Origin of the sequence: Pantoea sp. UBA5923, assembly GCF_002431095.1 — a bacterium.
GTDB classification, from domain to species: domain Bacteria; phylum Pseudomonadota; class Gammaproteobacteria; order Enterobacterales; family Enterobacteriaceae; genus Pantoea; species Pantoea piersonii.
In genome coordinates, this window is sequence record NZ_DJDN01000027.1 from 89882 (window position 1) to 130418 (window position 40537).

Annotated in this window: 36 protein-coding genes and 1 pseudogene; 17 read left to right on the forward strand and 20 right to left on the reverse strand. The window is 58.5% G+C overall.

Going from position 1 to position 40537, the window contains the following annotated elements:
• A partial coding sequence (mmsA, locus tag B3797_RS06600; protein ID WP_311790683.1) for a CoA-acylating methylmalonate-semialdehyde dehydrogenase occupies positions 1-1076 on the reverse strand: 1076 nt, incomplete at its 3' end.
• Between the two features lie 403 nt (positions 1077-1479).
• On the opposite strand from mmsA, the gene B3797_RS06605 reads away from it, so the two are divergent.
• Positions 1480-2295, forward strand: coding sequence for a TIM barrel protein (locus B3797_RS06605; protein ID WP_311790684.1), 816 nt, complete (start codon positions 1480-1482; stop codon positions 2293-2295).
• A gap of 88 nt (positions 2296-2383) precedes the next feature.
• Here the strand turns inward: B3797_RS06605 and B3797_RS06610 are convergent, their stop codons facing one another.
• On the reverse strand, positions 2384-3601 hold the full coding sequence (locus B3797_RS06610; protein ID WP_311790685.1) for an MFS transporter: 1218 nt from the start codon (positions 3599-3601) through the stop codon (positions 2384-2386).
• A gap of 228 nt (positions 3602-3829) precedes the next feature.
• On the opposite strand from B3797_RS06610, the gene B3797_RS06615 reads away from it, so the two are divergent.
• The 4 genes from B3797_RS06615 to B3797_RS06630 all read left to right on the forward strand — a co-directional run bounded on the left by B3797_RS06615 (position 3830) and on the right by B3797_RS06630 (position 8280).
• Positions 3830-4543 carry an ABC transporter ATP-binding protein gene (locus B3797_RS06615; protein WP_311790686.1) on the forward strand — a complete coding sequence of 238 codons (714 nt, stop codon included), beginning with the start codon at positions 3830-3832 and terminating at the stop codon, positions 4541-4543.
• Positions 4521-5492 (forward strand): ABC transporter substrate-binding protein, encoded by a 972-nt coding sequence (locus B3797_RS06620; RefSeq protein WP_311790687.1) that lies wholly within the window; start codon positions 4521-4523, stop codon positions 5490-5492. Before B3797_RS06615 ends, B3797_RS06620 begins: the two co-directional genes overlap by 23 nt.
• Before the next feature lies 1 nt (position 5493).
• Complete coding sequence (locus B3797_RS06625; RefSeq protein WP_311790688.1) at positions 5494-7146, forward strand: ABC transporter permease; 1653 nt, start codon at positions 5494-5496, stop codon at positions 7144-7146.
• An 87-nt stretch (positions 7147-7233) separates the two neighbouring features.
• Complete coding sequence (locus B3797_RS06630; protein ID WP_311784037.1) at positions 7234-8280, forward strand: AI-2E family transporter; 1047 nt, start codon at positions 7234-7236, stop codon at positions 8278-8280.
• On the opposite strand, the gene B3797_RS06635 is transcribed toward B3797_RS06630, so the two are convergent.
• Positions 8277-8960 (reverse strand): FadR/GntR family transcriptional regulator, encoded by a 684-nt coding sequence (locus B3797_RS06635; protein ID WP_311790689.1) that lies wholly within the window; start codon positions 8958-8960, stop codon positions 8277-8279. The genes B3797_RS06630 and B3797_RS06635 overlap by 4 nt on opposite strands.
• Positions 8961-9127: 167 nt before the next feature.
• On the opposite strand from B3797_RS06635, the gene uxuA reads away from it, so the two are divergent.
• Positions 9128-10315: a mannonate dehydratase gene (gene uxuA / locus B3797_RS06640; RefSeq protein WP_311790690.1), complete on the forward strand. Its 1188-nt coding sequence runs from the start codon at positions 9128-9130 to the stop codon at positions 10313-10315.
• Positions 10316-10481: 166 nt separating this feature from the next.
• Here uxuA and B3797_RS06645 read toward each other — a convergent pair whose 3' ends face one another.
• Both B3797_RS06645 and B3797_RS06650 read right to left on the reverse strand, forming a co-directional pair.
• Positions 10482-11429: an ABC transporter substrate-binding protein gene (locus B3797_RS06645; protein WP_311790691.1), complete on the reverse strand. Its 948-nt coding sequence runs from the start codon at positions 11427-11429 to the stop codon at positions 10482-10484.
• A 9-nt stretch (positions 11430-11438) separates the two neighbouring features.
• Complete coding sequence (locus B3797_RS06650) at positions 11439-12203, reverse strand: class II aldolase/adducin family protein (protein WP_311790692.1); 765 nt, start codon at positions 12201-12203, stop codon at positions 11439-11441.
• A gap of 235 nt (positions 12204-12438) precedes the next feature.
• On the opposite strand from B3797_RS06650, the gene B3797_RS06655 reads away from it, so the two are divergent.
• A complete protein-coding gene (locus B3797_RS06655; RefSeq protein WP_311790693.1) occupies positions 12439-14043 on the forward strand; it encodes an EAL domain-containing protein in 1605 nt (534 codons plus the stop codon).
• Positions 14018-14977 (forward strand): D-2-hydroxyacid dehydrogenase family protein, encoded by a 960-nt coding sequence (locus B3797_RS06660; protein ID WP_311790694.1) that lies wholly within the window; start codon positions 14018-14020, stop codon positions 14975-14977. Before B3797_RS06655 ends, B3797_RS06660 begins: the two co-directional genes overlap by 26 nt.
• Here B3797_RS06660 and B3797_RS06665 read toward each other — a convergent pair.
• Positions 14966-15361, reverse strand: a complete 396-nt coding sequence (locus B3797_RS06665) for a hypothetical protein (protein WP_311790695.1) — start codon at positions 15359-15361, stop codon at positions 14966-14968. The two genes, B3797_RS06660 and B3797_RS06665, sit on opposite strands and share 12 nt — an antisense overlap.
• 440 nt (positions 15362-15801) lie before the next feature.
• On the opposite strand from B3797_RS06665, the gene proP reads away from it, so the two are divergent.
• The 3 genes from proP (at position 15802) to B3797_RS06680 (ending at position 19526) form a co-directional block, all read left to right on the forward strand.
• On the forward strand, positions 15802-17307 hold the full coding sequence (gene proP, locus B3797_RS06670) for a glycine betaine/L-proline transporter ProP (protein ID WP_311784029.1): 1506 nt from the start codon (positions 15802-15804) through the stop codon (positions 17305-17307).
• A gap of 165 nt (positions 17308-17472) precedes the next feature.
• Positions 17473-18450: a porphobilinogen synthase gene (gene hemB, locus B3797_RS06675; protein ID WP_120457378.1), complete on the forward strand. Its 978-nt coding sequence runs from the start codon at positions 17473-17475 to the stop codon at positions 18448-18450.
• A gap of 104 nt (positions 18451-18554) precedes the next feature.
• Entirely contained in the window at positions 18555-19526 is a 972-nt protein-coding gene (locus tag B3797_RS06680) for a sensor domain-containing diguanylate cyclase (protein ID WP_311790696.1), read from the forward strand.
• A gap of 2 nt (positions 19527-19528) precedes the next feature.
• Here B3797_RS06680 and B3797_RS06685 read toward each other — a convergent pair whose 3' ends face one another.
• Positions 19529-20551, reverse strand: a complete 1023-nt coding sequence (locus tag B3797_RS06685; protein WP_311790697.1) for an alpha/beta hydrolase — start codon at positions 20549-20551, stop codon at positions 19529-19531.
• A 411-nt stretch (positions 20552-20962) separates the two neighbouring features.
• Between B3797_RS06685 and B3797_RS06690 the strand changes: the two genes are divergently transcribed.
• Positions 20963-21454 (forward strand): helix-turn-helix domain-containing protein, encoded by a 492-nt coding sequence (locus tag B3797_RS06690; RefSeq protein ID WP_311784026.1) that lies wholly within the window; start codon positions 20963-20965, stop codon positions 21452-21454.
• A gap of 53 nt (positions 21455-21507) precedes the next feature.
• Here the strand turns inward: B3797_RS06690 and B3797_RS06695 are convergent, their stop codons facing one another.
• The 5 genes from B3797_RS06695 to B3797_RS06715 all read right to left on the reverse strand — a co-directional run bounded on the left by B3797_RS06695 (position 21508) and on the right by B3797_RS06715 (position 26859).
• Positions 21508-22167, reverse strand: coding sequence for an epoxyqueuosine reductase QueH (locus B3797_RS06695; protein WP_311784025.1), 660 nt, complete (start codon positions 22165-22167; stop codon positions 21508-21510).
• A 79-nt stretch (positions 22168-22246) separates the two neighbouring features.
• Positions 22247-22909 (reverse strand): SDR family oxidoreductase, encoded by a 663-nt coding sequence (locus B3797_RS06700; protein WP_311790698.1) that lies wholly within the window; start codon positions 22907-22909, stop codon positions 22247-22249.
• A 120-nt stretch (positions 22910-23029) separates the two neighbouring features.
• Positions 23030-24340: a c-type cytochrome gene (locus B3797_RS06705; RefSeq protein ID WP_311790699.1), complete on the reverse strand. Its 1311-nt coding sequence runs from the start codon at positions 24338-24340 to the stop codon at positions 23030-23032.
• Position 24341: 1 nt separating this feature from the next.
• On the reverse strand, positions 24342-26114 hold the full coding sequence (locus tag B3797_RS06710) for a GMC family oxidoreductase (RefSeq protein ID WP_311784022.1): 1773 nt from the start codon (positions 26112-26114) through the stop codon (positions 24342-24344).
• A gap of 31 nt (positions 26115-26145) precedes the next feature.
• On the reverse strand, positions 26146-26859 hold the full coding sequence (locus B3797_RS06715) for a gluconate 2-dehydrogenase subunit 3 family protein (RefSeq protein ID WP_311790700.1): 714 nt from the start codon (positions 26857-26859) through the stop codon (positions 26146-26148).
• 618 nt (positions 26860-27477) lie between these two features.
• Between B3797_RS06715 and B3797_RS06720 the strand changes: the two genes are divergently transcribed.
• Positions 27478-28497, forward strand: coding sequence for a LacI family DNA-binding transcriptional regulator (locus B3797_RS06720; protein ID WP_311790701.1), 1020 nt, complete (start codon positions 27478-27480; stop codon positions 28495-28497).
• On the opposite strand, the gene B3797_RS06725 is transcribed toward B3797_RS06720, so the two are convergent.
• The 3 genes from B3797_RS06725 to B3797_RS06735 form a co-directional block, all read right to left on the reverse strand.
• Positions 28475-29281 carry a hypothetical protein gene (locus B3797_RS06725; RefSeq protein WP_311784019.1) on the reverse strand — a complete coding sequence of 269 codons (807 nt, stop codon included), beginning with the start codon at positions 29279-29281 and terminating at the stop codon, positions 28475-28477. The genes B3797_RS06720 and B3797_RS06725 overlap by 23 nt on opposite strands.
• 1 nt (position 29282) lies before the next feature.
• The gene (locus B3797_RS06730; RefSeq protein ID WP_120457126.1) at positions 29283-29480 is read right to left on the reverse strand and encodes a hypothetical protein; all 198 of its coding nucleotides are present in this window, start codon (positions 29478-29480) and stop codon (positions 29283-29285) included.
• 235 nt (positions 29481-29715) lie between these two features.
• Complete coding sequence (locus B3797_RS06735; protein ID WP_311784018.1) at positions 29716-30900, reverse strand: NAD(P)/FAD-dependent oxidoreductase; 1185 nt, start codon at positions 30898-30900, stop codon at positions 29716-29718.
• A gap of 242 nt (positions 30901-31142) precedes the next feature.
• On the opposite strand from B3797_RS06735, the gene pitA reads away from it, so the two are divergent.
• Positions 31143-32645: an inorganic phosphate transporter PitA gene (pitA, locus tag B3797_RS06740; protein WP_120457377.1), complete on the forward strand. Its 1503-nt coding sequence runs from the start codon at positions 31143-31145 to the stop codon at positions 32643-32645.
• A gap of 44 nt (positions 32646-32689) precedes the next feature.
• On the opposite strand, the gene uspB is transcribed toward pitA, so the two are convergent.
• Positions 32690-33025: a universal stress protein UspB gene (gene uspB / locus B3797_RS06745; protein ID WP_311790702.1), complete on the reverse strand. Its 336-nt coding sequence runs from the start codon at positions 33023-33025 to the stop codon at positions 32690-32692.
• Between the two features lie 426 nt (positions 33026-33451).
• On the opposite strand from uspB, the gene uspA reads away from it, so the two are divergent.
• Positions 33452-33889: a universal stress protein UspA gene (gene uspA / locus B3797_RS06750; protein WP_081136391.1), complete on the forward strand. Its 438-nt coding sequence runs from the start codon at positions 33452-33454 to the stop codon at positions 33887-33889.
• Positions 33890-34021: 132 nt separating this feature from the next.
• On the opposite strand, the gene rsmJ is transcribed toward uspA, so the two are convergent.
• Positions 34022-34774, reverse strand: coding sequence for a 16S rRNA (guanine(1516)-N(2))-methyltransferase RsmJ (gene rsmJ / locus B3797_RS06755; protein WP_311784017.1), 753 nt, complete (start codon positions 34772-34774; stop codon positions 34022-34024).
• Positions 34775-34782: 8 nt separating this feature from the next.
• Positions 34783-36825 (reverse strand): oligopeptidase A, encoded by a 2043-nt coding sequence (prlC, locus tag B3797_RS06760; protein ID WP_311784016.1) that lies wholly within the window; start codon positions 36823-36825, stop codon positions 34783-34785.
• Positions 36826-37049: 224 nt separating this feature from the next.
• Here prlC and B3797_RS06765 point away from each other — a divergent pair, with 224 nt between their 5' ends.
• A complete protein-coding gene (locus B3797_RS06765) occupies positions 37050-37892 on the forward strand; it encodes a 23S rRNA (adenine(2030)-N(6))-methyltransferase RlmJ (RefSeq protein ID WP_126689838.1) in 843 nt (280 codons plus the stop codon).
• A 12-nt stretch (positions 37893-37904) separates the two neighbouring features.
• On the opposite strand, the gene rnz is transcribed toward B3797_RS06765, so the two are convergent.
• Positions 37905-38816, reverse strand: coding sequence for a ribonuclease Z (gene rnz / locus B3797_RS06770; protein ID WP_311784015.1), 912 nt, complete (start codon positions 38814-38816; stop codon positions 37905-37907).
• A 124-nt stretch (positions 38817-38940) separates the two neighbouring features.
• Between rnz and gorA the strand changes: the two genes are divergently transcribed.
• Positions 38941-40293: a glutathione-disulfide reductase gene (gene gorA / locus B3797_RS06775; RefSeq protein WP_311790703.1), complete on the forward strand. Its 1353-nt coding sequence runs from the start codon at positions 38941-38943 to the stop codon at positions 40291-40293.
• Between the two features lie 106 nt (positions 40294-40399).
• Here the strand turns inward: gorA and B3797_RS06780 are convergent.
• Positions 40400-40537: pseudogene (locus tag B3797_RS06780) on the reverse strand (ISNCY family transposase); the annotation flags it as partial.

The following is a 40537-nucleotide window of genomic DNA, read 5'->3' on the forward strand; positions in this document are numbered from 1 at the left end:
GCCTGGAAGTTGCGGCCGTCGACCACCAGCTTCGCTCCTTCCTGCTCGCCCTTGTCGATATAGCCCAGCACTTTTTTCTGATGCGCGGCGGAGACAACCGGCCCCATCTCATTCTCTTCTGCGCCCTGCTTGATGCCAGGTCCGACGCGCAGCGCTTTGATCAGCGGCGTCAGGCGAGCAATCAGCTTGTCGGCGGTATCGTCGCCGACCGCGACCACGACCGGCAGCGCCATGCAGCGTTCGCCAGCGGAGCCAAAGGCGCCGCCCATAATGGCATTCACCGTCGCGTCGAGATCGGCGTCCGGCATGACGATAGCGTGGTTCTTCGCCGCGCCGAATGCCTGCACGCGTTTGCCGTGGGCGCTGGCGGTTTTATAGATGTGCTCAGCGACGCCGGAAGAGCCAACGAAGCTCACCGCCGCGATGCGCGGATCTTTATAGAGCTGCTCGGCGTCTTCGTTGGAAGAGTGCACCACGTTAAACACGCCGTCCGGCAGGCCTGCTTCTTTCAGCAGCTCCGCCATACGCACCGCTGCGGAAGGATCGAGCGCAGGCGGCTTAAGCACAAAGGTGTTACCGCAGGCCAGCGCGATCGGGAACATCCACAGCGGCACCATTGCCGGGAAGTTAAACGGGGTAATACCCGCAACCACTCCCACCGGCTGCATCAGCGAGTAGCTGTCAACGCCTGTGCCTACGTTTGCCGAGTATTCGCCCTTAATCAGATGCGGAATGCCGCAGGCGAACTCTACCACTTCAAGCCCGCGCGTCAGCTCGCCCTGCGCATCCGACCACACTTTGCCGTGTTCAGAGACAATCAGTTCAGCCAGCTCGTCGCGGTGCTGCTCCATCAGCGCCTTGAAGTTAAACAAAACGCGCGCGCGGCGCAGCGGCGAAGTTTTCGACCAGGCGGGGAAGGCGTCATGCGCCACTTTAATCGCTTCGGCGACTTCTGCGCCGGTGCTCTGCGTTAACTCGCGCACCACTTTGCCGGTCGCCGGGTCATAAACAGGGATGGTTTCGTTGCTGGCGCTGTAGGTAATCTGACCGCCAATGAAGTTTCCTGTGATATTCATTTCATAGCCTCTTAAGATGTGTGAGTTCCCTGCAGAGTCTTAGCGTGACGCCACGCCGCCTGACCAGGCAAAACCGAAAGCATGCTAAGAAGCTATTACAGTGAAATAAATTTTTCAAATAAAACTTTTTGGGAAATTCCCTTTTAGCGGCATAGATCGCATTTTCTCGACCGACGCCAAAAACCGTGTGCTGACAGGGCGTAGCGCCCTGATTAAACTCCCCTTAACAGCCAGTTTTTCATCATCAATGCAGCGCTAAACAGGCGCAGCAACGGCGGAAAATGAAATTATTGAGAGGCAGATCTCAACCTTTAAATTTCATAATTCACTATTCATGAAATAAATGTTTTCTTTGGCCCCAGCCTATTTATCTTTCCTCTTGCAACACTACAGGAGCTGCAGCATGGCCATCGACCCCACCCGTTTCTGTATTAACCGTAAAATTGCGCCAACCCTTTCTCTGGAGGCGTTTTTCCAGCTGGTTCAACGCCTGGGCCTGAATAAAGTAGAACTGCGTAACGACATGCCGAGCGGCAAGGTGTGCGACGATCTGACTTATGAGCAGACGCGCGCCCTGTTAACGAAGTACAACATCGAAGTGATTACCATTAACGCGATTTATCCCTTTAACCGCGTGGATGAGGCGCTGCTGGCGAAAACCGACGCGCTGCTGCAGGACGCGCAGGCGATCGGCGCGAAGGCGCTGGTCATGTGCCCGCTGAACGAAGGCGTCAACATTGCGCCGGACGACACGCTGGCGGCGCTTCGCACGCTTGCGCCGCGTTTTGCGCAGCATGGCGTCCAGGGACTGGTGGAGCCGCTGGGCTTCCCGGTCAGCTCTCTGCGCTCGGCGGTGCAGGCGCAGCAGCTTATCCGCGACGCCCAGGCGCCCTTTAAGCTGGTCATCGACACCTTCCACCATCATCTGTATGAGAAGGCCGAACAGGAGTTTCCGGCGGAGATCGATGTCAACATGATTGGCCTGGTGCATCTCTCCGGCGTGGAAGATACGCGCCCCACCGCAGAACTGACCGACGAAGAGCGCATTATGCTGAGCGACCGCGACGTGCTGAACAGCGTGGCGCAGGTGAAACGACTGGAGATGCTTGGCTACAAGGGCATCTACGCCTTCGAGCCGTTCTCGTCTGAACTTAACAGCTGGACGCCTGCTGAAATTGAGCGCCAGATTCGCCACAGTATTGAACTACTGCAGGCCTGAATGTCACGCGGCGGGCCATTACCCGCCGCGTCGCCCTACCCTTATCTGTGTCTCGGACACGTTTTGGCCTCGGTCGGAGGCCGTTTTTTTAATTCTCTTTCGCTTCTGCCGATCTCTCCGGCAACCGTTTTGTCAGCCGCAGCGTGCAGAACAGCCCCAGACAGACCAGCAGCGCCGTCAGCAGATAGACCAGCGGCACCCCGGCAAAACTCATGATAAATCCCGCTACCGGCCCGGTAATCCCCAGCGCTAAATCCATAAAAGCGGTATAGGTCGCCAGCGCGCTGCCCTGATTCGCCTGCGGCACCGCTTTCACCGCGACCACGCCGAGCGCCGGGAAGACCAGCGAGAAACCGGCCCCGGTCAGTAGCGCGCCGGTTTTCGCCATCCAGGGATCGAATGCGCCCGCCACCAGAAACAGACCGACCGCCTCTACCGCCAGACAGGCGCTGGCGACGTGCAGCCCGCCGAGGCGGTTGATCGCGTTGGGGAACAGCAGACGCGTGCCGACAAAGGCCGCGCTAAACAGCGTCAGCGCGAAAGCCGCGCCGTCCCACCCTTTCGCCTGATAAAACAGGGTAATAAAGGTGGCGATCACGCCAAATCCCGCCGATCCCATTGCCAGAATCAGACCGAAGCCGTAAATCTTGCCGAGCACATCGCGGAACGGCAGCGGACGCGCGCGGCTGCCCTTCACCGCCGGGCGCGGCAGCGCCAGCGCTATCGCCAGCGCACAGATAGCGATAATCACCACGGAGAGCAGCAGCAGGCCGCCGTGACGATAGATGATGACGCCAAGCGGCGCGCCCAGCGCCATCGCGCCGTAGGTGCAGATGCCGTTCCATGAGATAACGCGGCCGATATGCAGCGAGCCGACGCGCGCGACGCCCCACAGCGAGGTGCCGGTACCGGTAAAGCTCTGTCCGACGCCGAGAATAACGCGCCCGATGCAAAGCAGCGCCAGGCTGGCGATCGGCGCTACCGCAAGCCAGGTCGCCAGCAGGTAGCAGAGCCCGCTGAGCAGCACCCCCGCCAGCCCCAGCACCACCACGCGCTTAGGCCCCCAGATATCGGCGTAGCGCCCGGCATGGGGGCGGCTCAGCAGCGTCGCCAGGTACTGCAGGCTGATCACCACCCCCGCCCAGAAGGCGCTGTAGCCGAGCTGGTCATGCACCAAACCTGGCAGCACCGCCAGCTGCAGGCCGATGGTGAGATAGCTGGCGAAGTTGTAGATCACGATAGAGATAATCAGAAGGGTTAATCCGACGCCCTTATGAGCAGGTTCCGCTGCGGGTTGATCTGGCATGACAAAGTGCGCTCGTGGTTGACTGAGTTTTATCTACAGCTTGCCACCATCAGCGGAATATTTCGAGCCGCCGCCGCGCCAGGAGGGCGGTTTTAGTCATCGGGTCGTCATAATCGCCGCCTACACTCGCGCCATAAGTCCCAAAGAGGATAACAATCTGATGACGCTCCTGAGTTTTCAGGCGCGCCTGAGCTTCGTCCAGCCCCCGCGCCCGCGCGGAGGTGGCCGATGACGCGCGCTTCCCTGCCTGTCTCTGTAAAAGCGGTCAGCTGGTCCATCAGTCGCCAGCCGGTCCTGCACAACCTGTCTTTTGATATCGCTGCTGGCGAAACCCTGGCCCTGCTCGGCCCGTCCGGCTGCGGCAAAAGCACCCTGCTGAAACTGCTGGCTGGCCTGAATCAGCCCGAAAGCGGCGAAATCTGGATCGGCGATCGCTGCGTCGCCAGCGCCCGCCATTCGCTGCCGCCCGAAGCGCGCCAGCTCGGCATGGTGTTTCAGGATTACGCGCTCTGGCCACATATGAGCGTCGGTGAGAACGTCGCCTTCCCGCTGCGCATGCGCGGCGTGGGGAAAAAGCCGCGCGAAGAGCAGGCCCGCGCCATGCTGGCGCGCGTCGGTCTTGAGGGTTTCGCGGCGCGTAAGCCTGCCGCGCTCTCCGGCGGGCAGCAGCAGCGCGTGGCACTGGCGCGCGCGCTGGTGGCCGAACCGGCCATTCTGCTGTTTGACGAACCGCTTTCCAACCTCGACCGCGACCTGCGAGAAACGCTGGTGCACAGCATGAAGGCGCTGCTGCGCCAGTCCGGCACCACCGCCGTCTACGTAACCCATGACCGCGACGAGGCGGAGATTATTGCCGATCGCACCCTTCATCTGGCGCGGGGCCAGATTGTGTCCATTACCCAATCCTCAGGGGAACCCTATGTCTTTTCTCAAGCCCGTTAAAACAGGAGCGATGTTAACGATGCTGCTGACCTCTGTCGCAATGATGAGTGACGCCCATGCGCTGACGGTGTACACCGCTGGCCCCGGCTCGCTGGCGAAAAGCCTGGCAGCCGGATTCGAAAAACAGACCGGCATTAAGGTAAATATCTTTCAGGCCACGACCGGCAAGGTTATGGCGCGGCTGGAGGCCGAGCAGGCCAGCCCGCAGGCCGACGTATTGATTTCCGCCTCATGGGATATCGCCGAAGATCTGCAACAGCGCGGCTGGCTGCAGCCCTATCAAAGCCCTAACGCCGCAAAGGTGCCGGACGCCTTTAAAACCAACGACTATGTGGCGCAGGGCATCTCTGCGCTCGGCATCGTATGGAATACCAAAAGCGGCACGCCGGAGCCGAAAAACTGGCAGGACCTCACCGGCCCGGCGTTCAAAGATAAGGTCACCACGCCGGATCCGGCGCTCTCTGGCGCATCGCTCGATCTGCTGGCTGGTTTGCAAAACAGCGAAGGCGAAAAAGCCTGGACGCTGTTTCAGCAGCTGAAAGAGAACGGCATGGTGGTCAGCGGGCCAAACGCGCAGGCGGTCACGCCGGTGCTGCAGGGCGCGAAGGCGGCGGTATTCGGCGCGGTGGACTATGTCACCTACAACAATATCGCCCAGGGCGAAGCGGTGAAGGTGATCTTCCCGGAAAGCGGCACCGTGGTCGCGCCGCGTCCGATGATGATCCTGAAAAGCAGCCAGCACGCCGACGACGCGAAGAAATTCATCGACTATGTGCTTTCTGATGAAGGCCAGCAGCAGGTGGCGAACGCCTGGCTGATGCCCGCGCGCACCGATATCAAGGCGCAGCGCCCGCTGATTACCGAGATCCGGCTGCTGCCAATGCCGCAGGAGAGCAAAGCCGATCGCGCGTCGATTCTGAAGCGCTTCGCGACGCTGTTCGGACAGTAAGATGTCGCGCGTTCTGAACAGCCTGATCCTGCTGGCGCTCGGCGTGCTGGTGGCGCTGCCGCTGCTGTTTATTGTGCTGCAGGCGATATTTCCGCAGCTGGGCGCCGGAAGCTGGCAGGACGCATTCAGCGCGCTGCCGCGCCTGTTTACCGACGACGCGCTGCTGCCGATGGGGTTCGGCACGCTGAAGGTGGGCCTGGGCGTAGCGCTGTGCAGCCTGATGATCGGGTTGCCGCTCGGCGCGCTGCGTGGCCTGTTTCGCCTGCCCGGTGGCGCGCTGTGGGATCTGCTGTTTCTGGTGCCCTTTCTTACGCCGCCCTATATCGCGGCGCTGAACTGGACGCTGGCGCTGCAGCGCAACGGCTATGTGCAGCAGCTTACCGGTCTCGATCTGGAGAGCCTGCTGTTCAGCGCCAGCGGCATCACGCTGGTGATGACGATCAATATCTTTCCGGTGGTCTATTTCGCCGTATCGCGCGCGCTGATGGCGAGCGGGCAGCGGCTGGCGCTGGTGGCACGCGTACACGGCGCGTCGGCATGGCGCGCCTTCTGGCACGTTACGCTGCCCCTGCTGCTGCCCGCGCTGGCGGGTAGCGCGCTGCTCGCCTTCACGCTGGCGATTGATGAATATGGCGTACCGGCGGCGCTTGGTGCCCGCGCTGGTATCACCCTGATGACGGTCGGCATTGAGCAGAAGCTGTCGGACTGGCCGATCGATTTACCCGGCGCGGCGCTGCTGTCGCTGCTGTTGAGTCTGGTCGCGCTGGCCGCCTGGTTCGCTCAGCGCCGTCTGACCGCTGCGCAGGATGTCGCCACTATTGGCGGCAAGCCCGCGACCAGCGAAGCGGTGAGCGCAGGCGTCTGGACCTTGCCGATAGTGCTGCTGTTTGCGCTTACGGCGCTGGTCGCCGTCGCGCTGCCGCTCTGCTCGATGACGCTGAGCGGCCTGCTCGATACCCTGTCGGGCGGCCTCAGCGGTGCGAATCTGACGCTGCGCCATTTCGCCGCGCTCTTTTCGCAGCAGGGCGATGCGCTGAGCGCCTTTTCTACCAGCATCGGGCTGGCGTTTGGCGCGGCGCTGCTGACCGGCGCGCTGGGTTTTCTGGTGGCGTGGCGCGTGGCGGAGGGCAAAAGCCGCGCGCTGGCGCTGCTGGATGGTCTGGCGCTGCTGCCTGCGGCGATCCCTGGCGTGGTCATCGGCGTCGGTCTGATCCTGCTGTGGAACCGCAGCTTCTGGCCGGTCTCGCCCTATAACACGCCAGCAATCCTGCTGCTCTCCTACTGCTGTCTGCTGCTGCCCTGGCCGGTGCGCTACGTCAGCAGCGCGCTGCGTCAGCTTGCGCCGACGCTGGAGCCAGCGGCGCGCGTACACGGTGCCTCGCGCCTTCAGGCGCTGCGTCTGGTAGTCTTTCCGCTGGTGTCGCCCAGCTTGCTGGCGGCGATGATGATGGTGTTCGCCGTCGCCTCGCGCGAGCTGGTGACCTCACTGCTGCTGGCACCTGCTGGCGTACAGACCGTCGCCCTGTTTATCTGGCGTCAGTTCGAACAAGGCTCGGTGGGACAAGGCATGGCGATGGCGACGTTGACGCTGGTCGCCACGCTGGCGCTGATGCTGGGCGCGACGGCGCTGCTGCAGCGCAGTAAAAAAGTCTGATTATCGTTACGCTTTCATAGCAGAATCAGGCGTTTAATTGCCGTTCAGCTACACTACTCTCTGCGGTCTGGCTTTTCTGGAGAGGGAATGAGCGAACAACAGCAGGAAAAAGTAGGACAAAGCATTCTGATTAAGCTGGCGATGCTGGTGATTATTCTCGCCGGGATCCGCGCCGCGTCCGAAATTATGGTGCCCTTTTTACTGGCCGCCTTTTTCGCCATCGTACTGAATCCTATCGTCACCTTTTTAATGCGGCGCGGATGGCGGCGCGGGCTGGCGATCACGGTAGTGATTACGGTGATATTTATCGTTATTTTGCTGCTGGTGGCGGTGCTCGCCAGCTCGGTAAGCGAATTCTCCGATATCTATCCGCAGCTGCGCACCACTATGGAGAGGAAGATGAGCGTGGTGCAGCATCTGGCGGCGGGCATCGGCATTCACGTCTCAACCACGACGCTGGTGCAGCGCTTTGATCCCAATATGCTGATGTCGTTCGCCACCGTCGCGCTGACGCAGTTCTCCGGCATGATGAGCAACTTCGTACTGCTGATCCTGACGGTGGTGTTTATGCTGTTTGAAGTGCGTCACCTGCCCTACAAAATGCGCAATGCCCTGACCAATCCGCAGATCCGCATCGCCGGGCTGCACAGGGCGCTGAAAGGCGTAACCCACTATCTGGCGCTGAAGACGTTGATCAGCCTGATTACCGGCGTGTCGGTGTGGGGCAGCCTGTTTCTGCTCGATGTTAAGTTCGCGCTGCTGTGGGGCGTAGTCGCTTTTATTCTTAACTACATTCCCAATATCGGCCCGATTATCGCCGGCATTCCGCCCGTATTACAGGCGCTGCTGCTTAACAGCCCCTACGACGCGATGCTGGTGGCGGCGCTGTTTATCGCCATTCATATGGTGTTCGGCAATATGCTGGAGCCACGCGTAATGGGGCGCGGCCTGGGGCTGTCAACGCTGGTGGTGTTCCTTTCGCTGATTTTCTGGGGCTGGCTGCTGGGGCCGGTCGGCATGCTGCTTTCCGTACCGCTAACCAGCATTACCAAAATCCTGATGGAAACGACCCCAGGCGGCAGCCGGCTGGCGATTATGCTCGGCGCGGGCCGCCCTAAACGCCATAAAATCTAACCCAGCAGCCGCTGCTGCACCTGCGCCAGATGGCTCTCCATCGCGGCGCGCGCGGCAGCGGCATCGCCCGCCTCTATCGCGGCGGCAATCTGCTGATGGTCGCGGTTCATCTCCTGGGTAAAGGCGTTGTCGGCAAAATGGCTCTCCAGCCGCCGGAAACGCGCGCTGTCGCGCTTGTTCCAGAGATACTCCATCAGGTCGCGCAGTACCTCGTTGCCGCTCATTTCGCTAATCAGCAGATGAAAGCGTTTATCCTGATCGAGAAACTCCGCGTCGTTGGCGTTGTAGCGCAGTAGCGTATCGGCCAGCGCGCGCAGCTGGTCGCGCTGCGCCGGGCTGCCGTTTCGCGCCGCCATCTCCGCCAGCATCCCTTCAAAAGCGAGACGCGCCTGTAACAGATCTTCCAGGCTGAAATCCGCCTCCGCCACGGAAGCAGTAGCCTGCGGCAGCGGCTGCATCACATAGACGCCATTGCCGGTGCGAATATCCACCCAGCCGGTCATTTCCAGCGCAATCAGCGCTTCACGCACCGAGGAGCGGCTGACGCCCAGCTGCTTCGCCAGCTCGCGCTCCGGCGGCAGCGCCGCGCCTGGGGCGAACTCGCCGCGTTTGATACTTTCCATTATCGCGTTAGCGATCTGGCGATAAAGACGTTCCGTTTTCAGCACAGGCAGCGCCATATTTTTTCTCCTGTCAGCAGCGGTGCAGCGTAGCACAAGCCGTGTGCCCTTTCCGACAGACGCAATTCACTGCGCTGCGATCGCGATCACGGCCTTTCCCGGCAGGGTAGCATACTCTTGGCCCAGCGGCCTGACCACTGGGCCAAATTTGCGACTAAGGAGTAAAAATGGAACATACATGGCGCTGGTACGGCCCCAACGATCCGGTTTCGTTAGACGATGCGCGTCAGGCAGGCGCGACCGGTATCGTTACCGCTTTGCACCATATTCCGAACGGCGAAGTCTGGCCGGTTGATGAGATTAAAGCGCGTCAGGCGCTGCTGGCTGAAAAGAATCTGGTCTGGTCGGTGGTAGAGAGCATCCCGGTGCACGAGGCGATCAAGACGCAGCGCGGCGACTATCAGCGCTATATCGCCAACTACCAGCAGTCGATACGCAACCTGGCGGCCTGCGGCATCGAGACGGTCTGCTACAACTTTATGCCGGTACTCGACTGGACGCGCACCGATCTCGCCTGGACGCTACCGGACGGCGCAAAAGCGCTGCGCTTTGATGCGGACGCTTTCGCCGCTTTCGAGCTGCATATTTTGCAGCGTCCCGGCGCAAAAGAGGATTATTCAGCGGCGGAACAAGAGACCGCCGCACGCTGCTTCGCCGCCATGAGCGACGATGACAAGGCATTGTTAACACGCAATATTATTGCTGGCCTGCCGGGCGCGGAAGAGGGCTATACGCTGGATCAGTTCCGCGCCCAGCTGGCGCAGTATGACGGCATCGACAAGGCGAAGCTGCGCGAACATATGGCGACATTCCTGCGCGCTATCGTGCCGGTCGCCGAAGAGGTCGGCATCAAGCTGGCGGTGCATCCGGACGATCCGCCGCGCCCTATTCTCGGCCTGCCGCGCATTATCTCCACCGAGGAGGATATGCAGTGGCTGAAGGAGACGGTGGACAGCCTGCATAACGGCTTCTGTTTCTGCACCGGCTCTTACGGCGTGCGCGCCGATAACAATCTGACGCAGATGGCGGAGCGGTTCGCAGACCGCATCAATTTCATCCACCTGCGCGCCACGCAGCGCGAAGCCAATCCCAACAGTTTCCATGAGGCGGCGCATCTGGCGGGCGATGTCGATATGGTTGGCGTGATCAGGGTGATTCTGGCGGAGGAGCAGCGCCGTCGGCGCGCGGGAGAGAAAGATGCCATTCCAATGCGTCCCGATCACGGCCATCAGATGCTCGACGATCTGCACAAGCGCACCAACCCAGGCTATTCGGCGATTGGCCGCCTGAAAGGGCTGGCGGAGCTGCGCGGCGTCGAGCTGGCGCTGCGCCAGACGCTGTTCAACGATCGGTAATATCAGTGACAGCAGCAGGCATGGCCGAAGGGCCAGCACAGAAATACAGAGCGCTGGCGTGATATGCGCACCTCAGGGATGAGATGCGCATCAATGTGCGCCAGGTGCCTGCTATTCGCGCCATCGCTTACCGGCGGAGCGTTCCAGCCAGCTTTTGGCCTCTCACTTACTCTGGAAACAGAGTGCGATCGGTAATCGCCGCCACGTCTACCCTGTTCGGCAAAATCTTCAGCTCGCTGAAGAGATCCGACACCTGCTGTACTTTCGCAATATCCTCTGGCGTCACGGCGCGAATGCCGTGAGAAATGCGCGCGGTAATTTTCTCCGCATCGGCGGGCGGCAGGCGCGTCAGCTGCGCATAAACCTGGTTGTAGGCCGCCTTGTGGGTCAGCGCCCATGCGCGCGCTTTCGCCAGCCGCTGGACAAAATCGGCGATCGCGGCACGCTTGCCGGGATCGTCCAGCGACTGCCGGGTAGCGGTCACGAAGGAGAGCGCTGTGGTCAACCCCGTACCGTCGCGCAGCAGGCGCGCACCATGCTGCTCAGCGATGCCGAGATAGGGATCAAAGGTCGCCCAGGCACCAATCTGCCCGGCGTTAAAGGCGGCGCTGGCGTCGGTCGGCAGCACAAAGCGCACCGGCACGCTGTCGCGTGGTACCTTCGCCTCTTCCAGCGCTTCATAGAGCAAATGCTGTGAAATGCTGCCGCGTGCCGACGATACCACTACCTCTTTGCCCGCCAGCTCCTTTACGCTGCGCACCGGCGAATCGGCGGGCACAATCAGCCCGTTTGCGCCCGCGTCGCCGACGTTGGTGGCGATGATTTTCAGCGGCACGCCGCCGGATGCCGCCATCAGCACCGGCAGATCGCCCGCATAAGAGGTATCGACCGCCCCGGCGCGCTGCGCTTCAAACAGCGGCGCCGCGCCCTGAAAATTAGCCCAGCGATAGTGATAGGGCGCATCTTTGAGTACGCCGGACGCCTCCACTAGCGAGCGCAAATTGCGCGCCTGATCGCCCAGCACCAGCGTCACTTCGCTGAGATCGGGCGCCGCCTGCGCCAGCGCGCTGGCGCCCAGCAGCAGCGCCGCCGCAAATACCTTGAGTCTGTTCATTGCCGCTCCTTACAGCGCGTTGCGGTTGAGCTGGCGAATATAGGCATCCCAGTGCAGCTGATACTTTTTGTTGCGGATGCTGTTATCAAACGCCTGCGCCGCCTTTTCCGCCACCGCGTCCGGCAGGATAATCAGCTCCGCGCCGCCTGACTGCGCGGCCAGCTGCGCCTGGCAGGCGCGCTCAAGATAGTAGAGGTTATAAAACGCCTCTTCGATGCTGCCGCCCGCCGTCAGCAGGCCGTGGTTGCGCAGGATCAGCGCGTTCAGGGAGCCGAGATCCGCTACGATGCGCTGCTGCTCGTCGAGATCGAGCGCGATCCCTTCGTAATCGTGATAGCCGACGCGACTGTGAAAACGCGTGCTGTGCTGGGAGATCATCAGCAGCCCCTGCTTTTGCGCCGACACGCCGATGCCCGCTGCCGTATGCGTATGCATAACCGCATGCGCATCCGGGCGGGCGCGATGGATGGCGCTGTGGATCACGAAGCCTGCCGGATTGATCCCCAGCCCGGTGGGATCGTCGATGACATTGCCGTCGATATCGATCTTGACCAGCGTTTCCGGCTGGATCTCGTCAAAGGTCTGCCCGTAAGCGTTAATCAGGAAGTGCGGCAGATCGCCCGGCACGCGCAGCGAAAAGTGGGTGTAGATATGATCGGTCCAGCGCAGCTTCGCCGCCAGATGATAGGCCTGCGCCAGCTTAACGCGCGCCTGCCATTCCGCATCGGAAAGGCGCTGTTGAAGGGAAGTTGATGCCAGGGTTGCCATACTCATATACGCCTCTTTTCCGCGATTCAGTGTGGCGTCATGGTGACACGGCATTTTTGCCGCTGGGAAATACCAAAAGCGGCAAAACATTGTCAATAAATGCAAAGCGCGGTCGATAATTGATCTGTATCACCTGCTCACCGGAGCAAAACGCTACCCTGCACGGCCTGAGGGCGTGCTATGCTGCGCTGATTAAATTTGCACCTCCTCACAGACGCATTCACATTCAGAGGAATTCGCGGTGCCGCCGTTAAAACGAAAACGCGACTACGCCAGAATAATTATTATTTTGTCCGGGGTGCTGCCCTTGCTGCTCGGCATCCTGTTTACCGCTATCGACGCGCGGCACACCGTTCAGCAGCAGCAGCTCAGCGCCGCCAGTACGCTGCTCTCGCAGGCGGAAAAGATGAGCGACAGCGCCTGGGATATGATTACCTGGCTACGTCGTTTTCAATATCAGCCTTGCAGTGCGTTTGAGGATGAACTGCAGCGCGCCGGCAACCTCAACGCCTATTTCCGCGCCATCGGCAAACTGGAGGGGCAAAAAATTACCTGCTCCTCCGCTTATGGCATGAATCCCGGCACCTTAAGCGAAATGATGCGGCGCGCGCCGCCGGTAACCGGCAAAGCCTGGTGGAGCCTCTCTCTCGCCGGTACGGCTGCCGTACCGCAGCGTCCGGCGGTGATTTTTGTGCGGCAGCTGGCGGATAACCAGAGTTTCTGGGCGATTATCGACGGCCAGTATCTGATTGATTTTATGAGCGCCATCGGCGAGTCGCGCGGTTACCGCCTCAGTATGCGCTTTAGCGACGGCGCGCCGATCTCCGCGGGAAACACGACGCCGCTCCACGCCAGCCTTTTTAGCGATCAAACCTATCAGGCGCAGTCGACCCGCTATCCCATTAGCGTGACAATCGAGACGCCCGGCGCGGAGATCATGCGCGCCTGGCGACAGGTGACCTTTATTTTCCTGCCGATGACGGCGATCCTCTCTATTTTGTTAATGGTGCTGACCGCCAACTGGCTGCAGCGTCGCATCTCCTGGCGTGATGAGATCCGCCGCGCCATCAGTGCGCGTCAATTCTCTGTGCACTACCAGCCGGTCTATAACAACCAGACCCAAACCTGTACCGGTGCCGAAGCGCTGCTGCGCTGGACGCTGCCGAACGGCGACGCGATCCGGCCCGATATCTTTATCAGCGCCGCCGAGGCGGAAGGCATGATTGTGCCGCTGACGCGTCACCTGCTCGACCTTATCGCCGAAGATGTCCAGCAGTGGAAAATTGACCCTGGCTTTCATATCGGCATCAACGTCGCCGCCGATCATCTGCAGCACCCGGCCTTCGTTGAGGATATGGTCAATTTTGCCGATAGAATCAAACATAAGCCGCTGCAGATTACGCTGGAGCTGACCGAGCGCAGCCTGATTAAAGATGGCGAAGACGTGGCAAGAAAGCTCGATCGTCTGCGCGCCGACGGGATGAAGGTGGCGATCGATGATTTCGGCACCGGACACTGCTCGCTGAGCTATCTGCAAAACTTCGCGCTGGACTACCTGAAAATCGATCGTGGCTTTATCAACGCCATTGAGTCGCTGTCGGGGGAAACGCCGGTGCTGGATGCGATTATCACGCTCAGCCATAAGCTGCAGCTGGAAGTGCTGGGCGAAGGCGTGGAGACGTCGTTGCAGTATCTCTATCTGCGCCAGCGCGGCGTGACGTTTATTCAGGGCTACTATTATGCTTTGCCTATGGATAACGTCACGTTCATCGACTGGCTCACAAAGCATCAACATCAGCCGATGCGCACAGAGGTACCTGATGACGCTCAACTGCACCCTTCTTGATGACTATCAGAACGTAGCGCTGACGCTGGCCGACTGGTCTTCGCTACAGCCCGCTGTCCAGACCCGCTCATTGCAGCAACATATCGCCGATGATGAACCGCTTATCGCCGCGCTTGCCGACAGCGATATCCTGGTGGCGATGCGCGAGCGCACCCCGCTTACTGCCGCCCGTCTGGCGCGCCTGCCGCGCCTGAAACTTATCGTTACGTCCGGCATGCGCAATGCCGCCATCGATCTTGAAGCCTGCCGCGCGCGCGGCATCGCGGTATGCGGCACCGAGAGCAGCAGCGCGCCGCCGCTGGAGCTGACCTGGGGTCTGCTGCTGGCGCTGGCGCGCCATATCGTGGCGGAGAATCAGGCGCTGCGCAGCAACGGCCCCTGGCAGCAGCATCTCGGAATCGGGCTTGAGGGTAAAACCCTCGGGCTGATTGGGCTGGGTAAGATCGGCGGCGGGATGGCGAAGGTGGCGCAGGCGTTTGGCATGCGCGTTTGCGCCTGGAGCCAGAACCTCACCGCCGAGCGCGCGGCGCAGTACGGCGCTTCGCTGATGCCGTCGCTGCAGGCGCTGCTGGCGGCGAGTGATGTGGTGTCGATACATCTGGTGTTAAGCGAGCGTACGCATCATTTGCTGGATGGCGCCGCGCTGGCGCAGATGAAGCCGGGCGCGCTGCTGGTAAACACCTCGCGCGCGGGCCTGGTGGATCAGCAGGCGATGATCGCCGCGCTGCGTTCAGGTCGGCTGGCTGGCGCTGCGCTGGACGTATTCGATACGGAGCCGCTGCCCGCCGATCATCCGCTGCGGCAGCTGCCGAACGTGCTGGCGACGCCGCATCTGGGCTATGTCGCCGACAGTAACTACCGGCGCTACTTTACTCAGGCGGTCGAGGATATTGCCGCCTGGCTGCGACATCAGCCGCTGCGCTCACTGCTTTAGCCGCCCTGCGCGCAGCTTTTTCACCGCGCGCAGCGCCACTTCAACGCTCTCATCCGGACAATGTACCGGCGTTATCGCGCTTTTTCTCGCCGCTAATCGCTGGTTGATACGCGCCAGCGTCGGCATCAGCTGCTGATACTCTGCTTCCGGCAGCGCCTTCACCGGGCTGCGCTGCGCGTTTCTGTCGCAAAGCCAATCGTTTGCGCGGACAGGCCTTTTTTGCGCCAAAGGGGCCAGCGGATGGCGGGCAAGCCAGACGCTGAACGGCGTCTCTGACACAGAATTAAGTGGGTTAAACGAAGCGTAGCGGGTAAGTTTCTTTTCTGTACTGTCGATGGCTGACAGCCAGGGGTTTTCAAAGGGCGCAGTCTCTTTCCTTACCATCGATCCTCCATTGACAGTGAGGGGCAAAGTATTACTGAATAACGCCATAGCGGCAAGCTGGGCTGCGTCTGAGATCAACGCCCTGCCGCACAGGTTTTTCATCGTCCGGAGGCAGACGCGCCTGTGCCAGATTAATCGCCACTACATTTTGAGAAAAAACCGCTGTCGTAAAACCGCTTTTTTTACTGCTTTATCTCACCGCTGGCTTAGCCGCTATCGTCGGCAAAAAAGGCCGCTATCAGTCCAAACATGACAAATATCAATAAAAAACGGTATACTCTGCCACTTGTCGCAATAATTTCAACACTAATTATTGCGCATAGTAGCCAGTGGAAAATTCTGCCGAACGGCTATGCTTAAATTTTCTCAATGCCGCGGACTGTTTCGTTCAACCGGTTCGCGACCTTGAGGACTTTCATGTGCTATTACAGGGTAAATCTATGAAATTACGTAGGAAGCGTGTCAAACCTATTGGGCTGGATGACGTCACTATTATTGATGACGCCCGTTTGCGCAAAGCCATTACCGCTGCGTCGCTGGGCAATGCGATGGAATGGTTCGATTTTGGCGTATACGGCTTTGTTGCTTACGCGCTGGGTAAAGTCTTTTTCCCCGATGCGTCGCCAGGCGTTCAGATGATCGCCGCGCTCGGTACCTTCTCTGTTCCCTTTCTGATTCGCCCGCTGGGCGGCCTTTTCTTCGGCATGCTGGGCGATAAGTATGGTCGCCAGAAAATCCTCTCTATCACCATTGTAATTATGTCGATCAGTACCTTCTGTATTGGTCTGATACCCTCTTACGCCTCAATTGGCATCTGGGCGCCGATTCTGCTGCTGTTAGCCAAAATGGCGCAGGGCTTTTCGGTGGGTGGCGAATATACCGGCGCCTCGATCTTCGTTGCTGAATACTCGCCCGACCGTAAACGCGGTTTTATGGGCAGCTGGCTCGACTTCGGTTCAATCGCAGGCTTCGTGCTCGGCGCGGGCATCGTCGTGCTGATCTCCGCGATTATCGGCGAAGCGAAGTTTATGGAATGGGGCTGGCGTCTGCCGTTCTTCCTCGCGCTGCCGCTCGGCATTATCGGCCTCTACCTGCGCCACGCGCTGGAAGAAACCCCGGCCTTCCAGCAGCACGTTGAGAAACTGGAGCAAGGCGACCGTGAAGGCCTGCGCGACGGCCCGAAAGTGTCGTTTAAAGAGATCGCCAGCAAGCACTGGAAAAGCCTGCTTGCCTGTATCGGTCTGGTGATCGCCACTAACGTCACCTACTATATGCTGCTGACCTACATGCCGAGCTATCTGTCGCATAACCTGCACTACTCGGAAGATCACGGCGTGTTGATCATCATTGCGATTATGCTTGGCATGCTGTTTGTGCAGCCGGTGATGGGGATGCTGAGCGACCGCTTCGGCCGTCGTCCTTTCGTGATTATTGGCAGCATCGCGCTGCTGATCTTCGCCATTCCGGCATTTATGCTGATTAACAGCGGCGTGCTGGGGCTGATTTTCGCCGGTCTGCTGCTGATGGCGGTGATCCTCAACGCCTTTACCGGCGTCATGGCATCGTCGCTGCCGGCGATGTTCCCGACCCATATCCGCTACAGCGCGCTGGCGAGTGCCTTTAACATCTCCGTACTGATTGCCGGTCTGACCCCGACGCTCGCAGCATGGCTGGTAGAAACGACGAATAACCTCTATATGCCAGCCTACTACCTGATGGTGGTGGCGGTGATCGGCCTGATTACCGGCATTTATATGAAAGAGACGGCGAATAAACCGCTGCGCGGCGCGACACCTGCCGCTTCTGACCTCGAAGAAGCGCGTGAAATCCTTCAGGAGCATCACGACAACATCGAGCAGAAAATCGAAGATATCGACGCAGAGATTGCCCGCCTTGAGGCAAAGCGTAAAAATCTGGTGCAGCAGCATCCCGACATCAACGAATAAAGCCTTTAATGCCCGCCGCAAGGCGGGCTTTTTTTTTGCGTAGCTGGCAGGCTGATAAGCGCAAAGCGTTCCGCGCTATTTCTACCATCGCCGCACACATTCTTCATTTCCGCGCGTTAAAAGGAGTAGACTAACGCTACTTTTTTCACCTGCGTAAGAATGAATATGTCTGATTTTTCTCTGCTCCAGCGTCCAAGAAGGCTGCGTTCCAGCCCGGCGATGCGTGAACTCTTCCAGGAAACCTCCCTCAGCCTGAACGATCTGGCGCTGCCGATTTTCGTTGAGGAAGGCGTTGACGATTACAAAGCGATTGAAGCGATGCCGGGCGTAATGCGCATTCCGGAAAAGCGTCTTGCTTATGAAATTGAGCGTATCGCCAAAGCGGGCATTCGCTCGGTGATGACCTTTGGTATCTCGCACCACACCGACGCTACCGGCAGCGATGCCTGGAATGAAAACGGCCTGGTGGCGCGCATGTCGCGCATCTGTAAAGAGACGGTGCCGGAAATGATCGTTATGTCCGACACCTGTTTCTGTGAATACACCAGCCACGGCCACTGCGGCGTGCTGTGCGACCACGGCGTCGATAACGACGCGACGCTGATTAATCTCGGCAAGCAGGCAGTAGTGGCAGCGGCGGCGGGCGCGGACTTTATTGCGCCGTCGGCGGCGATGGATGGTCAGGTTAAGGCGATCCGTCAGGCGCTGGACGCGGCGGGCTTTACCCAGACCGCCATCATGTCCTATTCCACCAAGTTCGCCTCGTCGTTTTACGGCCCCTTCCGCGAAGCGGCCGGCACCGCGCTGAAAGGCGACCGCAAAACCTATCAGATGAACCCGATGAACCGCCGCGAAGCGATTCGCGAGTCGCTGATCGACGCTGCTGAAGGCGCGGATTCGCTGATGGTGAAACCGGCCGGCGCCTACCTTGACGTGCTGCGTGAAATCCGCGACCGCACCGAGCTGCCGCTGGCGGCGTATCAGGTCAGCGGCGAATACGCGATGATCAAATTCGCCGCTCAGGCGGGCGCGATTGACGAGCGTAACGTGGTGCTGGAAAGCCTGGGCGCGATTAAACGCGCCGGCGCCGACCTGATTTTCAGCTATTTCGCCCTTGATCTTGCAGAACAAAAAGTGCTCTGATCCCGCCTGAGATCCTGCTGTCTCAATGACGGCAGGATCTCTTTTAGCCCTTGTGGCCACACCAGTTTCGCTTCACCTGCATAAATAACGATAAGAGTACCGCGATGAAAGCACCTCAGTACCCGGCTAATGAGGCGCAACGCCTTACCGAACTGCACGAGATAAAAATCCTTAATACGCCACCGGAGGAGCGCTTTGACCGCCTGACGCGTCTGGCGCGTCGTCTGTTTAACACGCCCGTGGCGCTGGTCAGCCTGGTGGAAGCCAGCCAGCAGTGGTTCAAATCTGTTTCCGGCCGCTATGACGCCCGGAGCACGCCGCGCGATATCTCGTTTTGCGGTCACGCTATTTTGCAGGACGACATCATGGTGGTGGAAAATACGCTTAACGACGAGCGGTTTCACGATAATCCGCTGGTGACCGGCGAGCCCCATATTCGTTTTTATGCTGGCTGTCCGCTGCGCGGGCCAGGCGGCGTTAACGTCGGCACGCTCTGTATTCTCGGCCCCGAGCCGCGCGATTTCAGCGCCGACGATCGTGCAACGCTGCGCGACCTGGCGGCACTGGCCGAAGCTGAACTGGCGGCGTTTCAGACCGCGACCTGCGATGAACTCACGCAAATCACTAACCGTCGCGGTTTTATGACCCTTGGCCAGCTGGTGCTTAACGACTGTCTGTTAAAGCAGCGTCCAGCCAGCCTGACCTTTCTCGATCTCGATAAGTTTAAGCAGATCAACGATACCCTCGGCCATCGCGAAGGCGACCGCGCGCTGATGGATTTCGCCGACGCGATGAAGGTCTGCTTTAGCCATCACGATCTTTTCGCACGACTGGGCGGCGATGAATTCGTCGTGCTGTTTAACGGGCTGCGTCAGCCGGAAGCGGAAGCGCTGCTGGCTGACTTTGAGCGTTATCTACAGCAGCAGGCCAGCAGCCTGAATCGTCGCTATGCGCTGCGCTTCTCGTCGGGCGTGGTCGAGTTTGACGCCGCCCACCCGCAAAGCCTGGAGCGGATGCTGGAGGGGAGCGACGCACGCATGTACGCCGCTAAAAAGAGTAAAAAAGCGCAGGCGTGAATTTAGCGGTGCGCTAACGCCGCGATCAGCGTCTGGTTGAATTGCGCAGGCGCCTCCATCTGCGGCGCATGGCCCATGCCGGGGAATTCAATCAGGCGTGCGCCAGGAATACGCTTCGCCGCCTCTTTGCCCAGCACATCGTAGTGGCCCAGCTTCGCTTTTACCTGCGCCGAGGCGATATCGCTGCCGATGGCGGTGGTATCGGCCGTACCGATCATCAGCGTGGTCGGCACTTTCAGATCGCCGAACTCATAAAACACCGGCTGGGTAAAGATCATGTCGTAGATCAGCGCCGAGTTCCACGCGACTTTCTCGTGCCCCGGCCCGGCGTTCAGGCCCGCCAGCATATCGACCCATTTGTCATATTCCGGCTTCCACTGCCCGCTGTAGTAGGTGTGCTGCTCATACTTTTTAATGCCCGCCGCGTCGAGCTTCAGCTCGCGTTGATACCACTGATCGACGCTGCGCCATGGCGCACCTTTGGCTTTCCAGTCTTCCAGACCGATAGGATTCACCAGCACCAGCTGCTGCGTCTCGTTGGGGTACATCAGCGCATAACGCGTAGCCAGCATGCCGCCAGTAGAGTGGCCAACGATAACCGCTTTCTTTATACCGAGATGAGCCAAAAGCTGATGCGTATTATCCGCCAGCTGCTGAAAGCTGTACTGATAGTTAGCCGGTTTGCTGGCGCTGCAAAAGCCGATCTGGTCAGGCGCGACGACGCGATAACCCGCCTGACTCAGCGCGCGTATGCTCTCTTCCCATGTCGCGCCGCAGAAATTTTTGCCGTGGAGCAGCACGACCGTCTGGCCGTTGGCGCGGCTGGCTGGTTTTACATCCATGTAGCCCATGCTGAGCGGCTGCTGCTGGGAGGAAAAGTTAAAGCGCTGTAGCGGGAAGGGATAGTGAAAGCCTTCCAGCTGCTCGCCATAGGTACTGGCAGCCAGCGCGGGCGCAGCGCTAAGCAGAGTGACTGACGCGAGCAAAGCAGCAAGCGGTTTTTTCAGGCCAGAGGTCGGACGCATGCGATGATCTCCATGTGGAAAAGAGCGGCAGTGTGACACGCGCAAAAGCCGGACGTATTGTTGCGCTGTGTCATGTCGATGATTTTTATAGCAAGAAGCGTAGCGGGCTTTGGCTTATTTCGCCTGCTGGATTGCGCCTGCGGCAGAGGCGATTTAAACGATACGCGTTATCGATATTAAAGAATCGCTAAAGAGTTCACAGCAAAGCCAAACATTACCGTCACTTTTATTTATTCTTTTATTTATTTACCGAAACCAATAATTAACTTTCATCATCTTTTGCTAATAATTACCGATATCGCTCCTCTTGAAAAAAATAAACATGCTTTTTCTGATATTTCTTTACCGAAGCCACGTATAGAGAAACATTAAATTCCCTACACTATATAACACAGTTTGATGAGGTTGATTATGCGTGAGAAAAAATATAACGAAGAAGTGATTGATAGCATTACTGACTGGATCAATAGCCATCTTGATCAGCGACTTAGCATAGATGACATTGCCGAAAAGTCAGGCTATTCAAAATGGTATTTGCAAAAACTTTTTGCACGTTGCCGTAACGAAACTCTGGCGCGCTATATCCGTCAGCGAAAGCTGGCCGCCTGCGTTCATGCGCTCAAAAGCAGTTCTACGCCCATTATTACGCTGGCGATGAAATACCATTTTGAAAGCCAGCAGTCTTTTACGCGATCCTTTAAACAGGTAATGGGCTGTACGCCTTATGTCTGTCGAAAGCGCCAGCTGGACGCGCAAACGCAGGCGCAGCTGGAAGGCAATACGAATCCGTGTGAGCTTTGCCGCCAGGCGCAGCCAGCGGCCGGTCATTCCACGCGTTTTACTTCGGCTCGCCTGGAAATCCGTAATATCGACACGGATGAAGCGCGCAATGGCTTGCGCTGAATGCCTGCGCAGCCGTCGGGAATAAAGGGCAATAATCGCCGCCCTTTATTCCTCTACTCTTCATCCGGCGAATAATACTGCACGCCAATCTTGATACGTTCACGCCCGTTGGCGACGCGATGACGATTGCTGTCGCGCAGCGAATAGATGCAGCCGCAGTATTCCTGCTGATAAAAACGCTCGCGCTTGCTGATTTCGATCATACGCGCCGACCCGCCGCCTTTGCGCCAGTTAAACTCCCAGTAGAGCATATCGGGATAGCGCGACGCGGCACGCACGCCGCAGTCGTTGATTTGCTGCATATTCTTCCAGCGCGAGATGCCAAGCGAGCTGGTGATAACGGGAAAACCGTGTTCATGGGCATAAAGCGCGGTGCGCTCAAAGCGCATATCAAAACACATGGTGCAGCGCTCGCCGCGTTCCGGCTCCCACTCCATCCCTTTTGCGCGCTCAAACCAGTTATCGCGATCGTAGTCCGCGTCAACAAAGGGCACGCCGAACTGCTCAGCAAAGCGGATGTTCTCCTCTTTGCGCAGCTCATACTCTTTCAGCGGATGGATATTGGGGTTATAGAAGAAGATGGTGTAGTCGATGCCGGATGCGAGCATCGCCTCCATGACCTCGCCTGAACAGGGCGCACAGCAGGAGTGCAGCAGGACTTTGTTATGGCCGCCTGGCAGCGGCAGCGGCTTACGCTGAAGGGACTGAGACATACGAACTCCTTGTCAGACTATGCCGCGAGTTTAGTGTTTCGCCGCTACAGATGCAAAAAAGGCGCTGACGCGCCATGATTCACCACTGCAGTAGCTGTCCGGCATAGTCCACATAGTGGTGGCCGCCGCGTCCGCGATACGCCTCCAGCTGCTGCACCAGCCCCTCGCCGCTCTGCTCCACCGTCACCGGCGCGGATTCGCCGCCCATATCGGTTTTCACCCAGCCTGGATGCAGCGACAGCAGCGTCGCGTTATGCTCGTTAATTTGCGGCAACAGCGCGCGACTCAGCATATTGAGCGCCGATTTGCTGGCGGAATAAATCGGCATCGCCGCCGTATCGTTCTCGTTCAGGCTGCCGAGGATTGAGGTGGTGAAGCCGATAACGCCATTCTGCTTCGCCAGCAGCGGCAGCAGGGTTTCTGCGCTGCGTACCGGCGCGATAGCGTTGGTCAGAAAAAGCTGCGCCAGCTCGGCGTCGCTGCTCTGCAGCAGGTTCTGATGCGACGGGCCTGAAATGCCCGCATTGATCAGGATCGCGTCAAAGGTCTCGCCCTTGAGCTGCGCCGCCAGCTGTCGCACCTGATCCTGATGCGTCATATCCAGCTCGTGCCACTGCGCTTCCGCTTCCGGCGCGCTGCTGCGATAAGTTGCCGTTACCTGCCAGCCTTTTGCCGCCAGCGCTTTGACCACCGCCAGCCCGATGCCGCGCGATGCGCCAATGACTAATGCCTTGCCTGTCATATCCGTTCCTCTCTGATGAAGTGACTTTACACAGCTTATAGCCTGGCACGTAGATTGAGAGGCGATGAGGAAAGGCAAGAGCACAGGGTGTAAAAAAGGCGGCTTACGCCGCCTCTGTTTTTAGTGCGCCGCCATCTGATCTGGCAGCTTCAGCAGCCTGCGCTTGCCTGCTACTTCCTCAGCCTTCACCGGCGTCGCGGCGTTGCCCCAGCTGTTACGGATATAGGTCGATACCGCAGCGACCTGCTCATCAGTCAGCTTCCAGGCGAAACTCGGCATCGCGCCGCTGGTCGGATTGCCCTGCGTCACCGCGCCGCGTCCGCCCTGCAACACCGTCGTGATGATGGACGAGGCGTCGTCCCCCAGCAGTCCGGGGTTGTTCGCCAGGCTGGCAGCCAGGTTCGGGATCCCCTTGCCGTCGCTGTTATGACAGGCGCTACAGTTGGCGCTGTAAACATTCGCACCCGTCTTCATCAGCGCGCTGTCAGGGTTCTGCGGCTGCGGCGGCTGGGTCGCAGAGGCGGGCTGCGCCTTCAGGTAAGTCGCGATCGCGCGCAGATCGCCATCGTTAAGATACTGCGTCGAGTTGGTGACCGCTTCTGCCATCGGGCCGGACGCGACCGCAACGTGGTTGCTGCCCAGCTTCAGGTAATCCACGATCTGCTCTTCGCTCCAGTTGCCGACGCCGACATAGCGGTTTGAGGTCAGATCCGGCGCGTGCCACTCGCTGAGGTTGCTGCCCTGCAAATAGGCGTCAGTATCGCCGCCGAGCAGGTTTTTAGGCGTATGGCAGGCGCCGCAGTGCTCCAGTCCCTCTACCAGATAGGCGCCACGATTGAACTCGGCGGATTTGTCCGGATCGGTTTCAAAGCCGCTGTTGCGGAAGAAGAGCAGATTCCAGCCCATCATCGCCAGTCGGATATTGTACGGGAAGCCCAGGTTGGTTTCCGGCACCTTGTAGTGCACCGGTTTTACCGAGCGCATATACATCCACAGGTCGTGCATATCCTGGTCGCTGACTTTTACGTAGGCGTTATATGGCATCGCCGGATAGAGGTGCTCGCCCTCTTTGCCTCTGCCGTGACGCACTGCGCGGTAGAAGTCACGCTCGGTCCAGTTGCCGATGCCTGTCTCTTTATCCGGCGTAATATTGCTGGCGAAAATGCCGCCAAACGGCGTGCTGATAGAGTAGCCGCCGGAAAAAGCCTCTTTGCTGCCCGGCGCGGTATGGCACGCAACGCAGTCGCCGGCGATCGCCACGTATCGGCCGCGCGCCACCGCGGCAGCATCCGCCGCCGCTGGCGGCTGGCTGGTCAGCGTCTGATTATCCGCTACTTCATCGGCCGAGGTATCGCCGTTTTGCCACAGCAGGCCCGCCGCAATAATGCCTGCGATCACCACCGCGCCGCCTGCAAGGGTTGTTTTTTTCATATCACACCTTCACCAGTGGGCCGGGGTTTTTCAGGTACTGTTCAACGATCGCCTTCGCCGTCCAGAGGCTCAGCGCGCCGATAGTACCGGTTGGGTTGTAGCCTGCGTTGTTCGGGAACGAGGAGGCGCCAAGCACAAACAGGTTGTGCATATCCCAGCTCTGCTGATAGCGATTGAGTACGCTGGTTTTCGGATCGGTGCCCATCACCGCGCCGCCGATGGTATGGTCGCTGGCGAAGTTATAGGGCGAATATTTGCCCGACGCCGAGTTGGTGCCGATGACAGTTTTCGCGCCCATCGCCTTGCCAATCTCTACGCTCTTCTCTTCGATAAACTTCGCTGAACGGCGATCGTTTTCGTTGTAGTCAAAGGTGACGCGCAGCAGCGGGTTGCCGTTGTCATCTTTATATTCCGGGTCGAGATCGAGGTAGTAATCCTCGTGTGAGAAGCTGGTGCCCTGACCGAAGATAAAGGTCGCGTTCTGGAAAGCGTGGGTGTAGGCCTTTTTCCACTCTTTGCCCCAGCGCGGCGTGCCCGGCAGAAGCGCGTCGGCGTTGCCGATAGGACGCGCGCCGCGCGCTACCACCAGGATGCCGGCGCCGCCGATAAAGCCTTTGCCGCTGTGATCGAAGTTATCGCCGTTCCAGTCGTCTACCTGCTGCGACAGCGCGCCTGCGCCGATAAACTGGTTAAGGTATTCATCTTCGAAGAACAGGCTGGCGCCAGAGACGGTCTGGAAGCTGTAAGCGCGGCCGACCGTACCGGTTTTGGTTTCCGGATCGTAAGGCTGGCCGATTTTCGACAGCAGCAGCAGGCGCACGTTCTGCATCTGGAATGCCGACAGAATGACGATATCGGCTGGCTGCACCCACTCTTTTTTGTTCTTGTCGATATAAGTTACGCCGGTGGCGGTTTTGCCATCTTCCGATTTATTAACGCGCACGACGGCGGAATCGGTCAGTACGGTAAAGTTTTCACGCTGCATCAGCGCCGGGATCACGCAGGCGTTCGGGCTGGATTTGGAGAAGTTGCCGCAGCCGTAATAGAGGCAGTAGCCGCAGTAGGTGCAAGGCCCCATATGGACGCCGAGCGGGTTAACGTAGGCGCGCGAGGTCTGTCCGGCGGGCACCATAAAGGGATGCTGGCCGAGGGATTTCGCCGCGTCGCGGAACAGATCGGTCAGGCGCGTGCTCTCCAGCGGCGGCAGTGGATATTCGCTGCTGCGGTTGCCTTCGAAGGGGTTGCCGTCGGGAATGATCTCGCCGTTAAGCTTGCCCGCTTTACCGGAAACGCCAGCGATCTTCTCGAAACGATCGTAAAAAGGCTCCAGTTCGTCGTAGGTCACGCCCCAGTCCTGCAGAATCAGCCCTTTGGCGATCTGCTGTTTGCCGTAGCGCTCAACCGTCTGGGTGTAAGGCTGGAAATCCCACGGCGTAAAGCGCCAGGCCATACCGGCCCAGTGGGTGCCGGAGCCGCCGACGTTATAGCCCAGCTCGTTCAGGTTCCATTCGCGCGTCGGCAGCGCGGTTTCCGTACGATTATTACGGAAAGTAGTGGTTTCTACCGCGGGGGGCAGCAGCATGCTGCGGCGGGTATCCCAGCGCAGCTCATCGGTGTCGATAGAGGGCGGAAAATCAGTGGCGGTTTCAAACCAGGGGCCGCGTTCGATGGCAACCACGTTCAGGCCGGCGCGGGTCAGCTCTTCGGCAATCAACGAGCCGCACCAACCCAGGCCGACGATTACAGCGTCAGCTTTTGGACGAATATTTTGCATATGTTACTCACAGCTCAGTCAGACTGAAGATTTAAAGGGTGTTATCAATCAGGCTGGTCGGGATGATGTTGAGCTTCTTCCCTTTCTTGCCAATCAGGTCGCGGAAGTCATAGCGCGCGCCGGGAAAACCGATCATTTTCCAGCTCGCCATATCTTTGTTGCCGCCGTAGATGGGATCGGACAAAAAGCCTTCACGCACGTTCTGCAGCAGCAGCTCGAAGAAGACTTTGGTCTCGACTTCCGGCCCGAGGTCGAGCTGGTTCGCTTCCATACGGCGCAGCAGATCGTCCTGCTGTTCGCCGCTCAGCGCGACAAAATCTTTGTGGAAGGTTTTTTGGGTCCAGGCGTCAAGCGCGGCAAGCCCCTGGCGATAGCGCTGCGCGGGCGTCAGCGGAGACTGCGGCCCCTGCTCCGGCGTGCCTTTTACAAAGCGGCCCAGACGGTAGATCGCCACCGCATTACCGTAATCGCCCGCCAGCTGGCGATCGATAAAGGTCGCGCAGCCCGCCTCTTTGCCGCTGATGCTCAGATCGTCAGCAGGAATAAAGCGTTCGGCGATTGCGCCAACAGTGTCGAACTCGTGCGGTGTCAGATATTGCAGGCCGCCTTTGCGCGGCAGAGACGGCGTATTGATTTTGCCGGGTTCCCAGGGTTGACCACCCTGGACGGTTTCAGCTTTTGCGATGGGCAGCGACGACGCCACGCCCAGGGCAGCCACGGAGGTGAGAAACTCTCTGCGTTTCATATTTTCCCTGCTAACGAATTAATCACATTAAATGCTTAATTTTATTTGATGATGCGAAGGCGCAGCTGACTGTAATTATTCAGAGCATGGCCTTTAACTGCGCGCAGAAATATCCCCTCTGGCGACAGAATAATAATTTTTATTAAACTTCACGTTAAACGCTTACGTTAACCGACGAAGAAATCGTGCTGTTCAGAGGTGAGTTGTTGATAGTCTGAAATTACAATCCTTTTATTAACAACAAAATAATAATAAATTTTTAACCTATTTTCGGAAAGCGAAGCGTTGATGAAAAGCCATCAATAAACTGAATATTTTTTATAATTCAGCAAGTTAATCACATCAGAGTTTACAGTGTTATTCACTAACCCTCATTTTTAAGACAGCAGAAAATTTCGATAAGTTATTAATACGCGCTTTCTTGCCTGTTTTTTGACTGCTTCAGGCGCGCATTTTTTCAGCGACATGAAATGTCATCAAAATAGGCTGGCGTAAGGGTCAGCGCGCTGAATAGAATAGCGCCAGATAGTTCAGGAATTTATTATTCATTTGCAGGCAGTACGCCAGCAGGCGAGTAGTGGTAACGGCATGACAAAAAGAGTCATGTGTGGAGCAAGAATGAAAAAGCTCACCCTTGAGATGGTGGCAAAAATTGCGGGCGTCGGTATCGCAACTGTCGATCGGGTATTAAACGAACGCGGCGGCGTCTCGCCGGAGACGACGCGCAAAGTATTAAAAGCCGCGCGCGAACTCGGCCTGAAGCGGCTGCTGCCGGAAGAGTATCGCCATCCCTGGCAAATAGAAGTGTTTCTCAGCAATAACGGCTCCTCGTTTTTTCAGCAGCTGGTGCGCTACTTTAGCGAGGTGGCGGGCGAGCTGGGTTATCGGCGCATTACGCTGCATAAAACGCTGGCTGCAGAGTCGCAGCCGGAAAAGCTGGCGCAAAGCATTATCGCGCGCAGCGCCACGCGTGACGGCATCATCGTTTTTGGCCACGACTATCCGCCCATCTACCGCGCGCTGGCGCTCTGTCGCAAACGCGGCGTGCCGGTCATCACCATCGTCACCGACCTGCCGGATGCGGATCGCCTTTGCCATGTCGGCATCGATCAGTATCAGGCGGGCCGCACTGCCGGTTTGTTGATGAGCAAGATGGTGCATCAACCGGGCGATATTGTCATGGTGAGTGGTCGCTTCGATTACTGGGCGCATCGTCAGCGTATCGCAGGCTTTCGCGAGGTCATGATGCAGCGCGCGCCGCAGCGCCACCTGCGCGAAGTGCTGTTTGGACTCGATCAGCGCGACACGATCCGCACCCTGCTGGAGAGCAGCCTGGCGCAGTCGCAGCACGTTGCGGGCCTCTATAATACCGGTATGGGCAACAGCGACATAAGCGAAACGCTGCGCGCCCATCATCTTCTGGGCCGCTGCGGCTATATTACCCATGAGCTTTATTCGGTTACGCGACAGCTGCTGCGCAATGACGAGCTGGCCTTTGCGCTGGATCAGAATGCGCAGCAGCACGCGCGTCTGGCTATCGAACTGCTGCTGCGTCACCTGGAGAGCGGCTACCAACCCGATACCTATCAGGACGGCAAAGTCGCCTTACGGCTGTTTACGGCGGAGAATGTGGAGTAAAGGAGCCGTGGACTTCCATCGGCACGCCGTCGTGGTGAGTCATGGCCAGCGAACTGGCGCTGGCCGGATCGAACAGCGACAGGCTCTCAATCTGATCCACCATCAGCACTTTACGAAACGCCATCGCGTTTTTTGGTTCTGAGGTCAGCGTGATGCCGTGTTCGGCATACCAGCGGCTGTAGTTATGCTCGATCGACATGCTGAGCGTTTTACTGTCGCGGTAGCCGCTGAGCATGGGGATAAGCACGATATTCGCGGTATTTTCATACTCAAAGGTGGCAGCGTGCACCATGCCGATATAGATGCGGCGCGACTTTAGCGTAATCCACGCCAGCTCGCCCTCCTGCATACACTGGTAGAGCAGCTGTTCGACGCCGTTGGATTTAGAGAGCTGCTGATAGAGATCTTTACGACCGCTGCTGTTAAGACGCGCGCTCGCTGACCAGTTTGACCGGTACATACAGAACAGCACTGCAAAGGCGAGCATCACCACGACCGGCGCCTGAATGCCGAGAAAGCTCCAGTTCATAAACTCCATCTGCCAGCGCAGATGCTCGCCGGGTATCAGATGCAAGGCGTTGGCGGTACTGGAGATAATCAGCAGCAGCAGCCAGATGATGGCCGTCGCCAGCATCCCCTGCAGGACGAAGATACAGCCGTAGAGCGCTACCAGAAAATAGACATCCCAACCGAAGCTGCGACGGATTTTAAAACGGCTGGAGAGATCGCGGCTGGTGTACCAGTAGCCGCATACCATCAGCACCATGAATATCGCCGTACCCATCTTAAACTCCTTTTAGCGTTTCGATGTGGCGGGCGAAATCCTCATGCACTTCCTCACTCAGCACGTTTACCGAAGCGTTGCCGTCTTCGTCGATAATGATGCGCTCGCCATCGGCGATGGAATCATTTAAATCCTGACGCGACATGCCTCTGATAAAGCTTTCGGGGCTGGAAAACAGGGAACGCATAAAGGTGAGCATTGGGGGCGGAACTCCTCTGTGTAAATCAGAAGTATGAAATCCAGGCGGCAAACGCGCCAGGTGGATTAGTCTAAAAGTAGTGCGGCTCAGAGGATTAGCGAAGCGACAGGGCAGCGGAACGAAGAGAAGCCGCGCTATGGCGGCGAGAGGATTTATCGGCGGCTGGCCTTTTCAGCGCGGCGTCACACCGGCTGCGGCAGAGCCAGAAAGGGAGGAATGACGCCGAATAAAGCCATTACAGCGCCTGCGCGCACGCCCAGGCTGAGCTCCACGCCCACTGAAAGTTATAGCCGCCCAGCCAGCCGGTGACGTCCACCACTTCACCGATAAAATAGAGCCCCGGCACATCCCGCGCCTCCATGGTCTTCGACGAGAGCTGCGTGGTATCGACGCCGCCCATCGTCACCTCCGCGGTGCGGTAGCCTTCGGTGCCGTTGGGCTGTACGCGCCACTGATGTAACGTCTGCGCCAGCTCGGCCTGCTGTTTGCTGTTGAGCTGCTTCAGCGTTACGTCCGGCACCTGCTTCATCTCCTGCAGCACCTCTACCAGACGTTTCGGCAACAGCTTCGCCAGGCTGTTTTTCAGGCTCAGGTTCGGATGCGCCTCGCGCTGCGCGTTGATGAAGTCATCGAGCGAGGTGGCGGGCGACAGGTTAACAGTAATGTGCTCGCCCGGCTGCCAGTAGCTGGAAATTTGCAGAACCGCCGGGCCGGAAAGACCGCGATGGGTAAACAGCATCGCCTCTTTAAAGAGCGTGCCGTCCTGCGCTTCGATTGTGGTATCGAGCGCGACGCCGGAAAGGGTTTGTAGCCGCTCAAGCAGCGGCTTGTGCAGGGTAAAAGGCACCAGCGCGGCGCGTGTCGGGTAGACCTTCAGGCCGAACTGTTCGGCAATCTTATAACCGAAAGGCGATGCGCCGAGGCCCGGCATGGATAATCCGCCGCTGGCGATCACCAGCTTCTCCGCCTGAACCGTCGCGCCGTTAAGCTGTAGCGTATAGCCCGCCTCTTCACGCGCGACGCTTAACACCTCGCTGCGCAGGCGCAGCGTGACCTGACCCTTTTCGCACTCCGCCATCAGCATATCGACAATCTGCGCCGCCGAGTCGTCGCAAAAGAGCTGGCCCAGCGTCTTTTCGTGGTACGCAATATGGTGGCGGTTAACCAGATCGATAAAATCCCACTGGGTATAGCGCGCCAGCGCCGATTTACAGAAGTGCGGATTATGCGAGAGATAGGCAGCGGGATCGGTGTACATATTGGTGAAGTTGCAGCGACCACCGCCTGACATCAGAATCTTGCGCCCGGGCTTTTTGCCGTTATCCAGCAGCAGCACGCGTCGGCCTCGCTGCCCGGCCTGCGCCGCGCAAAACAGTCCCGCCGCACCGGCGCCGATAATAATAACGTCAAACTTTTCCACTGCATTCGCCCTGCCTGTCTTAAGAGGCGCTGATTGTAGAGGTCTGCTCTGCATGACGCCAGCGTCAAAAAGTTGTCGTAATTATGTCATATTGTAAATGCCTAATTTTAAGACACTTTTAGGGTAAACCGACTCTTTTAAGACATTCCTAAGTCAAAACAAGGCTATATTTTGCTTTCCCATACCCTGCATTGTCGCAGATAATGCGCCGCGCTCATGTACTCAAAAATGGCGTAATGTTTATGCTACATTTGTTCGCTGGTCTTGACCTCAGTACCGGCCTGTTATTGGTTCTTGCCCTGCTGTTTGTATTGTTTTATGAAGCAATCAACGGCTTTCACGACACGGCCAACGCAGTGGCGACGGTTATCTATACCCGCGCGATGCGCGCGCAGCTTGCTGTGGTGATGGCGGGCGTATTTAACTTCCTTGGCGTTCTGCTTGGTGGCTTAAGCGTTGCTTACGCTATCGTGCATATGCTTCCTACCGATCTGTTATTGAACGTTGGCTCTGCGCATGGCCTGGCGATGGTCTTTTCCATGCTGCTGGCTGCGATTATCTGGAACCTTGGCACTTGGTATCTCGGTCTGCCAGCCTCCAGTTCGCATACGCTGATTGGCGCGATTATTGGCATCGGCCTCACCAACGCGCTGATGACCGGCACCTCGGTGATCGATGCGCTGAATATCCCTAAAGTAATTAATATCTTCCTGTCGCTGATTCTGTCGCCGATTGTCGGTCTGATCATCGCTGGCAGCCTGATTTTCCTGCTGCGTCGCTACTGGAGCAGCACTAAAAAGCGTGCGCGCATCCATATGACGCCCGCTGACCGCGAGAAGATCGACGGTAAGAAAAAACCGCCGTTCTGGACGCGTATCGCTCTGATCGTCTCGGCGATTGGCGTCAGCTATTCGCATGGCGCTAACGACGGCCAGAAAGGCATCGGCCTGATTATGCTGGTGCTGATTGGCGTCGCGCCAGCTGGTTTCGTGGTCAATATGAACGCCAGCGGTTACGACATCACGCGTACGCGCGACGCGGTCAATCACCTTGAGCAGTATTATCAGCAGCACAGCGAAGCGCTGACGCACATCATTCAGATGGCGCCGCCTGCGCTGCCGACGCCAGAAGAGACGCCGTCCGGCCCGCAGCAGTTCCACTGCGACAGCGCCCGCGCGCTGCAGGCGGTTCAGCACGCGCAGAACCTGCTGAACAACAATCTGCAGAGCTATGAGCAGCTTACCGTTGAGCAACGCAGCCAGATGCGTCGCCTGCTGCTGTGCATCGCCGACACCGCCGATAAAGCGGCCAAGCTGCCGGAAACCAGCGCCGACGATCAGCGCTTCCTCGGCAAGCTGAAAACCGATCTGCTGGGCACCATCGAGTATGCGCCGGTGTGGATTATTATGGCGGTCGCGCTGGCGCTTGGCATCGGCACCATGATTGGCTGGCGTCGTGTTGCCACTACAATTGGCGAGAAGATTGGTAAAAAAGGCATGACCTACGCGCAGGGCATGTCGGCGCAGGTTACCGCAGCGGTCTCGATTGGTATCGCCAGCTACACGGGTATGCCGGTTTCCACCACGCATATCCTGTCGTCGTCGGTGGCGGGTACCATGCTGGTGGACGGCGGCGGGCTGCAGAGCCGCACCATCAAGAATATCGCCATGGCGTGGGTCTTTACGCTGCCGGTGTGTATTCTGCTGTCAGGATGTCTTTACTGGCTGGCGCTGAAGCTGGTGTAACAGGCTCCAGTATCAAGGGCGACGCAAGTCGCCCTTTTTTATTTCTAATGCCAGATCGCCAGGCAAATCAGGCTGAGGATCACTAAGCCGCATAAGGCGCTGGTTAAGATAAACTGACCGCGTACCCGCTCGCAGCGACGAATAAACTCCTCGTCGTGATGGTCGAGATAGCGCTTTGCCCAGATATAACGCACCAGCCGCACCTGTTTGCTCGGCTGGCCGTGCGACGTAAAGAAACCGGCCCCGTCGACGTACTGATAGAGTAAGGGATCACAGCCTCGCAGCACCGCCAGCAGCGTGCGCAAAGACGAAAAGTAGCGCGCCATATTCACAATACATACCACACAAAGAGCCCAGAAAAGCGCGATAGTGCTGATCATATTCCCCTCCCGACTGGAGCCGCAGAGACAGGTTAAGCGCGGCTGCGCCTTATGCTCTACGGTAAAAAGCCGACCACTGAATGACCTGAACAGATCTCTTTTTTTGGCAAACATACGCGGTCGGCACCAGACGAGTACCACCGTTAATTTGTAGTGTAGGAGAAATTTTTAACTCTTTTCCAGCGATGATTTTCGTTCGCCGCGAGCGAAAAACGCGATAAGCCTTGATCTCATTCACAACCGAAGCGCGTACGGGAGCATTTGTTATCCGTCACCGCTATACTAAAGGCATAATAACTATCTGTCGGGAGCACCGACAGCACACATCTGGTGACAGGCATCGCCCGTTCGCGTAAAGGATTGCGCAGGCAATGACGCGAGAGGAAGAGAGGTCGCCATCCTGAATCTTGTGAAAGGAGTTATATCATGGCTTATAAACATATCCTGATTGCGGTAGACCTTTCTCCCGAAAGCCAGCTACTGGTGGATAAAGCCGTTTCGCTGGCACGCCCCTATGACGCCAAAATTTCGCTGATTCACGTCGACGTGAACTATTCCGATCTCTATACCGGCCTGATTGACGTTAATCTGGGCGATATGCAGAAGCGCATCTCGGAAGAGACGCACACTGCGCTGCGCGGGCTGTCGGATGCGGCAGGTTATCCTATTAGCGAAACCCTGAGCGGCAGCGGCGATCTCGGCCAGGTGCTGGTCGATGCGATTAAAAAATATGATGTGGATTTGGTGGTGTGTGGCCATCATCAGGATTTCTGGAGCAAGCTGATGTCGTCAGCGCGCCAGCTGATCAACACAGTGCATATCGATATGCTGATTGTTCCGCTGCGCGACGCGGACGACGAATAACAGCAAAGAAAAAAGCCGGCGAGAACCGGCTTTTTTCAGTCTGGCCTGAGCGCTATTACAGGTCAGTTAACTTCCCTCGTCACTCTGCTGACTCAGGTAACAGACGGCGCTAATTGCCGCCTTGCTGTCCCGCTACTGGCCGAGCGGCGGATAGATATCGAAGCGATGGCTTTTGGTCACTACCGCCGACTGTGTTGCAACGCCTGCCAGCGGCGGCGCATAGTCAGGACGTTTCACCACAATACGCTTCTTCGCCAGACGACGCGCGGGTTCCAGCAGCGCGTCGGCGTCTTCATCCGCCCCCACCAGCGACTGAAATACCCGCATCTCTTTTTTCACCATCGCGCTCTTTTGCCGGTGCGGATACATCGGGTCGAGATAAACCACGTCCGGCGCAGGCGTAATATCACCAAGCGCCTGAGCGCTCGGCGCATGGATCAGCGTCAGCCTGTCGCGCAGCCAGCCGCCAATCTCTTCGTCCCGGTAGCCGCGCTGCAGCCCATCGTCCAGCAGCGCCGCTACCACCGGATGGCGCTCCAGCATGCGCACGCGACAGCCGATAGCCGCCAGCACGAAGGCGTCACGCCCTAACCCGGCGGTCGCGTCTACCACGTCCGGCAGATAATCGCCTTTAACGCCAGCCGCTTTCGCCACCGCTTCGCCGCGCCCGCCGCCGAAGCGACGACGGTGCGCCATTGCGCCAGAAACGAAGTCGACAAAGATGCCGCCCAGCTTCGGCTCATCGCGCTTGCGCAGCTCAAGGTGGGTCGGCGTCTGCACCAGCGCCAGCACGCAGGCTTCGTCATGTTCAAGCTGCCAGCGCTGTGCCAGATGCGACAAGGCGCCGTCACCGGCGCCCGATTCATCAATCAAACAGATCTTCACTGCAACCGTTATCCCTTGATGCCGTAATGTTCCAGCATCGCATCCAGCTGCGGCTCACGACCGCGGAAGCGCTTGAACAGCTCCATCGGCTCTTCCGAACCGCCGCGCGTCAGGATGTTGTCGAGGAAGGACTGGCCGGTCTGGCGGTTGAAAATGCCCTCTTCTTCGAAACGCGAATAGGCGTCCGCCGCCAGCACATCCGCCCACAGATAGCTGTAATAACCCGCCGCATAGCCGCCAGCGAAGATATGGCTGAAAGCGTGCGGGAAACGGCCCCATTCCGGGCTTGGCACAACGGCCACCAGCTTTTTCACTTCGCGCAGGGTCTCAAGGATCTGCGCGCCTTTCGCCGGATCGAACTCGGCGTGCAGGCGGAAGTCGAACAGGCCGAACTCCAGCTGACGCAGGATAAACAGCGCCGCCTGGTAGTTCTTCGCCGCCAGCATCTTGTCGAGCAGCTCTTTCGGCAGCGGTTCGCCGGTTTCATAGTGGCCGGAGATAAAGGCCAGCGCATCCGGCTCCCAGCACCAGTTCTCCATAAACTGGCTTGGCAGCTCAACCGCATCCCACGGCACACCGCTGATGCCGGAAACACCCGGAGTTTCGATGCGCGTCAGCATATGATGCAGACCGTGGCCGAACTCATGGAACAGCGTGGTCACTTCATCATGGGTAAACAGCGCGGGCTTGCCATTCACCGGACGGTTAAAGTTGCAGGTCAGATAGGCGACCGGCTTTTGCAGCGTGCCGTCTGCTTTACGCATCTGGCCGACGCAGTCATCCATCCAGGCCCCGCCGCGCTTATGCTCACGCGCGTAGAGATCGAGGTAGAAGCTGCCGCGCAGCTCGCCGCTCTCATCAAACAGGTCGAAGAAACGCACGTCGGGATGGTAAACGTCTACGTCGGTACGCTCTTTAGCCGTGATGCCGTAGATGCGCTTCACCACCTCAAACAGGCCGTTGACGGCGCGCGCTTCCGGGAAGTAAGGACGCAGCTGTTCATCGCTAATGGTGTAGAGATGCTGCTTCTGCTTTTCGCCGTAGTAGGTGAGATCCCACGGATTCAGCTCGCTGACGCCGTACTCTTTCTCGGCGAACGCGCGCAGCTGCGCCAGCTCTTTTTCTGCCTGCGGACGGGCGCGTTTCGCCAGATCGTTCAGGAAGTCGAGCACTTGCGCCGGGTTTTCCGCCATTTTGGTGGCCAGCGATTTATCGGCGTAGGAGTCGAAGCCCAGCAGCTGTGCCAGCTCATGACGCAGCGCCAGCTCTTCCGCCATAATCGGGCCGTTATCCCATTTGCCGGCGTTCGGGCCCTGATCGGAAGCGCGGGTCGAATAGGCGCGATACATCTCTTCGCGCAGCGCGGCGTTGTCGCAGTAGGTCATAACCGGCAGATAGCTTGGAATATCCAGCGTCAGCAGCCAGCCTTCCTGCTCTTTGGCTTCGGCCTGCGCTTTCGCCGCCGCCAGCGCGCTTTCCGGCATGCCGGAGAGTTCGCTTTCGTCGGTGATCAGCTTGCTCCAGCCCATGGTCGCGTCCAGCACGTTGTTGCTGTAGGCCGAACCCAGCTCGGAGAGGCGTGCGGCGATTTCGCCATAGCGCTGCTGCTTCTCTTTATCGAGGCCGATGCCGGATAGCTCGAAATCGCGCAGCGCGTTATCTACCGCTTTCTGCTGCGCCACGTCGAGCGTAGCGAAGTTCTCGCCCTCTTTCAGGTTGCGATAGGCCTGATACAGCCCTTCATGCTGACCGACCCAGGTGCTGTACTCCGAGAGCAGCGGCAGCGTCTGTTCATAGGCCTGACGCAGCTCCGGGCTGTTTTTCACCGAGTTGAGATGGCTTACCGGCGAGAAGATACGGCCGAGACGATCGTCGACTTCCGCCAGCGGCTGCACCAGGTTTTCCCAGGTATAAGGCGCGCCCTGAGCCACAACTTTTTCCACCGCTGCGCGGCACTCGTTCAGCGCCTCGGTCACGGCGGGCACCACATGTTCAGGCTGAATGGCGGAGAAAGGCGGCAGCGTAAAAGGCTGGAGTAATGGATTGGTCATAGCGCAGTCCTTGTTCAATGTATGGGGCGCGCGGGGCGCGCAACGCAATCGTACTAACATGCGGCTAAGTGTAGCGAAAATCAATGCCACCCAGGCTGAGCGGCGAAGAATCGACTCGCGAAGGTTCGCGACGGAGAATCGGCCAGCATTTTTCGCCTTCAGCAGGTATAATCTCGCTTACTTGCAGTACGCCTTTTTACGCCAACCGCGGAATCCCCACTGTTATGCTGAGCTATCGCCACAGTTTTCACGCCGGCAACCATGCCGACGTGCTGAAACACACCGTACAGAGCCTGATCATCAGCGCGCTGAAAGAGAAAGAAAAGCCGTTCCTCTACCTCGACAGCCATGCTGGCGCAGGCCGCTATCTGCTGAGCGGCGAGCACGCCGAACGTACCGGCGAATATCTGGAAGGTATCGCCCGCATCTGGCAGCAGCCGGACGCGCCGGAACTGCTCAAGCCTTACCTCAACGCCATTCGCGATCTCAATCCCGGCGGTACGCTGCGCTACTATCCCGGCTCGCCGCTTATCGCGCGCTATCTGCTGCGTGCAGAGGACAAACTTCAACTTACTGAGCTGCACCCCAGCGATTTCCCGCTGCTGCGCGGTGAATTCCTGAAGGACAGCCGCGCCCGCGTAGAGCGCGCCGACGGCTATCAGCAGTTGAAGGCGAAACTGCCGCCGCCGACCCGCCGCGGCCTGATCCTGATCGATCCGCCTTACGAGCTGAAAAGCGACTATCAGGCGGTGGTGAAAGCGATCCATGAAGGTCACAAGCGCTTCGCTACCGGCGTTTTCGCGCTCTGGTATCCGGTGGTGCTGCGTCAGCAGATCAAGCATATGCTGCGCGACCTCGAAGCGACCGGCATCCGCAATATTCTGCAGATTGAGCTGGCGGTTCGTCCCGACAGCGATCAGCGTGGCATGACCGCATCGGGCATGATTGTCGTCAACCCACCGTGGAAGCTGGCGCAGCAGATGAACGACCTGCTGCCCTGGCTGCACCAGAAGCTGGTGCCTGCCGGAACCGGCCACACCAGCGTGACGCAGATCGTACCGGAATAAGCCCGTCAGGTTTTACAGCGTAAACACCGCCAGATCATGTGCCAGCTCGGTATTCGGAAATACCGAGCGGCACTCCTCCAGCAAACGCGGCATATCGCGCGGCAGATAGCGCGAACTAAAATGCGTGGCGATAAGGCGCTTTGCGCCCGCTTCTTTCGCTACCTGCGCTGCCTGCAGCGTCGTGGAGTGGCCGCGTCCGTTGGCCTTCTCCTGCAAGGCCGCCTCCAGCGTGGTTTCATGCACCATCAGATCGACATCGGCCGCCAGCTGCAGCGCCATTGGCGTCGGCGCGGTATCGCCGAAAATCGCCAGGGTTTTGCCTCGGGTCGCCGGGCCGAGATAGTCCGCGCCGTTAATTACCCGGCCATCCTCCAGCGTCACGGTCTCTCCCGCTTTCAGCTGCTGGTACCAGGGGCCACGCGGCACGCCCTCCTCTTTCAGACGCGCGGCGTCGAGAAACCCCGGCTTATCGTGCTGCTCAATCCGGTAGCCGAAACAGGGTACTGGATGCAGCAGCGGCCAGGCGCTGACGCGGAACTCGCCGTCGTCAAGCACCAGACCCGCCTCGATCTCAATAATCTCCAGCGGATAGTCGGTGTAGGAGCCGCTTAGCGACAGCGCAGTCTCAACAAAGCGTTTGATGCCTTCCGGTCCGTAAATGGTCAGCGGCTCGATAATGCCGCCCATGGAGCGGCTGGTCAGCAGCCCAGGCAGGCCGAAAATATGATCGCCGTGGAGATGCGTGATGAAAATTTTAGTCATGCGGCTCGGCTTAAGTGGTGAACGCATGTACTGGAGCTGCGTCCCTTCCCCGCAGTCGAATAGCCAGGTGTCGCCACGCGACGACCAGGTAAAAGCGATGGAGGTAACGTTGCGTTGCAGGCCAGGCGCGCCGGCGCCCGTACCGAGAAATGTAAGCTGCATGCTATGCTTCCCTGTCAGTAATGGGAGGATTCAACCCTATTACAATCATAGGCGCAATCTTTGCGCCGTCTCGGCTCTCAGCGTTACAATCCTGACCAAACTCTTGCAACCGGATGGACACACCATGACACGACATTATGACTATCTCGCCATTGGCGGCGGCAGCGGCGGCATTGCCTCGATTAACCGTGCCGCCATGTATGGCCAGAAATGCGCGCTGATCGAAGCCAAAGAGCTGGGCGGCACCTGCGTAAATGTGGGTTGTGTTCCGAAGAAAGTGATGTGGCATGCGGCGCAGATCGCCGAGGCTATCCATCTGTACGGTCCGGATTACGGCTTTGATACCACGGTAAACCATTTCGACTGGAAGACGCTGGTGAAAAACCGCAGCGCCTATATCGACCGCATCCACACCTCCTACGACAACGTGCTGGGTAAAAACAACGTCGACGTAATCAAAGGCTTCGCCCGCTTCGTTGACGCCCATACGGTAGAGGTCAACGGCGAGCGCATTACCGCCGACCATATTTTGATCGCCACGGGCGGCCGTCCGAGCCATCCAGCGGTGCCGGGTGCCGAGTACGGCATCGACTCTGACGGTTTCTTTGAGCTGGATGCGCTGCCGAAGCGTACCGCAGTGATCGGCGCAGGCTATATCGCCGTTGAGCTGGCGGGCGTGGTTAACGCGCTGGGCTCTGAAACGCATCTGTTTGTGCGTAAGCACGCGCCGCTGCGCGGCTTCGATCCGCTGATCACCGACACGCTGGTAGAAGTCATGAACGCCGAAGGCCCGACGCTGCACACCCATGCGGTGCCGAAAGCGGTCATCAAGAACACCGACGGCAGCCTGACGCTGCAGCTGGAAGACGGGCGCGAACAGACCGTAGACTGCCTGGTATGGGCGATCGGCCGCGAACCGGCGACCGATAACCTGAATCTGGCGGTAACCGGCGTGGAGCTGTACGAGAAAGGTTATATCAAAGTCGACAAGTATCAGAACACCAACGTCAGCGGCATCTATGCGGTGGGCGACAATACCGGCGCGGTAGAGTTAACGCCGGTTGCGGTTGCGGCGGGCCGCCGTCTCTCAGAGCGCCTGTTTAACAACAAGCCGGACGAGCATCTGGATTACAGCAACGTCCCGACCGTGGTATTCAGCCACCCGCCGATCGGCACCGTCGGCCTTACCGAGCCGCAGGCACGCGAGCAGTATGGCGATGACCAGGTGAAAGTGTATAAATCTTCTTTCACCGCCATGTACACCGCCGTCACGCAGCACCGTCAGCCGTGCCGCATGAAGCTGGTATGCGTTGGCGCGGATGAGAAAATCGTCGGCATTCACGGTATCGGTTCAGGTATGGATGAGATGCTGCAAGGCTTCGCGGTAGCGCTGAAAATGGGCGCGACCAAAAAAGACTTCGACAATACCGTGGCGATCCATCCGACCGCGGCGGAAGAGTTTGTCACTATGCGTTAACAGCGGCGTATAGCCTTGCCGGTAATGACTGACAAAGCCCGCTTTCTGCGGGCTTTTGACTTTTAGCTTCGCTATGTCTTTTTGTTGGCAAGGTTTCAGGCGCCCATCAATCTGCCTGAACGCGGCTCAACTGCTCTTCTGTCAGCCCGGTGGCTTGTAAAATCGACTCGCGCGGCATGTTCATTTTCAGCAGGCTGCGCGCAACCTCGAGTTTCGCTTCAAGCTTGCCCTCTAACTTTCCTTC

Excerpts from the sequence above, each read along its gene's own strand:
- pitA (WP_120457377.1), top strand. The coding sequence starts at position 31,143 with ATGCTACATTTGTTCGCTGGTCTTGACCTCAGTACCGGCCTGTTATTG.
- B3797_RS06605 (WP_311790684.1), top strand. The coding sequence starts at position 1,480 with ATGGCCATCGACCCCACCCGTTTCTGTATTAACCGTAAAATTGCGCCA.
- gorA (WP_311790703.1), top strand. The coding sequence starts at position 38,941 with ATGACACGACATTATGACTATCTCGCCATTGGCGGCGGCAGCGGCGGC.
- B3797_RS06625 (WP_311790688.1), top strand. The coding sequence starts at position 5,494 with ATGTCGCGCGTTCTGAACAGCCTGATCCTGCTGGCGCTCGGCGTGCTG.
- proP (WP_311784029.1), top strand. The coding sequence starts at position 15,802 with ATGAAATTACGTAGGAAGCGTGTCAAACCTATTGGGCTGGATGACGTC.
- B3797_RS06710 (WP_311784022.1), bottom strand. The coding sequence starts at position 26,114 with ATGCAAAATATTCGTCCAAAAGCTGACGCTGTAATCGTCGGCCTGGGT.
- hemB (WP_120457378.1), top strand. The coding sequence starts at position 17,473 with ATGTCTGATTTTTCTCTGCTCCAGCGTCCAAGAAGGCTGCGTTCCAGC.
- B3797_RS06645 (WP_311790691.1), bottom strand. The coding sequence starts at position 11,429 with ATGAACAGACTCAAGGTATTTGCGGCGGCGCTGCTGCTGGGCGCCAGC.
- uspA (WP_081136391.1), top strand. The coding sequence starts at position 33,452 with ATGGCTTATAAACATATCCTGATTGCGGTAGACCTTTCTCCCGAAAGC.
- B3797_RS06620 (WP_311790687.1), top strand. The coding sequence starts at position 4,521 with ATGTCTTTTCTCAAGCCCGTTAAAACAGGAGCGATGTTAACGATGCTG.
- B3797_RS06680 (WP_311790696.1), top strand. The coding sequence starts at position 18,555 with ATGAAAGCACCTCAGTACCCGGCTAATGAGGCGCAACGCCTTACCGAA.
- uspB (WP_311790702.1), bottom strand. The coding sequence starts at position 33,025 with ATGATCAGCACTATCGCGCTTTTCTGGGCTCTTTGTGTGGTATGTATT.
- B3797_RS06725 (WP_311784019.1), bottom strand. The coding sequence starts at position 29,281 with ATGGGTACGGCGATATTCATGGTGCTGATGGTATGCGGCTACTGGTAC.
- B3797_RS06700 (WP_311790698.1), bottom strand. The coding sequence starts at position 22,909 with ATGACAGGCAAGGCATTAGTCATTGGCGCATCGCGCGGCATCGGGCTG.
- B3797_RS06665 (WP_311790695.1), bottom strand. The coding sequence starts at position 15,361 with ATGGTAAGGAAAGAGACTGCGCCCTTTGAAAACCCCTGGCTGTCAGCC.
- B3797_RS06720 (WP_311790701.1), top strand. The coding sequence starts at position 27,478 with ATGAAAAAGCTCACCCTTGAGATGGTGGCAAAAATTGCGGGCGTCGGT.
- B3797_RS06650 (WP_311790692.1), bottom strand. The coding sequence starts at position 12,203 with ATGAGTATGGCAACCCTGGCATCAACTTCCCTTCAACAGCGCCTTTCC.
- B3797_RS06715 (WP_311790700.1), bottom strand. The coding sequence starts at position 26,859 with ATGAAACGCAGAGAGTTTCTCACCTCCGTGGCTGCCCTGGGCGTGGCG.
- B3797_RS06705 (WP_311790699.1), bottom strand. The coding sequence starts at position 24,340 with ATGAAAAAAACAACCCTTGCAGGCGGCGCGGTGGTGATCGCAGGCATT.
- B3797_RS06730 (WP_120457126.1), bottom strand. The coding sequence starts at position 29,480 with ATGCTCACCTTTATGCGTTCCCTGTTTTCCAGCCCCGAAAGCTTTATC.
- rnz (WP_311784015.1), bottom strand. The coding sequence starts at position 38,816 with ATGCAGCTTACATTTCTCGGTACGGGCGCCGGCGCGCCTGGCCTGCAA.
- B3797_RS06660 (WP_311790694.1), top strand. The coding sequence starts at position 14,018 with ATGACGCTCAACTGCACCCTTCTTGATGACTATCAGAACGTAGCGCTG.
- prlC (WP_311784016.1), bottom strand. The coding sequence starts at position 36,825 with ATGACCAATCCATTACTCCAGCCTTTTACGCTGCCGCCTTTCTCCGCC.
- B3797_RS06765 (WP_126689838.1), top strand. The coding sequence starts at position 37,050 with ATGCTGAGCTATCGCCACAGTTTTCACGCCGGCAACCATGCCGACGTG.
- B3797_RS06630 (WP_311784037.1), top strand. The coding sequence starts at position 7,234 with ATGAGCGAACAACAGCAGGAAAAAGTAGGACAAAGCATTCTGATTAAG.
- B3797_RS06685 (WP_311790697.1), bottom strand. The coding sequence starts at position 20,551 with ATGCGTCCGACCTCTGGCCTGAAAAAACCGCTTGCTGCTTTGCTCGCG.
- B3797_RS06635 (WP_311790689.1), bottom strand. The coding sequence starts at position 8,960 with ATGGCGCTGCCTGTGCTGAAAACGGAACGTCTTTATCGCCAGATCGCT.
- B3797_RS06615 (WP_311790686.1), top strand. The coding sequence starts at position 3,830 with ATGACGCGCGCTTCCCTGCCTGTCTCTGTAAAAGCGGTCAGCTGGTCC.
- B3797_RS06695 (WP_311784025.1), bottom strand. The coding sequence starts at position 22,167 with ATGTCTCAGTCCCTTCAGCGTAAGCCGCTGCCGCTGCCAGGCGGCCAT.
- B3797_RS06610 (WP_311790685.1), bottom strand. The coding sequence starts at position 3,601 with ATGCCAGATCAACCCGCAGCGGAACCTGCTCATAAGGGCGTCGGATTA.
- uxuA (WP_311790690.1), top strand. The coding sequence starts at position 9,128 with ATGGAACATACATGGCGCTGGTACGGCCCCAACGATCCGGTTTCGTTA.
- B3797_RS06690 (WP_311784026.1), top strand. The coding sequence starts at position 20,963 with ATGCGTGAGAAAAAATATAACGAAGAAGTGATTGATAGCATTACTGAC.